Genomic DNA, 57,671 nt, shown 5'->3' with positions numbered 1-57,671 from the left:
CGCGGGTGGGGCGGGTGACGGTGGCGAGGATCCGCATCAGCGAGGACTTGCCGGCGCCGTTCGGGCCGAGCAGGCCGGTCAGTCCGGGGGCCAGGCGCAGCGTGAGGCCGTCGAGGGCCCGCTTGCCGCCCCGGTACTCCTTGGCGATGCCGTCGAGTTCGATGGTCAGGTCGGTCATGGGTGGGTCTCCGGGTGGGCGGGCTCAGCCCTTGAGATCGGTGGGGCGGCCGTCTCGGGTGACGGCGACGTTGCGCGGCACCTCGATGCGGAACCTGGCTTCGCAGTCCGCCAGTCCGGAGCAGCCGGCGTGCAGGTCGAGGGTGCCGTCCTCCAGCGTCCAGCCGAGCTTCTTGGTGCCGACCTGGGCGCCGGTGTCGAACCAGCGGGTGACCTTCACGTCGGTGCGGTCGGCGGGGATCAGGTCGGCGGGGTTGCCGTGCGCCTTGACGTCCAGGGCGGTGCCGGTGAACGCGAAGGTCTTCTCCTCCGGTTTCGCCTCGGAGGCGTCGGCGCAGCCGGTCAGCGGCAGCAGTGCGGCCACCGCGAGGGCGAGGGCGGGCAGGGCGGTCTTCGGGTGCGGGCGTCGGGTCACCGGTTCCTCCGGGCGGCTCGGTCGGTCACGGGTCGAGCCTCCCGGAGCGCGGGGCCGCTGCCATCTCCCGTTCGGCAGATATCCGCGGCGGTGACGCTGCGTCAGCGGATCCGGGCGCCACCGGGTTGACGCGAAGACGAACGGGTGATTCCGGACCGGTCCCGACGGACGGCACCCGGCCGCGGAACCCTTGTCGGGCAAGGGACATGACGGGGAGTGCGCCGCCTCAAACCTCCGGTACGGACGGTGACGCCCGGCCGACCGGGCTGTCCGAAATGTGGTGATGTGGGCCCCGCGTCCGGGCACTCGGCCCGGACCCGAACCGGAGGAATCCATGTCTCGTACCGTCAAGGGTCTCGTCGCACTCGCCGTCGGCGCCGCCGTCGTCGCCGGAGTTCCCGCGCTGGCCGACGCGTCCACCGCCACCGAGACCCACCGGGCCGCCACCCCGCCCACCGTGAACCTCGACTTCAGCGGCACCAACTCCGAGGCCGGCGCCGCCACCGCCGTCGGCGCGGGCTTCGGCGGGACCGCCACCATGACGAACACCTCGGGCACCGGCATCGGCACCGCCTACGACATGTGCGACAAGGACAAGCTCAGCCTCAACGCGATCACCGCCTTCTGCACCGTCGACCTGGCCTTCGTGACCGGCGACCAGATCACCTTCTCCGCGATCGTCCCGATCCAGGACCCGCTGACCGCCACCTACCCGACCAGCTTCGACGGCGTGATCACCGGCGGCACCGGCGCGTACCAGGGTCTGACCGGCGCGGTGCACATCTCCAACACCGACCTCGGCAAGTACAACCTCACCTGGTAGCCCCCGGACCCCACCGGAGGGGAGTCGCCACCGCGGCGGCTCCCCTCCGCCGCGTCCGCGGGACGGCGGCGCCCCCCACGTTTGGCCCGCGCGCGGGACGGCCATGCGCCCTGGTGCCGGACCGTGAAGGAGGCGTGAATTCATGATCACCGAGCAACAGATCCGTTCCATGCTGCACCATCCCGTCCACGATGCCGAGGGCAACAAGATCGGCAAGGCGGACCACCTCTTCCTCGACGACGCCACCGGCAGACCGGAGTGGGTCAGCATCCGGACCGGCTGGTTCGGAACCAGCGAGTCCTTCGTGCCGATCCGTGACGCCCGGGTCGTCGACGACCACCTCGAAGTCCCGTTCGCCAAGTCCAAGGTCAAGGACGCCCCGAACGTGGACGTGGACCGCGGCGGACACCTCTCCGAGGAGGAGGAGCGACGGCTCTACAGCCACTACGGCATCGCCTGGGACGACGCCTGGAAGGCCGCCAACGAGCCCGGCGAGGGCGGCTGGGCCCACCGCGACGGCGGCAGCGCGGGCACGTCCGGCAAGGCCGGAGCCGCCGGAGCCGCCGGAGCCGCGGGCGCGACCGGAGCCGCGGGCGCGGCAGCGGCGAGGACCAAGGCCGGCACCGGCACCGGCCGGACCCCCACCGGCCGCACGGGCGGCACCCGGCCCGCCACCGCCACCGGCACGGGCACGACCGGCCTGGCCGGCACCGGACTCGCCGCGACCGGCGGCGCGGCCGCCGGCCACACGACGACCGGCCGCACGACAGCCGGCAATGCGGCGTCGGGCAGCGCGGCAGCCGGCCGCACGACAGCCGGGAATGCGGCGGCCGGCAGCGCGGCGACCGGCCGCACGGCGGCCGACACCGGCGGCGTCCGGGCGGGCGGCCGGGCGGCGCAGGACGACGCGATGACCCGGTCCGAGGAGCGGATGCACGTCGGCGTCGAGCGGTACGAGACCGGGCACGCCCGGCTGCGCAAGTACGTGGTCACCGAGGAGGAGCGGCAGACCGTGCCGATCCGGCACGAGGAGGTCCACGTCGAGCGCGAGCCGATCACCGAGGCGAACCGCGGTGCGGCGATGTCCGGCGAGGCGATCTCGGAGGCCGAGTACGACGTCGTCCTGCACGGGGAGCGCCCGGTGGTGCGCACCGAGGCCGTGCCGGTCGAGCGGGTGCGGCTGGTGACCGAGGAGCACGTCGAGCAGCGGACCGTCAGCGGTGAGGTCCGCAAGGAGCGCATCGAGGCCGAGCTGCCCGACGCGAAGAAGTCCCGGCCGGGCACCGGCCAGGACCGGGGCGGTTCCGCTCCGGCCGCCGGATGACGGCACGTCAACCACTGTTCCCGGCACGCCGTCCGGGGCCGCGGGTGTTCGCGGTCCCGGACGGCCCGCGCGTCAGGGGGTGAGGCTGTAGGCGTAGGAGTCCACCGCGAAGCTGCCGGACAGGTCGGGCGGCTCGCAGGCGGTGAACAGCCGGCCGCCGTCGGCGGCGGCCTCGCACGAGGAGGCGATGCCGGGGCTGCGGCCGTCCGGGCGGGCGAGCGCGCCGACCGTGGTCCGCTGACCGGACGCCAGGTCGAAGGCGACCAGGTCCTGGTGCGGGGCGACCGCCTTGTCGACGCCGTCGGTCACGAACAGCACCTGGCCGTGGTCCTCGCCGACCAGCCGGAAGTGCGAGCCGTAGGGGGTGCGCCAGAGCAGCTTGCCGGTGGTCAGGTCGAGCGCGCCGAAGCCGTCGGTCTGCTCGTACTCGGCGATCAGGACGTGCTTGCCGACGATCGCCCGGTACCGGCCGCTGAAGTTGAACTTCTCGAGGTCGCCGGTGAGTTCGATGAGCGGCCCCGCGCTGTCGGCGCCGAAGGTCTGGATCGCCGCGGGACCGGAGTCGCCGTCGAACAGCACGGTCAGCGGCTCCTCGCCGAGCACCTCCTGCACCGGGCGGCCGTTGGCGGGGTACGTCTTGTTGCCGCCGCGGTCGTCCAGTTGGGAGAAGACCGTCACGCCCTCGCCCGGGCAGTCGCTGGTCATCACGCCGTGGTAGTCGCCGAGCGCGTACCACTTCCTGCAGTCGCCGCTGTGCGGGGCCGGCCTGGGCAGCGCCTTGGGGGTGCCCAGGCGGGCGTCGAAGCGGGCGACGGTGCCCTGGCCGAGGTCCGCGGTGATCATGTTGTCGTTGACGGTGAGGACCGGGGCGTTGCTCCTGGCACTGCCGGCCAGGTTCTTCGACCAGAGGACGGTGCCGGCGTTGGTGTCCACCGCGGCGATCACCGAGCAGTCGCCGCCGCCCGCGTCGTACGCGACCGCGCCCATGCCGTTCGCGGTCGCCCGCCAGGACATCGCGCAGGGCTGGCCGACGTGCTCCGGCGGCTTCAGCGTCCACTTCTGCATGCCGGTCGCCGGGTCGTAGCCGCGCACCCCGCCGCCGTCGCCGTACACCACGGTCTGGCTCGTCGACCACAGACCCGGCAGCCCGGTGCGCTTGGTGCCGGTCACCAGGGTCCGCTTCTCGGACTGCTCCCACTGCCGGCTCAGCGCGTTGCCGGGCAGCCGTTCACCGCCGCCCGCGGCGGAGGAGCCGTCGCCGCGCCGGAGGAGCCACCAGCCGCCGGCGCCGAGCAGCGCCAGCACCACGACCACGGCGACCACGGCGGCCGCCACGGCGGGGCCCTTCCCCCGCCGCGCGGGCGGCGGGCCGGGCGGCGTCCCCCAGCCGGGCGGGGCGGGCCGGGGCCCGGGCACGCCCCCCGGCGGCCCGGGCGGCATCGGTGCGGCCGGCGGGGCGGCCGGGGGCGGCGGAGCGGGCTGCGCGTAGGGGTTCGGCGGGGGCGGCGGCGGCCACCCCGGCGGCTGCCCGCCCGCCGGTCCGGCCCTGCCGATGTCGTCGCCCGCGCCGCTGCTGTTCGTCATGCCCCCGTTGCCCTCTTCGTCGTTCCGTCCGACGGCACGGTGCGTGTGCAACCGGCCGCCGGACGGGGAGTCTGCCAGGGGCTTCGTGACGGGTCGTCAAACCAGGGGTTGACCTTGCCGGCCCGGCTACGGCGCTGGTTGGAGCTCCCGGCGGCAGCGGCTACCCGGCGCGGTGGCGGCCGCCCGGTGTCACCAGGCCGCTCTCGTAGGCGACCACGACGGCCTGCGCCCGGCTGGCGAGGCCGAGTTTGGACATCACCCGGTTCAGGTGGGTCTTGACGGTGGCGACGGTCACCACCAGGCGACCGGCGACCTCCTCGTTGGAGAGGCCCTGGCCGACCAGGTGCAGCACGTCGGTCTCCCGGTCGGTCAGCGCCTCCAGGCCGGTGGTGCGGCGGCGGTCCGGGTCGGCGCGGGCGGCGAAGGTCTCCACCAGCCGCCGGGTGACGCCGGGCGAGAACAGCATCTCGCCGGCGGCGATCAACTCGACGGCGGCGAGCAGCCGTTCGGGCGGGGTGTCCTTCAGCAGGAAGCCGCTGGCGCCGGCCTTCAGCGCCGCGAAGACGTAGCTGTCCAGGTCGAAGACGGTCAGCATGACGACCTTGGGCCTGGGCTCGGCGGCGCCGGCGAGGATCCGTTCGAGCGCGGCGATGCCGCTGATGCCGGGCAGCCGGATGTCCATCAGCACCACGTCCGGGCGGTGGCGGGCGGCCAGTTCGACGGCCTCCTCGCCGGTGGCGGCCTCGCCCGCCACCTCCAGTCCGGGCGCGGCCCGCACCAGGGCGGCCAGCCCGGCCCGGATCAGCACCTGGTCGTCCACGATCAGAACAGTCGTCACCCGCGCCGTCTCCCCCCGCCGGCGGAGCGGCCCCGCGCCGCCCCCTACGCGTCGCCCGCCGGGAGCGGGAGCGAGAACACCACCGCGAACCCCCCGTGCGGCCGGGGGCCGGCGTCCACCGACCCGCCGTAGAGTTTGACGCGTTCACGCATCCCGATCAAACCCAGTCCCCCGCCCGGCAGTCGGGCAACGGGGCGGCCGCCCGCGCCGTCGTCGCCGACCTCCGCGTCCAGCCGGTCGGCCCGGTAGCGCAGGGCGACGTCGACCCGGGCGGCCGCGCCGGCGTGCTTGAGCACGTTGGTCAGCGCCTCCTGGAGCACCCGGTACGCGCACAGGTCCGCGCCCGGCGCGAGCGGGCGCGGCCGGCCGCTGACGGCGACCCGGACGTCCAGCCCGGCGGCGCGCGAGCGGTCGACCAGTTCGTCCAGGCGGTCCAGGCCGGGGGCGGGCAGGTAGGGCCCGTCCTCGTCCGCGTCGGGCGCGAGCCGCAGCACCCGCAGCAGGCTCCGCATCTCCTCCAGCGCCTCCCGGCTGGTCGCGCCGATCGAGGCCAGGGCGGCCTTCGCGGCCGGCGGGTCGGAGTCGAACACGTACCCGGCCAGGCCGGCCTGCACGGCCAGCGCCGACAGGTGGTGGGCGACCACGTCGTGCAGCTCGCGGGCGATCCGCACCCGCTCCTCCACCACGGCGTGCCGGGCCCGCAGTTCCTGTTCCTGCCTCAGCCGCTCGGTCAGCTCGGCGAGCCGGGCGTTGCGCTCGCGCAGGTTCCGCACCCCGGTGGCGAACACCCACACCCCGCCCGCCCCGAGCGCCGCCTGCGCCAGGGACACCACGGCGGGCAGCTCGGCCTGGACGCCGGCCGCCAGCCACAGCCCGCCCACCACCGGTGCCGCCGCACCGGCCGCCCGCCGGGCCGGGCGGCGCACGATCACGCTGTAGCCGGCCAGCAGCGAGGACCACGGGTTCACCGACGGCTGGTACCCGGCGCCCAGGAACACCAGCAGCCCCGCCGACGACACCAGCAGCGCCGTCCACGGCGCCCGCCGGCGCAGCGCCAGCGGCAGGGTGACCAGCAGGCACAGCGCGACCGCCGCGGCGTCGAACGGCCGCCAGTTCTCGTACCGGTACCGCGCCTGGTAGGCCTGCCACGAGTAGACCACCGTCGCCGTCGCCAGCGCCGCCGCGAGCAGCGCGTCGACCACCGCCGGATCGACGCGCAGCCGTCTTCCGCCCATCTGCACGAGGGCAGCCTAGACACCCGGGCGGGGCGACACGTCAACCCTGGGGTTGACCCCGGTGCCGGTGCGACGGCGCAGGTGGGAGACAGTGGGAACCGACACGAACGAGGTCCGGGGCGCGCGTCCCCGGAGCAGGAATGGAGACCCCTGTGATCTTTATCGCGGTGAAGTTCACCGTCCGCCCGGAGCGCAGCGAGGAGTGGCTGGACCTGGTCGCGGACTTCACGGCCGCCACCCGCGCCGAGCCCGGCAACCTGTTCTTCGAGTGGTCGCGCAGCGTGGAGGTGCCGCACCAGTTCGTCCTGCTGGAGGCGTTCGCCGACGACGAGGCCGGTGCGCAGCACGTCAACTCGGCGCACTTCAAGGACGCCATGGCGAAGATGGCCGGCGCGGTCGCCACCACCCCGGAGATCGTCAACGTGAAGACCGACGGCAGCGGCTGGTCCGAGATGGCCGAGCTGCGCCCCGCCGGCTGACGGTCGCGGTCGGGCCGGGCGCCGTCGGTATGATCCGGACGATGAGGATTCGCACCGGAGGCGCCCGCGACGCCGCGGAGATCGCCCGTCTGCACACGGCGAGTTGGCAGCACGCGTACGCGGGGCTGATGCCCGCCGCGTACCTGGCGGGCGAGGTCGCCGCGGAGCAGCGGGCGCTGTGGGAGCGGCGGTTGGCGGACGGCGGCGACGGCGGGTACCTGGCGCTGGTGGAGGACGGGCCGGCCGTGGCCGGGTTCGCGTACCTGGTGCCGGAGCCGGACGGCCGGGTGCTGCTGGACAACCTGCACGTCCGGGCGGGGCTGATCGGCTCGGGCGTGGGGCACCTGCTGCTGACCCACGCCTTCGAGTGGACGGCGCGTCAGCACCCGGGCCGGGCGCTGTACCTGGAGGTGCTGGCCCGCAACGCCCGGGCGATCGCGTTCTACGAGCGGCACGGCGGCGAGGCCGTCGAGCGGCGCGAGGTGGACTTCCCCGGGTTCCGGCTGCCCGGCCTGGAGTACGCCTGGCCCGCCCCGGTGCTCGCCGCGAAGGCGGCGGCCGGGGCGGGCTGAGGCACCGTCAGGCCCGTTCGGTGCGGATCCGGTAGGCGCGGGTGAGCGCGGCGACGTGCGCGGCGACCTCCGCCTCGGTGGGGGCGTTGAGCAGCACGAAGCCGGTCTGGGTCGCCGAGTGCACGGCCCCGGTCTCGACCTCGCCGACCTTGGCCCGCACCTCGACGTGCGTCACCCCGGGCAGGGCGCGCAGTTCCTCCGCGGTGGAGAGTTCGACGATGGTGCCCTGCGGCCGGGGCAGGAAGTACACCGCGGAGCAGCCGTCCACGGTGCGGACGTCGACGGCCGGGGACTCGCCGAGCGAGGTCTCGATGAGCACGTGCCACGGGTCGACGCCGTGGTGGTGGGCGACCAGGTCGGCGATGCCGCCGCCGCCCGGGCGGCAGGACACCTCGCCGATCAGCAGGCCGCCGGCGGTCTCGAACACCTCCAGGTGGGTGACGCCGCCGGTCAGGCCGAGCGCCGCGACCGCCGCGTCGTGCAGCTCGCGGATCTCCTTGGCGAGCGGGTCGTCCAGCGGCACCGTGTAGGAGCCGACCAGGTCGCCGACGGCCTGCAGCAGCGGCGTGAAGTACTTGGAGACCGACGCGAACCTCACCTCGCCGTCGACGACCGCGCCGTCGCAGTGGTACTCGGTGCCGATGTCGACGAACTCCTCGGCGATCATCGGGTAGGGGGAGTTGCGCAGCGACGCGGTCCGCTCGGAGGAGGCCAGTTCGGCGAGGTGGGCGGCGTCGCGGACGGCGAAGATGTCCTCGCTGCCGCCGCCGAGGGCGGGCTTGACGACCACCGGCCAGCCGAGTTCGCGGGCGGCGTCGGCGGCGTCCTCGAACGAGCCGAGCAGCCGGAACCGGGCGACGGGCAGGCCGGCGGCGGCCAGCTTCTGCTTCATCACGTACTTGTTGGAGAACGCGTTGGCGGCCTCGTAGCCGATGCCGGGGATGCCGAAGTAGGAGCGGACGTACCCGGCGGCCTGGAGGCTGTACTCGGACGGCGAGACGACGTGCTCGAAGGCGTTGCGGCGGCGGATCTCCAGGGCGGCCAGCCGGACCTGGGTGAGGTCCTCGACGTTCTCCACGTAGGTGACGTCGGTCTCCGGCCGGTAGAAGCCTCGGTAGTTGGGGCTGGTGATGACGGACAGCCGCAGGTCGGTGCGGTCCTGGAGGCGGCGCGCCGCGACGTCGCCGCTGGTGTTGACGAGGAGAACCCTCTTCACTGTGCAATCCTCTCTTCGATGACCGGCGGCAGCGGCCGTTCCGCGGGCCCGGGCCGGCGCATCGTCGACCAGAGCAGGAAGGACGCGCCGACGGCGGCGGTGACGGGGGCGAACACCAGGGCGGAGCTGCCGAGCGAGATGGTGAGGCCGAGCAGCAGCGAGGAGACCGGCACGGCCCCGGTGACGAAGGTGCGGATCACCGCGTTGACCCGGCCCGACAGGTGGTCGGGGATGGCCTGCTGCCGGTATCCCATGGTGGCGGCGTTGATGCCGCCCTCGCCGAGGCAGAGCACCGCGAACCCGGCGACCATCACCACCGGCCACGGGGTGAGCAGCCCGAGCGTGCCGATGCCGCACACGCCGAGGCAGATGGTGAGCTGGCGCCTGCGGTCGTCGCCGACCAGGGCCCGCGGGGCGAGCCACGCGCCGATCGCGGCGGCCACCGCGGCGATCGACATGGCGACGCCCAGCGTGCGCGCCGACCACTGCCAGTCGCTGCGGCCGACGGTGATCAGCGTCGACTCGAGCGCGCCGGCGCCGACGTTGTACAGCGCGGTCACCAGGGTGAGGCGGCGCAGGTCGGCGCGGGAGCGGAAGAACGCGACGCCTTCCTTCAGCATGGCGACCAGCGAGGTCTCGGTGGGCTCCTGCCGGGCGTACGGCATCGCCAGGGTGGTCAGCGCGGTCAGCAGGAAGGTGACGGCGTCGAGTTCGAGCGCCCAGGTGGAGCCGAGGCCGGCGATGATCAGGCCGGCCAGGGCGGGCCCGACGAAGCGGGCGGCGAGCAGCAGCGCGGTGAACCGGGCGGAGGCGCGGTCGAGTTTCTCGGCGGGCACCAGCAGCGGGATCAGCCCGTAGTCGCCGGCCACGTCGGAGACCACGTTGGCCAGGCCGATGACGAACAGCGCCAGGAACACCGCCCAGATCTCGTCGTGCCACAGCGCGAACGGGATGGCGGCGACCGCGAGGCCCTGGACGACCTCGCCGAGGGCGAACAGCACCCGCCGGTCGTAGCGGTCGATGAACGGGCCGAGCAGCGGCGCCAGCAGGTAGGGCAGGTTCTGCGCGGCGACGCTCAGCACCGCCAGCAGCGGGGAGTCGGTGGACTGCAGCAGCGCCAGCGGGACGGCGACGTAGAGGAAGGTGTTCCCCATCGTCGACACCGAGGACGCGCCGGTGAGGAGCCAGAACGATTTCACCGGGCGGACCGCCCGGGGCAGGTGACGGAGCGTGCGAAGAGGCCGGCCGAGGGCATCCGCGATTCCCTTCTGGTGCGGTGGCCGGGCGCTGCCGGCCGGGGGGCGAGGTGGTGGGTGCGGACCGGGCGGGTCCGGGCGGTCCCGGTCAGCCGGCCTCCCGGCGGCCGCACTCGCGGGCCGCGGCGCGCAGCAGCGCCGCGACCGTCCGGCGGCCCGTCGCCGCGCCGGGGCGGCGGGCGGGGGCCGGGGCGGCGGCGGCGCGCAGCAGCCGGGCGTCCACGCAGAGGATCTCGGCCAGCAGCCGCAGGCCCGCGTCGGGGGCGTTCAGGCCGGGCGGCACCGGCGGCTCGAACTCCTCGGCGAGTTCCCGCAGTTCGTCGGGCCCGTACTGGTCGGGGTGGCCGAGCAGGGCCAGCCAGCCGAGGTACAGCGCCCGGTGGTCGCCGGCGGCCAGGGCCGCCCGGACGCCGGCCAGCCGCTCCAGCGGGAAGTCCGCCTTGGCGCCGCGGCCGGCGAAGTCGGTGCGGAACGCGACCAGGCTGTGCCCGCCGACCGCCCACGCCTCGGCGCCGTACTGCGCGGCGAGCGGCAGCGGGAAGTCCGTGCCGGGCAGCCGGAAGATCACCTCGCGGGTGCCCCACGGCGAGGCGGCGAGGTGGATGTCGAAGTGCCGTTCCGTCAGCCGCCTGGGGTCGGCGCGGAACACCCCGATCGCGGTGCTGGTCAGCAGCGAGGCCGGACTCCCCTCCCCCGCGTGCTCGTTGACGGTCCGGGAGTCGTCGACGGTGAAGAACCTGTACGTCATGGGCCTCGCCTCGGTGCGGGTGCGGCGGCCCGGGTGCGGGCCCGGGCCGCCGGCGGTTCCTGGTGTCACGGCGTCCCCGGGGTCACAGCTGCGCGACGCCGTCGAGCAGCCGGCCGAGTTCGGCGTCGGTGTTGTAGTAGTGCACGGAGGCCCGCACCACCTCGGCCGGCTTCCCCGGCCGGATGTCGAACCGGGCGCGGGACGGCTGCGAGGCCGCGACCGTCACCCCCGACTCGCGCAGGCCGGCGACCAGTTGCTGCGGCTCGCGGCCCTCCTTGGTGAAGGTGACGATGCCGCTGCGGACCTGCCCGCGGTCGTGGACCCGCACCCCGTCGAGGGCCGACAGCCCGGCGCGCAGCCGTTCGGCGAGGGCGTCGACGCGGGCGCGGATCGGGCCGAGGCCGAGGTCGAGGGCCTCGTCGACGGCGGCGCCGAGGCCGAGCAGGTCGGCGACGCTGCGCTCCCAGGTCTCGAATCGGCGGGCGTCGGGGCGGATCTCGTAGCTGTCGGGGCCGGTCCAGGTGGCGGACCGCAGGTCGAGCGCCGGCGGTTCGAGCTGCGTCACCACCTCCCGGTCGACGTACAGGAAGCCGGTGCCGCGCGGGCCGCGGAGGAACTTGCGGCCGGCGGCGGACAGCAGGTGGCAGCCGAGTTCCGCGACGTCCAGCGGGAGTTGGCCGGCCGTCTGGCAGGCGTCCAGCAGGTAGAGGGCGCCGGCCCGGCGGGCCAGCGCGCCGATCTCGGCGGCGGGCTGGACCAGGCCGTCGTAGGTCGGCACGTGGTTGACGGCGACCAGCCGGACGCCGCCCTGCGCCAGCATCCCGGCGAGCGCGTCGAGGTCGACCTGCCCGTGCGCGTCGTCGGGGATCGGCTCGACGCTGACGCCGTGGCGCCGCTTGGCCTGGAGGAACGCCAGGCCGTTGGACGGGTACTCGCTGCGGGAGGCGAGGATGCGGTCGCCGGGCCGGAACGCGATGGCGTGGAACGCCATGTCCCAGGCCCGGGTGGCGCTGTCGGTCAGGGCGATCTCCTCGGGCCGGGCGTTCAGCAGCCGGGCCACCGAGGCGTACACGGCCTCCACCCGTTCGTGCTCCCGGTCGGCCGCGGCGTAGCCGCCGAGGCGGGACTCCAGCAGCAGGTGGTCGACGACGGTGCGGGTGACGTGCTCGGTGTGCAGGCCGGAGCCCGCGTTGTCGAAGTAGGCGGTCTCGGCGCAGCCCGGTGTCCGGGCCCGCAGGCGCGTGATGTCCATGGTGCCAACTCCCTGTCGGGCCGCGGCGGTCAGGCCCGGTCGTCCTGGAGGTCGGCGACGATGTCGCCGGCCCGGTTCGCCATGGTGCTGAGCAGCGAGTCGGCGATCCCGTGGGTGGCTTCGTTGACACCCTGCAGGTAGAGGCGCGCGCGGTCGCGCTCCCCGGTGCGGACCCGGTAGCGGCGCTGCACCGTCACCTCGGGCAGCCCCAGGGCTTCCTGTACCCCGCGCACCGCGGCGGGCATGCCCGCTTCGTAGCCGGTTCCCAGCAGGACGCGGTCGCAGGCCAGTTCGGAGTGTTCGCCGCTGAGCCGGTCGCGCAGCGTCAGCACCACGCCGTCGGCGTCGGCGGCGGCCGCGACCACCTCGGTGGCGGCCAGGATCCGCAGCGCCTCCTTGCCCTCCAACCGGTCCAGGTACTGCTGGTGGTAGAGGCTGTCGAGCAGTTCGGGGGTGACGCCCGCGTAGTTGCTGCGGCTCATCTCCTCCAGCACCAGTGCGCGGGCCGGCCCGTCCAGGTCGTAGAACTCCCGGGACGCCGCCGGGGAGTAGAACCGGCTGGTGAACTTGGAGGTGACGTACGGGGTGAGCGCGAGGCCGCGCACCACCAGCACCCGCGTGCAGCCCGGCAGGTCGTCGCGGACGGCCTGCACCATCTCGACGGCGCTCTGCGCGCCGCCGATCACCGCGATCCGCTGCGGGACGTCCCGGGGCAGCTCGGCGATCCGCTCGGAGTAGGCGCTGCTGTGCACCACCCGCTCGGCGGGCAGCGCGCGGAACGCCTCGGGGATCCGCGGGTCGCGGCCGCCGGCCAGCACCAGGTGGCGGGCCCGCACGGTGGAGCCGTCGGCGAACGCGACGTCCCAGCGCTGCAGGGCGCCGTCGGCGTCGCGGACGGGTTCGACGCCCACGGCCCGCCGGTTGTGGTGGACGGCGACGTGCTCGAGTCCTTCGGCGACCCAGCGCAGGTAGTCGGAGATCTCGCTGCGGTACGGCGTGAACGAGCCGAGGCTCATGAAGTCGTCCAGCCGGCCGCTCTGGTGCAGGTAGTTGACGAAGGTGTAGCGGGAGCGCGGGTTGCGCAGGGTGGCGAGGTCCTTGAGGAAGGACACCTGGCTCTGGGCCCACGGGATCAGCAGGCCGCTCTGCCACACGGTGCGGCTGCTCTGCTCGACCAGCAGGGTGCGGCGGGCGAGGTCGGGGGCGAGCTCCTCCAGGGCGACGGCCAGTGCGAGGTTGGCCGGCCCGGCCCCGATCCCGAGGATCTCCACGTCAACGTCTGCCACGGTCACGGTCGTTCGGCCTTCCTCGGTGACGGCTCGGTCGGTGGCGGGCCGGTCCCGCGCCGCTGGGGTGGCGCGGAACCGGCCTGCGGTTACTGCGGAGGGGCAACCGGGTCCGGTCGCCGGACCCGGGCCTGCGTCAGGCCTTGCCGATCAGGCGCGCCGCCTCGTCGGCCCGCTCGTTGATGGTCGCCGCGAGGGCGGCCACCTTGTCGGCCATGAAGCCGTCGGCGCCGATCAGCGCGGCCTCGGCGGTGCCCAGGCCGCTGAACAGGCGCGACGCGAACCGGTGGTTGGCGGTGTGCCGGTGGCCGGCCGCGTCGAGGATCTTGTCGATCGAGACCGCGTGGTCCCGCGGGTGCCAGATGTACCGCTTGAGGCGGAAGCGCAGCTCGACCGGGCCCAGCTCCCACCAGGCGGAGCGGATGCCGAGCTCCTTCTCGGTGATCTCCGAGTAGTCCTGCGTGTTGCGCAGGTGCAGGCGCTCGTAGAGCGCGAGCAGCTCGTGCAGGCTCTCGTGGCTGCCGAGCGGCTCGCCGTGCTCGGCGACCGTGTCGGTGGCCGGCACGACCTCCGGCGGCAGGCCGTTGCGGCCGCGGTCCAGCGCGTGCAGGATCTGCGGGCGGTAGGCCCACCACTCGGCCATCACCACGTGCGCGAGGTTCTCGCGGATCGAGCGCTCGGAGCGCAGCGGGGTGGTGTCGAGCAGCGAGTCCGGGACGCCGACGAACAGCGACTGGAACTCGCGGTAGGCGAACCGGTGCTGGCCGAGCAGCCGGTGGGTGTCGGTGAACTCCGGGCCGTTCTTGGCGCGTTCGCGCTCGGCGACGACGCCGAAGTCGCACAGCTCCTGGTAGGCCTGGAGGACGACCTCGCGCAGGCAGTCGGAGTACCACTGCCAGTCGCCGGGGCCGGGCTTGCCGATCCAGTCCTGCATCAGGACGCTGTCGGGCAGCACCGCCACGGTCTGCGCGAAGCGCTCGACGGCGGCCGCCAGCGGCGAGGTGGTGACCTGGCGGTGGCGGTCCCAGGAGGTCTCGATGGTGCCGCCGCTCTGCGCGACCTTGCGCCAGCGGGCGGCTTCCTCGACGGTGACCCTGTCCTGTGGGAAGCGCGCGGTGGCCTCGTCGAACAGCCGGATCGCCTCGCCGTACTTCTGCTTGCGCAGGGCGGCCTTGGCGCGGCCGACCAGCAGCTGGGCCTTGAAGCTCTCGGCGGTCAGGTGGCCCGGGGTGTCGTGGAACACCGTCTGGTAGCCGACCGACAGGCGGGTGCGGCGCGGGGCGCCGTTCCACTCGTGGTAGCGGGTCTGGTCCGGCGCGAGCAGCTGGACGGTCGGCGACCAGATGAAGATGTGGTTGTTGATGATGTCGGTGCTGGCCCGGTCCGGGTCGGTGGTGACCACCCGGACGGGGAGCGTGTACTCCATGATGTCCCGGGCGATCTCCGGGTCGGAGTAAATGCTGCGGTCATGATTTCCGCAACCGGAGCATTCGGGTGAGTGGAGATCCAGGAGGACCGGCTTGTCCTCGATCTCGGAGCGCTTGAGAAGTGCCTGGAAGTCGTGCTGGTCTGCCCACTGAACTGCCAACGTAGGACCCAATCCTTGCGCTTTTGGCGGAAATGGCGGGAGGGCAGCAGATGTGTACGGTGACTCCCCCTGCCACGATCATGAACCTACCCCGCATGACGTGTTCACTGTCAAGAGTTCGAGGACAACTTTGTTGCGGCAGTGTTGCGCCACGTAAAGCGACCTGGGGTTTTGCCGGGAACGATTCGCAGCGAAACGGACAGAAGCCGACCGATCGGTCGGTAGCCTCCCCAGGCAGCCCAACAGTGAAAGCTCCGCCCATACCGGAACAGTGCTGCCCGGGTCCTTGATCGCCGCTCGGGCCATGGGTTAGAACAGTCGGAGGGTGCGTGCCGGGGCGACGGCACCGAGCGGCCGGCCCGATGCCGCGAAACCCTCTGCAAGCGCTTCGACAGTCCTTTCCGCAGTCTTCTCTGTTTTTCTCCTCACTCGACCCGGCGCGGCCGAATCCGCATTTCCATGCGCATTCGCGCCGCCGCAGGACCATGTCCAGGGCCGACTGAACGCGGGGGCGGTATGACCATCCAGTTCAATTCAGGACCATCGACGACCGACTCGGAGAAAACACCCGGGCCGTTGCCCGTCCAGCCCTACTCGTACCGGTTCCGTGCGCCGGTCGAACCCGACTGGAGGAGATTTCCCGGCTGGTCCCGGGTGACCGCCGAGGAATGGGATTCCGCGCAGTGGCAGCGTGCCAACTGCGTCAAGAGCGCACGCCAACTGGGGGCCGTCCTGGGGCCCGGCCTCGACGAGTCCTTCCTCGCCGACCTGGTCCGCGACCAGCAGCAGCGCGCCACCATGTCGATGCTGGTCACGCCGCAGATGCTGAACACGATGGCGCCCGCGCTGGCGCCCGGCGACGACGGCTTCCTGGCGGCGCTGTACGCCGATCCGGTGCGGCGCTACATGATTCCGGTGCTCTCCGACCGCGACCCGCACTGGCCCTCCCACCCGTTCGCCACCCGGGACTCGCTGCACGAGACCGAGATGTGGGCGGTCGAGGGCCTGACGCACCGTTACCCGACCAAGGTGCTGGCCGAGTTGGTGCCCACCTGCCCCCAGTACTGCGGCCACTGCACCCGGATGGACCTGGTCGGAAATCCGACCCCGCAGTTCACCAAGCACCGCTTCGACCTGCGGCCGGCCGACCGGCTCGGCCGGATGCTGGAGTTCCTGCGCAGCCACCCGAGCATCCGCGACGTGGTGGTCTCCGGCGGCGACCTGGCCAACCTCCCGTGGCCGCGCCTGGAGTCCTTCCTCACCGCGCTGCTGGAGATCCCCAACATCCGCGACGTCCGGCTCGCCACCAAGGGCCTGGTCGGCCTGCCGCAGCACTGGCTGCAGAAGGACGTCCTGGACGGGCTGGCCGCGGTCTGCGCCCGGGCCCGCCGGCAGGGCGTGCAGATCGCCGTGCACACCCACGCCAACGCCGCCCAGTCGGTGACGCCGGCGGTGGCCCGCGCCACCGCCGCGCTGTTCGAGGCCGGGGTGCGCGACGTCCGCAACCAGGGCGTCCTGATGCGGGGGGTGAACGACTCCGTCGAGGCGCTGCTCGACCTCGGCTTCGGCCTGCTCGACGGCGCCGGCATCATGCCGTACTACTTCTACCTCTGCGACATGATCCCGAACAGCGAGCACTGGCGGGTGGCCCTGTGGGAGGCCCAGGCGCTGCAGCGCGGCATCATGGGCTACCTCCCCGGCTTCGCCACCCCGCGGATCGTCTGCGACGTGCCGTTCGTCGGCAAGCGCTGGGTCGACCAGGTCGACTCCTACGACCGCGAACGCGGCATCTCCTACTGGACGAAGAACTACCTCACCCCGCTGGAGTCCGCCGACCCGGCGGCCGGCGGCCGCGCCCACCCCTACTACGACCCGATCCAGACCCTCCCGCCGGAGGGCCAGGAGTGGTGGAAGAAGACGCCGCATGAAGCTCATTGACGAGCACGGCCTGTCCGTCGCGCTGATCGACCCCGAGGAACTCGCCGCCCGCCCCTGGCTCTCCACGGACCGCCACGTCGACGTGGTCCGGATGCTCCGCCCGCCCGCCGACCGGGTCGGGGAGCTGCGCGCCGCCGGCTTCGTGGTCAAGCCCGAGATGCTCACCTGGCTGGCCGAACTCGGCCCCGACGAGGACGACTTCCTGGCCCGGCTCAAGCCCGACCCGCGCCGCGACATCCAGCGCGCCCAGCGCCGCTCCGCCGTGCTCCGCGAGGAGGTCCAGGACCGGGTCGACGCCGACACCCTGGACCGCTTCCTCGCCCTCTACGAGGAGCGGGTCTCCCTCATGCAGTACGGCGTGCCCTACGCCAAGCGCCACCGGGAGGCCGTGCTGCACGGCCCGCAGAAGTACTTCGGGGTGTTCGCCTTCGAGGACGAGGAACTGGTCGGCGGCTGCCTGGTCGCCGAGTGCCCGGACGTCTCGGCGATCCGGGTCCGGTTCTCCGCCGTCACCGAGCACTGGCGCCGGTACGCGAGCCTGTCCCGCACCCTCTACTTCACCGCGATGCGCACCGCCCGCCTCAAGGGCCTCCGGTACGCCACCCTCGGCGACGAGCCCAACCTGTACGGGCACCTCACCTCGATCGGCCTGTTCGAGTTCAAGACCGCGATGGGCTTCCGGGCGGTGCCCTCGCAGGACTTCGGCGACCCGACCGGCTGCGACGAGGCCGATCTGGTGCTGAATTTCACCGCGCTGAACGACCCCGGACTCATTCTCGGATATCCGCCCGACGCGCCCGTCGGCGACCGCCGGCTGCGCGGGTATTTCCTCACCGAGGATTTCTCCCGTGCGGAGAAATTCCGGCCCGATTTCCTGGAAGGCGTGGAGCCCCGCTCACCTTCCCGGTGAACGGGGCTCCGGCCGTTCCGCGCTGATTCGGAATCAGCCCTCCGACGGGTTCCCGGTCTCCACCGGGAACCCGTCGCGCTTCCAGTACTCGAAGCCGCCGATCATCTCCTTGACCTTGAACCCGAGCACCGCGAGCTTCGCCGCGCCCTTCGTCCCGGCGTTGCAGTCCGGCCCGAACCCGTAGGTCACGTACGTCGCTTCGCGGTCCAGGCCGGCCACGTGCTCGGGCCCCAGGTCGCGGTGCGGCAGGTTCAGCGCGCCCGGGATGTGCGCCTCCCGGTAGGAGTCCGCGGAGCGGGTGTCCACCACCACCACGCCGTCCACCTTGTGCGCGAGGTCGTGCTCGACGTCCGACGGGTCGCACTCGGAGGCGAGCTTCGCCAGGAAATACGTGGTCGAGAGGTAGTTCGTCGCCGGAACCCCGTTCACCTTGCTGTCGGCGGTGAGGAACTGGAAGAGCTCGTGTCGGTCGGACACCGGAATACCTCTTTTCAGCTGAAATGGCGTCGGCTGCCGACAGCCTATGATCCCCGCGCCGAATACCGCAACCATGCGGGAAAACCCGGCCCCGAAATTCGGGACCGGGTTTGCGCGCGGCGCCGACGGGCCGTCAGGCGCCGTCCGGGAAGTGGCAGGCCGCGGTGTGGTCGGCGCCGGCCGCGGCGGGCGCCGCGGGCGGCAGCTCGGTGGCGCAGCGGGTGCGCTGTTCCGGGGCGAGCGCGGCGTGCACGGGGCAGCGGCTGCGGAACGGGCAGCCGAGGTGGCGCTCGGCGGGCGACGGCGGGTCGCCGGCCAGCAGCATCCGGGGGCGGGCCCGTTCGGCGGCCGGGTCGGGCAGCGGGACGGCGGCGAGCAGCGCCCGGGTGTAGGGGTGGCGGGGCGCGGCGAACACCCGCTCCACGGTGCCGGTCTCCACGGTGCGGCCGAGGTACATGACGCTGACCCGGTCGGCGAGGTGCCGCACGACGGACAGGTCGTGGGAGACGAACAGGTAGGCGAGGCCGAGTTCGGCCTTCAACTGCTGGAGCAGGTTGAGCACTCCGGCCTGCACGGAGACGTCGAGCGCGGAGACCGGCTCGTCGAGGACCAGCAGGTCGGGGCGGACGGCGAGGGCCCGGGCGATGGAGATCCGCTGGCGCTGGCCGCCGGAGAACTCGTGCGGGTAGCGGTCGGCGTGCGCCGGGTCCAGGCCGACCTGGCGCAGCAGTTCGGGGATCCGGCGGCGGGCGTCGGCGGCGGGCACCCGCTGGGCGAGCAGCGGTTCGGCGATGACGTCGCCGACCGGCATCCGCGGGTCGAGGGAGGCCGCCGGGTCCTGGAAGACGATCTGGACGCGGGAGCGCAGCCGGTGCGCGGCGGCCCGGTCGAGGGCGGCGGTGTCCTGCCCGAGCAGTTCGATCCGGCCGCCCTGCGGGGCGGCCAGCCTGAGGATCTCGTACAGGGTGGTGGACTTGCCGGAGCCGGACTCGCCGACCAGGCCGAGGGTCTCGCCGCGCCGGATCTCCAGGTCGACGCCGTCGACGGCCCAGGTCTCGCCGACCCGGCGGCGCAGCAGGCTGCCGCGGTGGCGCGGGAAGCTGCGGGTGAGGCCGGTGACGGTGAGGACGGCCTCGCGGTCCTCGCGCGGCCCGGCCCCGGCGGCGGGCACGGCCGGGACGGGGTAGACCTCGGCGGGCGCGGGCCGGGTGGCGGCCAGGTGGTCGGCGCGCACGCACGCCGCCAGGTGGCCGCCGTCGCCGGCGAGTTCGGGCTCGGCGGTGCGGCAGCGGTCCTCGACCAGCGGGCAGCGGTCGGCGAACGGGCAGCCGGCGCCGCGCAGTTCGCCCGCGGCGGGCGGGCGGCCGGGGATCGGGACGAGCGGCCCGCCGCGTCCGTCGAGGCGGGGGACGGCGCCGATCAGGCCGAGCGTGTAGGGGTGCCGGGGCGCGGTGAACAGCTCGTCCACGGGCGCGGTCTCGACGATCCGCCCGGCGTACATGACGGCGACCCGGTCGGCGCTGCCGGCGATCACCCCGAGGTCGTGGCTGACCAGCACGAGCGCGGCGCCGGTCTCCCGCTGGGCGGTGCGCAGCACGTCCAGCACCTGGGCCTGGATGGTGACGTCCAGGGCGGTGGTGGGTTCGTCGGCCAGCAGGATGTCGGGGTCGTTGGCGACGGCCATGGCGATCATCGCGCGCTGGCGCATGCCGCCGGAGAACTCGTGCGGGAAGGCGTCCAGGGCGCGGGCCGGGTCGGGGATGCCGACCAGGTCGAGCAGGTCGGCGGCGCGCTTGCGGGCGGCGGCCCGGCCGACCGCCTGGTGGACCGTCACGGCCTCGGCGATCTGGTCGCCGATCCGGTAGACGGGGGTGAACGCGGACAGCGGGTCCTGGAAGACCATGGCGATCCGCCGGCCGCGGATGTCCGCCAACTGCTTGGCGGGCAGCCCGACCAGCTCCCGGCCGTCCAGGCGGACCGATCCGCCGATCCGGGCGGTGCCGGGCGGCAGGCCGAGGACGGCGAGCGCGGTCACGGACTTTCCGGAGCCGGACTCGCCGACCAGGCCGAGGGTCTCGCCGCGACGCAGGTCGAGGTCGACGCCGCGGACCGCCGGGTGGTCCCCGAAGTCGACGGTGAGGTTGCGGACGGCGAGCAGGTCGGTGGTCAAGGGGTGCTCCGGCGCGTGGTGGTGAGGGTCTGTCGGCTCTCCGCGAGGGCCCGGGCCCGGGCCCGGCGGGAGGGCCGGCGGCCGGCCGCGGAGGTGGGGTCGAGGGCGTCGCGCAGGCCGTCGCCGACCAGGTTGACGGCCAGCACGAACAGCACCAGCAGCGCGGCGGCGAAGTAGAACAGCCAGGGGAAGACGGGGGCGTCGCCCGCGCCGGCCGCCAGCAGGGTGCCGAGCGAGACGTCCGGCGGGCGCACGCCGAACCCGAAGTAGGAGAGCGCGGCCTCGCTCATCACGGCCCCGCCGACGGTGATCGTGGCGTCGATGATCAGGAACGAGGAGACGTTCGGCAGGATGTGCCGCCAGATGATCCGGAACGGGCCGACGCCCATGAAGCGGGCGGCCGCGACGAATTCGCGCTCGCGCAGCGACCGCGTCATCGAGCGGATCACCCGGGCGGTGATCATCCAGTTGAACACGGCGAGCAGCACCACGAAGGCGATCCAGCCGCTGCCGCGCAGCCGCGGCGAGATCACGGCGATCACCAGGAACGCCGGGAAGATCAGCATCAGGTCGACCAGGAAGGTCAGCACCCGGTCGGTCCAGCCGCCGAAGTACCCCGCGCACGCCCCGACCAGCGAGGCCAGCCCGGTCGACAGCACCGCCACCAGCAAGCCGATCACCAGCGACTTCTGCAGGCCCCTGACGGTCTGCGCGAACACGTCCTGTCCGAGCCCGTTCGTCCCGAACCAGTGCTGCCCGGACGGCGGTTGGCGCAGCGCCGAGTAGTCCGGCGTCGCGTAGTCCCAGGGCGTCAGGTAGGGGCCCAGGAACGCCAGCAGGAACAGCAGCGCCAGCACCACCAGCCCGACCACCGCCCCGCGCGAGGCGGCGACGCGGCCGGCCGCCAACCGCAACCGGCCTGCGGGCGCCCGCTCCGCCGGCGCTGCCGCGACCGGCTCCACGACCTCGGCACTCATGCGGCCCTCCCTCGGCTGCGGGCCTGCCGCGCGACGCCCGCACGGGCGACTCGCCGTCCGGCGGCGCGATCTTCCCGGCGGGCGCCTTCCGCCTCGCGCAGTTCCCCGCGCCCCGGGTGGTGCTCTCCCCGGTTGTGCACCGCCCGGTTTCCGGCCGTCCGGGCTCGGGCCCTCTTGCTCATGCTGTTCTCACTCGGGGGTCGAGGGCGGCGTGGAGGGCGTCGGCGAGGAAGCCGGCGGCGAGGACGACGACGGCGGCGAAGAGGTTGACGGCGACCACGGAGTTGACGTCCTGTTCGTTGACGGCCTGGATGAACCACTCGCCCATGCCGTGCCAGCCGAAGATGGTCTCGGTGAAAGCCGCGCCGGTGAACAGGCCGAGGAAGGCGTAGGCGAACATCGTGGTCATCGGGATGATCGCGGTGCGCAGGCCGTGCTTGATCAGGGCGCGGCTCCGGGTGAGGCCCTTGGCCTCGGCGGTGCGGAGGTAGTCCGCGCCGAGGACGTCGAGCATCGTGGAGCGCTGGTAGCGGCTGTAGGTGGCGAGGCCGCCGAGGGCGAGCGAGAGGGTGGGGAGCAGCAGGTGCAGCCCCCAGTCGGCGAGGTGGGCGCCGAGGCCGCCGGTGAGGTTGGGGGTCTCGTAGCCGGTGAAGGGGATGACGTCGTGCCCGGCGGCGTTCTTCGCGGCGATCGCGCCGTTCTTCAGGAGCAGCGCGAGCAGGAAGACGGGGGTGGAGAGCAGCACGAACGAGAGCACGGTGAGCGCCCGGTCGGAGAGCCGGTACTGCCGCACCGCGCTCCACGCGCCGGCGGCGACGCCGAGCAGCATGCCGAGCACGCTGCCGACCAGCAGCAGCCGCAGCGAGACCCAGATGCGGCGTCCGAACTCGTCGTTGACGTCGGTGCCGTGGATGGTGCGGCCGAGGTCGGCGTGGAGCAGGACGCCGTTGGCCCAGGTGCCGAAGCGTTCGACGACCGGGGTGCGGTCGTTGAGGTTGAGGGCGGTCAGCTGCCGGTCGACGGCGGCCGCGGCGGGCCGCGGCTGCTTGGCCTCGAAGTAGGCGCGCGGGCCGAGCGCGGTGCTGGTCAGCGCGTAGGCCAGGAACACGGCGGCGGTGAGCAGCACGACGTAGTAGCCGAGCCGTCTGGCCAGGTACCCCGTCACGATGCACCCCCGGTGTGGTTCGCACACCTGCGGAACATGGTCATTTGCCTTCGTTAGTACGGACTTTGACGCACTTTCGCGCAGCAGTTGTACGCCACGCCCGGCCCGGCCGTCCAGGGGCGTTCGCGTCGTCGGGCCGACGGGTTCGGTGAACCCGCTGGTCACAGCTGATCAGACGGGCACGAACGGGGGATTGCGGCGGTGTTTCACTCCGTTTCGTTTCGATCAGTTCTGCGCACAACTCTGGTGGGGGTGACTGACGGGCTGTTACGTTCGGCCCGCCGGCACCGACTTGGCTGCCCACGATCAAGCGTCGTCACACCTGGCGACCGTCGACTCTTCGAAACCCGAGGACTCCGATGCACACATCGCCCGCCACCCGCCGACTCGGCCGCGCCGCCGCCGCGGCCCTCGCCGCGCTCCTGGCCGCGACCGCCTGCAGCAGCCAGGGCGGCTCGGCGGACGCGGCCAAGACCGTGGTGCCGACCGTGGACGCCGAGGACAACAACCCCCAGCCGCTGGAGAACATCAAGGACGGCGGCGAGCTGCGCGAGCCGCTCCAGCAGTGGATCACCCAGTGGAACCCGTACCAGGTCGACGGCACCTACGGCGACGCCGTCGAGATCATGGGCTACCTGGAGGCCAAGCTCTTCCGCTCCGACGCGCACGGCGTCTACCAGCCCGTCCCCGAGTACCTGGTGTCCGCGCAGGTCACCTCCTCCTCGCCGCAGGTGGTGACGTACAAGCTCAACCCGAAGGCGGTCTGGTCGGACGGCACGCCGATCGGCTACCGGGACTTCGAAGCGGTCTGGAAGGCGTCCAACGGCAAGGACCAGGCCTACAACCTGGCCGACTCCTCCGGCTACGAGCAGATCTCGGGCGTCGCGCAGGGCGCCGACCCGAGCGAGGTGAAGGTGACCTTCTCCGAGCCGTACGCGGACTGGCAGAGCCTGTTCAACCCGCTGCTGCCGGCCGCCGGCATCTCCACCCCGCAGGCGTTCAACGAGGGCTGGGTGGAGAAGGTCCCGATCTACGGCGGGCCGTTCGTGCTGCAGAACGCCGACAAGACCGCGCAGACCATCACCCTCGCGCCCAACCCGCGCTGGTGGGGGCCGAAGCCGAAGCTGGACCGGATCACCTACCGGGTGCTGGACTCGGCCGCGATCACCCAGTCCTTCCTCAACAACGAGATCGACTTCGCCTCGGCGGGCACCGCGACCTCGTACGGCCAGCTCAAGGACGCCAAGGACGCGGTGATCCGCACCGGCACCCCCTGGGACGAGGTGCACATCTCCTTCGGCGGCAACGGCCCGCTCGCCGACCAGAAGGTCCGTCAGGCGCTCGGCAAGGCGCTGGACCGCGGCTCGCTGATCAAGATCGCCAACAAGGGCGTCCCGGTGGAGTTCAAGCCGCTGGACAACCACCTGTTCATGACCAACCAGAACGGCTACCGGGCGAACGCCGGCGACTGGGTGACCTACGACCCGGCCACCGCCAAGAAGTGGCTGGACGAGGCGGGTTGGAAGGACGCCGGCGGCACCCGCAGCAAGGACGGGCAGCCGCTGGAGCTGCACTACGTGATGAGCGACGGCTCCACCCAGGCGCAGTCCGACCTGGCCACCGCCGTGCAGAACATGCTCCAGCAGGTCGGCGTCAAGCTCACCGTCGACAAGGTGCCCAGCAAGGAGTACTTCTCCAAGTACATCGACCAGGGCAAGTTCGACCTGGCCAGCTGGCGCAACACCGGCTCCTTCCCGCTCTCCAAGACGGTGCCGATCTTCCGCGCCCCGCAGGGCGACAACGTGTTCGGCAACTACTCGAAGCTGAGCACCCCCGAGATCGACACCCTGCTGCGCAAGGCCGCCGCCACCCTCGACCCGGCGAAGGCCAACGAGCTCTACAACCAGGCCGACGTGAAGATCTGGGAGCTCGGCCACACCGTCGAGCTGTACCAGCGCCCGAGCATCGTCGCGGTCCGCAAGGGCCTGGCCAACTTCGGCGCCGGCAGCCTGGCCGACACCGTGATCACCTCGGTCGGCTGGCAGAAGTGACCGCCGGCCGGCGCCCCGCCGCGGAAGCCGTGGCGGGGCGCCGGCCGTCCGGCTACCGCCGGTGCTTGAAGTCCTCCAGCGCCTGCCGGACGGTCCCCGCCATCTCCTGGCTCCCCACGTGGCCGGAGTCGTCGAAGATGTGCAGCTTCGCGTCCGGCCAGGCCTTGGCCAGCTCCCACGCGGTCTGCACCGGGCAGCCCATGTCGTAGCGGCCGTGCACCAGCACGCCCGGGATGCCGGCCAACCGGTGGGCGTTCCGGAGCAGTTGGTCCTCCTCCAGCCAGGCGCCGTTGCTGAAGAAGTGCGAGCAGATCCGCACGAAGGCGATCCGCTCGTCCATGTCGCGGGCGCTGTACATGCCGGGGATGCCGTTCGGCTCGCCCTCGATGACGGCGTCCTCCCAGGCCAGCCACTCGTTCGCGGCCCGCTCCCGCACCGCCCGGTCCGGGTGCTCCATCAACCGGGCGTACGCCGCCAGCAGCCGGTACACGTCCCCGTCCCGCTCGCCCTCCGGCACGCCGTCCCGGAACCGGTCCCACGCCTCCGGCCGGAACCCGCCGACGCCCCGGTACAGCCAGTCCGTCTCCGCCCGCCGCGTGGTGGTGACCGCCTGGATGACGATCTCGGTCACCCGCTCCGGATGCTGCTGCGCGTACGCCAGGATCAGCGTCGACCCCCACGAGGCGCCGTCCAGCAGCCAGCGCTCGATCCCCAGGTGCTCCCGCAGCCGCTCCATGTCGTCGATCAGGTGCTGCGTCGTGTTCAGCGCCATGTCGGCCGCCGGATCGCTCGCGTGCGGCGTGCTCCGCCCGCAGTTGCGCTGGTCGTACCGGATCACCCGGTAGCAGTCCGGGTCCCAGGCCCGGGTGGGCCGCTGCGGCGCTCCCGCCCCCGGCCCGCCGTGCACGTACAGCGCGGGCTTGCCCTCCGGGTTGCCGAGCTGCTCGTAGTAGATGCGATTGCCGTCCCCGGTGTCCAGGAAGCCGGTGTCGTACGGATGCGTGAGCGGATAGAGATCGACCATGACCGACGATCCTAGGCCCGGACGTCCCGGTCTGATCCGCCGTCAGCGGAGCCCGGGAACCCGGCACTTCACCGACAGCAGAACGCCGCGGTGTTCCCTCCGCGCGGCGGATGCCTACGCTGGGACGGTGAGCACTCAAGGCGAGAACGAAGCCCGCGTCATCCCGCTGCGCCCGCCGGCCCGGCAGCAGCCCCCCGCGCCCCGCGAACCCCTCTGGCGCGACCTGGTCGGCGGCGTGCTGCGCCGCGAACGGCTGGCCCAGAACCGGACGTTGAAGGACGTGTCGGAGGCGGCGCGGATCTCGATGCCGTACCTGTCGGAGCTGGAGCGGGGCCGCAAGGAGGCCTCGTCGGAGGTGCTCGCGGCGGCGGCCCGGGCGCTCGGGCTCGGCCTCGGCGACCTGCTGTCGCTCGCCCAGCAGGACCTGGTGAGCCACACCTCCCGCCGCACCCACGGCCGTGCGGCCGGGCCCGCCAACGGTCTCTGCCTGGCGGCCTGAGCGGTCCCCCGGCCGGTACCGCCGTACCGGCCGGGGGAGGTCTCAGGCGTGGACCAGGCGGCGGCTCAGCACCTCGTCGGCGAGGCCGTAGGCGACGGCCTCCTCGGCGGTGAACACCTTGTCGCGGTCCATGTCCCGGCGGAGCGTCGCCACGTCGTGGTGGGTGTGCCGGGACAGCACCTCCTCGACCTGGGAGCGGATCCGCACCATCTCCTTGGCGGCCAGGCTCAGGTCGGAGACCGTCCCCTGCCGGCCGCCGCTGGCGGGCTGGCCGAGCAGCACCCGGGCGTGCTGGAGCACGAACCGCCGGCCGGGGTCGCCGCCGGCCAGCAGCACGGCCGCCGTGGACGCCGCCTGGCCGACGCAGAACGTCGAGATCGGCGACTGCACGAAGGTCATGGTGTCGTAGATGGCCATCAGCGAAGTGAACGAGCCGCCGGGCGAGTTGAGGTAGATCGCGATCTCCTCCCCGGGGCTGGACGACTCCAGGTGCAGCAGCTGCGCGATCACCACGTTGGCGACGCCGTCGTCGATGTCGGTGCCGAGGAAGATGATCCGCTCGTTCAGCAGCCGGCTGAACACGTCGTACGAGCGCTCGCCCTGCGCGGTCCGCTCGATGACGTAGGGAACGGTGTACGAGCCCATGTCACAACCCCATCCGTCGGCGGTTGGCGGCCGGGCGGATGTCGGCGAGCGACTCCACGACCCGGTCGACCATCCCGTACTCCCTGGCCTGTTCGGCCGTGAACCAGCGGTCCCGGTCGCCGTCGCGGGCGATGGTCTCCTCGCTCTGGCCGGTGTGCGCGGCGGTGATCCGCTCGATCGCCTTCTTGGTGTACTCGAGGTTCTCCGCCTGGATCTCGACGTCGGAGGCGGTGCCGCCGATGCCCGCCGACGGCTGGTGCATCATGATCCGCGCGTTCGGCAGCGCGAACCGCTTGCCCTCGGCGCCGACCGTGAGCAGGAACTGACCCATGCTGGCGGCGAATCCCATGGCGAGCGTCGAGACGTCGTTCGGGATCAGCCGCATCGTGTCGTAGATCGCCAGGCCGGCCGTCACCGACCCGCCGGGGCTGTTGATGTACAGGCTGATGTCGGTGCGCGGGTCCTCCGCGGAGAGCAGCAGCAGCTGCGCGCAGACGCGGTTCGCCGACACCTCGTCCACCTGGGTGCCGAGCAGGACGATCCGCTGCGCGAGCAGCTGCGCCGCGAGGTGGTCGTCGAAGCGGCTGGGCGGCGTGTCGCCGTCCTCCGCGCGGGGCCGGAGCGGGCTGGGCAGGGTCATCGGAGGTCTCCTCCTCGGGGCCGGAGCGTGCCGTCCCCTCCACTGTTCCCCCCGCTCGGGCCCCGGACGGGAGTTCTCTGCCCGCGGCAGATTCGCCGCCGGCAGAACGGCAGTTCAGACCCCCGGCGCGGGCCGGACGGCGATCCCGTTCCGCTCCAGCAGCGCCGCCGTCACTCCGTCGCCCGGCACCAGCTCCCCGGCGAAACTGCCGTCGTACACGGCGCCCCGGCCGCACGAGGGGCTGCGGGGCATCAGCACCGCCTCGGTGCAGCCCGCCCGCCGGGCCGCCGCCAGGGCCAGCTCGGCGCCGGCCACGAACTCCGCGGTCACGTCGCGCCCGTGGTCGTCGACCACCCGCGCGGCGCCGTCCAGCACGTCGTGGCCGTCGCCGCCGACCAGTTCGGCCGGGCGGCGCGGCGTCGCCAGCCCGCCCGCCGTCTCGGGGCAGAACGGCACGGGCCGCCGGCCGTCGAGCAGCTCGGCGAGCGCCGGGGACGCCTTGTCCCGCCCGTCGAACCGGCACGGCACTCCGCGCAGACACGCACTGACCAGAATCGCTTCCACCCTCCCAGGCTAACCGGGCCCGCCATTCCGCCCCGCCGCCCCTGACCTGCGGCGACCCGTACCCGGAAACCGGGGCCGACGGGCCGTCGGAACAGAATTCCGACGGATCGTCATTCACCGGACAGTTGTCAGTTATTCGTACATTCGACGGGTGGGGGCATTGCCAGCGGACGCCCCGCGCATTCAGGATGACTGCCGTCCCGGCCCGTCGACACGGCGCACCCCCGGCGCCGACGGCCCTCCCCACGGCCGGACGGCACCGGCCCGCGCCTCCCCCGTTCCCCGCGCAGCCCGTCGACCGGCCCCGTCCTCCCGAACGGAGCCACATGCCCGCCCCTGCCACCGCGGCCCCCGCCGCCCCGCCGCAGGCCGCCGTGCTCGCCCGCCCGCGCCTGACCGCCGTCCTGCTGATGGCCGGCAGCTGCCTGCCGATCCTCGGCGCGGTGCTGATCGCCCCCGTGCTGCCCAAGCTCCAGGACCACTTCGCCGCCACCCCGGGCGCGGACGTCCTCGCCCCGATGGCGCTCACCGTCCCCGCGCTGGCCCTCGGCGTGATGGCCCCGTTCGCCGGCGTCCTGGTCGACCGGCTCGGCCGCCACCGCCTGCTGGTCGTCGCCACGGTGCTCTACGCGATCGTCGGCACCGCCCCGCTCTACCTGGACTCGCTGGGCGCGATCGTCGCCAGCCGGGTCCTGGTCGGCGTCGCCGAGTCCGCGATCATGACCTCCTGCACCACCCTGATCGGCGACTACTGGACCGGCCGGCAGCGCGAGCGCTACCTCGCCCTGCAGGCCATGTGCGCCGCCGTCTCCGCGACCGCGTTCTTCGCCCTCGGCGGCGCCGCCGGCTCGGCCGGCTGGCGCGTCCCGTTCTGGGCCTACGGCATCGGCCTGCTGCTCGCCCCGCTGATGGCGGCCTTCCTGCGCCCGACGAACCGTCAGCAGCCGGCCGCCGACACGTCCACCGCGCCCGCCGCGCCGCTGCTGCGCCGGCTGCTCGCCCCGTGCGCGCTCACCTTCTTCGGCGCGATGGTCTTCTACACCATGCCCGTCGAGACCTCCTACCTGCTCGACGACCTCGGCGTCACGGCCTCCGCCGCCATCGGCCTGTCCACCGCCCTCGCCAGCGCCGCCACCGTGGCCGGCGCCGTCGCCTTCACCCGCGTCACCGGGCACGCCGAACGCCTGCTGCCGGCCGTCCTCGTCACCTGCGCGGTCGGCTTCGGCATCGTCGCCTTCGCGGGCAACGCCCCGCTGCTGGTGGCCGGCGCCGTGGTCAACTGCTTCGCCGGCGGCATGCTGCTGCCCACCCTGATCACCCGCACGCTGGCCCTGCTGGGCGCCGCGGACCGCGGCCGCGGCACCGGCCTGTGGAACGCCGCGTTCTTCCTCGGCGAATTCGTCTGCCCCGTCGCCCTGATCGGCGTCTCCAAGGCCGTCGGCGGCCTCGCCGCCGCGGTCGGCGTCCTCGGCGCGGTCACCCTCCTGGTGGCCGGCGGCCTCGCCCTGCTCAGGGCCCGCGACGGCGCCCGGCTCCGGGTCGACAACGCCACCGCCTGAACCCCGCCGCCGGCGACGCCCGCCGCCCGAGCCCTCCCCCGGCCCGGTCGGCGGGCACACCCGCTCAACGGCCGGGCGCCGCCCGGCGGTCGAGGGTGCGCCGATCCGCCGCTGCGAAGCTGCGGACACCGCCGGCGCCCCGGCGGACCGCCCGGCAGCGAGGTGCAGGAGGCGCACGGGCGTCCCGCAGCAGCGCGGTCGGGCAGCGCCGTCGGCGGACGGGGGCGCTGCCCGACCGCCGACCCGCCCGGTCGGGTCAGCGGTCCCTGCCGGGCGGCGGGCGGGCGGGCACAGCGGCCTTCACGCACCGCGGCGCGGCGACCGCTCAGCCGCCGCGGCCCGGTCGGGTCACCGGACCGGCGAACCCGGTCACCTGCGGGAGACCCAGGCGCTCGAAGATGCGGTGGGTCTCGTGCAGGCGGTCGCGGAACCCTGCCGGGCGGCGCAGGTCGGCGAGGACGCGGCCGAGGGCCTGGAGCGCGTAGCCCCGGTCGCGCCGGGCGCCCGTGCGGATGGTGAGCGCGAGCGCGAACTCGGCTTCGACCAGTGCCTGTTCGGGTCGCCCCAGGGCGCACAGGGTGTCCGCGAGGCGGAACCCGGCCAGCGCCTGCCGCTCCCGGCGGCCCGCCGCCGCGGCCAGGGCGCGGCACTCGCGGAGGCGTTCGGCGGCCTGCGGGTAGCAGCCGAGCCCGTGCAGGGCCAGCCCGAGCACGTACAGCGTGTACGCCGTTCCGGCGGTGTCGCCGAGCGACCGCACCTCCGGCAGCAGCTGTTCGCACACGGTGGCCGCCTCGGCGGCCTGCCCGCGCCGGACCCTGGAGAGTGCGGCACTGACGGTGGCCGCCGCCGCGCCCGACCGGTGGCCCGACTCCCGGGCCAGGGCGACCGACTCCTCGAACCGGCCGATCGCCTCGGCGTTCCGGTGCAGGATCTGCGCGATCAGTCCGAGCTCGTCGAGCACCTGACGGAGCCTCACGGTGTCCCCGGCGGCGCGGCTGGCGGCCTCGGCCGCGAGCGCCTCGGCGCGGGCGTCGTCCAGCCGGGCCGCCGCGAGGCGGCTTCCGCGCTGCAGGAACCGGGCCCCGCCCTCGGCGCGCCGGTCGCCGCTCACCGCCGCCGCGACCAGGGCCCGTTCCGCCGGCCCCGGCCGTCCGGCCCGCTCGCCCGGGCCGAACGGGCTCAGCGCGATCAGCAGATCGGCGGCCGCGCGCAGGCCGCGCCGCGCGGCGGACAGCCCGGCGTCACCCTCGGCCCGGCCCGACCGGCCGACCTCGGCCGCCGGAATCCGCCGGGTGCCGAACAGCCCGGTGTCGGCGGCGCCCAACTCCTCCAAGCCGTCGAGCAGCTCGAAGACCTCGGCGACCGCCACGACCCGCTCGGCGGACAGCCTCCGCTCCCCTCCGCTCTGCGCCGGCCCGCCCGCCTCCTCCGGCAGCGGGTCTCCCGGAACGGCTCCGGCAGCGCCGAGCCCACCGCCGACCGCACCCGGCCCCTGCCATCCGTCCCGTCGTTCGAGGGTCTCGGCAGCCGTGGGGCCCTGCCCGGCGGACGGCCCCCGACCACCCCCGCCCTTCGCCGCCCCGGCCGAGCCCCGCCGTCCGAACGTCCCGGCAGCGGAAGCGGTCCGCCCCGGGCCGCCGCCGTGCCGCGCCGACCCGCCCGGAGGAGCGGAACGCCGGGCCCACGGAACGCCTCCCGTGACGTCCAGCGCGCCATCGGCCGCGCCCGACCCCTGGTAGCCGTCGTTCGGTGCGGCGTTCTCAGCGGCCGGGACGCTCCGCTCGGCGGCCCGCTCCGCCGACCCGCCCGGAAGCGCCGAGCGCCCGGCCCGCGAACGGCCCGCCACGGCACCCGACCCGTCGAACCCGTCCAGTGGCTCGAAGGCCACGGCGGCCGGGACGCTTCGCCCGGTGGACGGACGGCGGTCGCGCTCGGCCGTGACGGTCCAGTCCACCAGCTCGAAGGACCCCGCCGCCGGGACGCGTCGACCGGCGAACGGTCCGGCAGCGCCGGCCGCACGTTCGTCCGCCCCCGGTTCCCGGAATCCGGCGGCCGGTTCGAAAGCCTCGGCGAACAGCCGGTCGGACCCGCCACCCGCGGCGGGCCCGACCCGTGCCGCGAACAGGTCGGCGGCGGCGGCCGCCAGGCGGCCGGCCTGGGCGATCGCCTCCGGAGCCTCGGCCCGTACCCAGGCGCGGGCGGCGGCCAGGTCGGGCAGTGCGGGGCCGCCGGGGTGCGGCGGCCGGTCGGCGCCCAGCGCGTGGGCCACCGGGTCGCCGGGGACGGCGAGCTGGAAGGCGGCGCGGGCCCGGTCGAGGAGCAGGCCGAGCAGGCGGGACCGGGCGGCGGCGCCCTCCTCCGGGTCGTGCGCGCCGGAGGTGCGGCGGGCGAAGCCGCGCAGCAGGTCGTGGTAGCGGTACCGGCCGGCGCCGACGGAGTCGAGCATCGCTGCGTCCACCAGCGCCTCCAGCAGGTCCTCGGCGCCGTCGGGGCCGAGGTCGAGGAGCGCGGTGGCGGTGTCGAGTCCGAAGTGCGGGGCCTCCGCCCAGGCTGCCAGCCGGAACGCCCGGGCCTGATCGGGCGTCAACTGCCGGTAGCCGAGCTCGAAGGCCGCACCGACGGCGAGGTCGCCCATCCGCAGTTCGTCGATCCGGCGCTGCTCGTCGGCCAGCCGTCCGCCGAGACCGGCGATCGTCCAACGGGGCCGGGAGGCCAGCCGGGCGGCCACGATCCGTACCGCGAGCGGGAGGTGGCCGCAGGCCGCGACCAGGTCGAGGGCCGGGCCGGGCTCGGCGGCCAGCCGGGGCGGGCCGATCACCCGGCCGAGCAGGTCGAGCGCCTCGGCGGGCGTGAAGACGTCCAGGTCGAGTCGGACGTCGGCCTGCAGGCCGGTGGGCCGGGTGCGGCTGGTCACCAGGACCGCGCAGGTGGCGGAGCCGGGCAGCAGCGGGCGGATCTGCGAGGAGTCGCGGGCGTTGTCGAGGACCACCAGCAGGTGCCGGGCGTCGGTGAGCGAGCGGAACAGCGCCGACCGGGCCGCGGTGGACTCCGGTACCGCCTCGGGGCGGACGCCGAGCGCGGACAGGAATCCCGCCAGCACGTCGTCGGCGGTGGCGGGCAGCCGGTCCGCGCCGCGCAGGTCGGCGTAGAGCTCCCCGTCGGGGAAGGCGTCCCGGCAGCGCCGGGCGGCGTGCAGGGCGAGCGCGGTCTTGCCGACGCCGCCCATGCCGACCACCGCCACCACCGGCAGCGACCCCCTGGACGGCGCGGTCAGCGCGCGCCGGATCTCCTCCGCCTGCGCCTCCCGTCCGACGAAGTCGCCGATCAGGGGAGGCAGTTGGGCCGGCCGCAGCGGTGCCTCGACGGCCGGCCCCGGAGCAGCGGCGGGTGCGGACACAACGGCGGGCACGGCGGCGGGCTCGGGCGCAGCGGCGGATCCAGTGACGCGTGCAGGCACGCCGGCGGACGCGACCACGGCCGGCCCGGCCTTCGTGGGCGGCTCCGCCGCGCTCTCCTCGCCGTTGAGGATCCGGCGGTGCAGTGCGGCGAGTTCGGGTCCGGGTTCCACGCCGAGTTCGTCGACCAGGGCGTCCCGTACCCGGCGGAACGCGGCCAGTGCCTCGGCCTGCCGGCCGCTGCGGCACAGGGCGCGCATCAGCAGGCCGTACGGGCGTTCGCGCAGCGGGTGTTCGTCCGTCAGGTCGGTCAGCTCGGGGATGCTGCGGGCAGCCCGGCCGAGTGCCACGTCCAGGGCGAGCCGTTCCTCCAGCAGGGTCAGGCGCAGCTCGCCGAGCCGGTTGCGCTGGCGTTCCGCGTACGGGCCGGGGACGCCGGCCAGGGGTTCGCCCTGCCACAACCGGAGTGCTTCGTCGAGCAGTTCGCGGGCGTCCTCGGGGTGTCCGGCGGCGGCCCGGTCCTCGGCGCGGGCGGCGAGCTGCTCGGCGCGGCGGGCGTCGACCGCGTCGGGCGGCAGGACCAGCCGGTAGCCGTCGCCGAGCGAGAGCAGGACGGCGGGGCCGGCGCCGTCCTGCTCCAGCTGTTTGCGCAGCCGCCACGCGTAGGTGCGCATGGTGGTCATCGCGGAGTTGGGGGGCTGCTCGCCCCACAGGGCGTCGATCAGGTCGGCTGCGGTGGCCGTCCCGCCGGGGCGCAGCAGCAGGACCGCCAGCACGGCCTGCTGCTGCGGGCCGCCGAGCCGCAGCTGCGCGTCGCCGCGCCGGGCGCGGACCGGGCCGAGCACCGCGAAGTCCAGCTCCGCCGGTTGGCTGTTCACCGTCTGCACCCCCAGTGGCCGGCCCCGTTGCCGAGCCGTCGGTCGTCCGTCGTCCGTGCTTCGCTGTTCGTGACTCCTCGGACGTGGTCCGTGGTTCTCCGTGCGTGCCCTGCGTGTCGCACAGGGTATGCAGAGCGGCGCGCCGGGCGGCAGTACCCATCCGGTCGGCGAGGTGCTGACGGTGCGTCGATCGGCCGCCGATCGGGGGCGGATCGGCTGTCGACGGCGAGTCCCTAGTGTGCGCGGTGTCGGAGCGGAACGGGTCCGGGGAACGGCCCGGACCGTCCGGTTTCCGACGCCTCGGCGGCCGGCGCGCGGATCCACCACCCGGCGCCGCCGCGCCGCTGCCGGTGGATCGAGCCACGAAAGGCGGTTCCCGTGAACGACATCCCGGAGCTCGACGTCCTTGAGCCCGACGTTCTGGAGCTCGACGTCCCGGAGATCGGCGCCCCGTCCCAGGACGAGGCCGAGGAGCCGGACGCGGGGAGCGCGTCCCGGCCCCGCTCCTGCCCCTCGGCCCGCAACCCCCGCTGCTACTGAGACCGGCCCGTTCGCGGTGCGCAGCGTCAGCGACGACCGACAGCTCGCCCTCGACCCGACGGACCCTCACCACCGCGCCCGACCGCACCACGTACGCCCGCGCGACGGCGAGCCGTTCGGGCCGGAGGCGCCCGGGCAGGACGCCGGCCGAGTCGGCGGGCAGGCCGGCGGACTCGGCTTCCCGCTGCCGCGCCGTGCCCCCGGCGGCGCGCCGGCCGCGTACGCCACCCCGTCCCGCGACCGCACCGTCCGGGAGAGCTGCGGACCGGGCTCGGAGTGGCTGTCACCCGGCTGCCCCGCACGCCGCGACGAGCCGGCGGTTCATCACCTTCCCTCCCCGCGCGCCGAGTTGGCCCGGGCCGTCGACCGCTGGTTCTGGCTGCGCCACCCGCGCCGTGAGCCGCACCCGCAGGTGCGCCTCCCCGGCGGCCCGGCCGTGCTCGCGGCCCGCCTGCTGCCCGTCCTCGCCGACTGGGCGGACAGGCCGGCCGCCGCAGCGCTGCCCGGGCCGCTCACCCCGGACAGCTACCGGCCGGCCCTCGAACGCCACGGCGGGGCCGCCGCGATCGAGACCGTGGAGCAGGTGCTCGCCGCCGACAGCCGCTGCCGCCTGCCGCGCGAGCGCCGCCCCGGCGGACCCCCGCTCTCCTCGCCGCCGCCGACCATGTCGACCCGGCGCCCCACCTCGGCGAACCGCCACCCCTGGAGTCGCCACCGCATCACGGAACGGCACACCTGCTTGCCGCACCGTCCGCGCGTACCGGCCCCGCGCGGCCGGTACGCGGAGCGCCTCACCGTCCGGCAGGCCCGCCCCACCGCGCCCACCCGCCACCGCATCCCGCCCAACCGCAGTGCAGCGGCCCCGGACACCGCGCGGCCCGCGCACCGCACCTGCACCACAACCGCCCACCCGCCACCCACCACCCGCCACCCGGTCCGTGCGAACTGGCCTCACGCGTCCGCCCGCCGCGCCGCTGGAGCGCCCCGTGATCCCTGACGTTCCGTCAACCGCCGCCCGCCCGACGATCCTCCCCGGAGCCGCCCTGTGAACCTGTCCGACCACGCACGAGCTGCGGTCGCCGCCACCGCCGGACTCCTCGCCGACCCGGACCGGGTGGCGGGCGCGCTCGCCGACGCCGACCGCCCGTGGTGCCCCGCCGGGCTCGCCGACGGCGCCCCTGGCATCGCGCTGCTGTTCGCGGAACTGGCCCGGCAGGACCCGGCCCACCGGGCGACCGCGCACGCCTGGCTGGGCGTCGCGGCCCGCACCGCCGCCGGCGCGGCCCCCGGCACCGGCCTGTACGACGCCGTCCCCGCCCTCGCGTTCGCCCTCCCCCGGGCCGCCGCCACGCCGGCCGACCACCGCACCGCCCGCGCGCACCTGCTCCACCGGACCGCGGTCCTCGCCGAACGCCTGGCCCGGCGCGAGCAGCAGCGCGCCGCCGCGGGCGTCGAGCACACCGCGCTGGAACGCTACGACCTGGTCTCCGGGCTCGCCGGCCTCGGTGCCGTCCTGCTCGACCACCACCCGCGGTCCGGCACCGCCGACTCCCCGCTGCACCTGGTGCTGCGCGCCTTGGTCCGGCTCTCCGAGCCGATCGCCGAACTGCCGGGCTGGTGGGTCGCGCAGAGCGTCGACGGCCACGGCGCGACCACCCCCGAACGGGGCCACGCCGATCTCGGCCTCGCGCACGGCCTGCCGGGCCCGCTCGCCCTGCTCTCGCTGTGCTGGCTGCACGGCCTGCGCGTCCCCGGCCAGCGCACCGCGCTCAGCCTGTGGGCGGACTGGCTGCTCGGCCAGGCCCGCCAGGACCGGTACGGCCCGTGGTGGCCGCAGTCCGTCGACCTCACCACCATCGACCAGCTCCCGGACCACCCGCAGCCGCCCGCCGACCACGGGAGCCCGGGGCGGCCGTCCTGGTGCTACGGCTCCCCCGGGATCGCCCGCGCCCTGCAGCTCGCCGGCCTGGCCCTCGACCAGCCCGACTGGCGCGAGTACGCCGAACAGGCCGCCGCCGCGGCCGTCGCCCGCGCCCTGGAGACCGGCGGCGGCCCCGCCGCCCTCACCGACGCCGGCCTCTGCCACGGCTGGGCCGGTCTGCTCCAGTGCACCTGGCGGACCGCCCGGGACGGCGAGTCCGCCGAGAACGAACTCACCGCCCTGCTGCCCCGGTTGACGGAGCGGCTGCTCGACCTCGCCACCCCGGGGCCGTTCGGCTTCCGCCCGCCGCTCCCCCGCAACGGCCGGACCGACGACCCGGCCGGCTTCCTCACCGGCGCGGCGGGCGCCGCCCTCGCCCTGCACACCGTCGCCACTGACCGGGTGCCGTTCACCGTCTGGGACCGCGCCCTGCTGCTGGCCTGACCGCCCGCCGGCCACCCTCCGGCCAGAAGTGCCGTCCCGCAGTCGGCTACGCCTTGCCGGTGGCCGCGACCGCCGTCAGGCCCTGTTCGGTCGGGCCGTAGACCCGGCCGCCGCCCGCCCAGAGGGGGACGGTGAGGGTGGTGGCGGACGGCTGGAAGTCGAAGGTCCAGCGTCCGGCGCCGGTGGCCGGGTCGAGGGCCCAGACCTTGCCGTGGAGCCAGACGTAGAGGGTGTCGTCGGCGAACTGCGCGCCCAGGTTGGTGGTCAGGGGGCCGGCGGGGAGGGAGCCGGCCCAGCGGACGGCACCGCTGCCCGCGTCCAGGGCCTGCACCTTGACGCCGAGGGTCTTGTAGTCGACGGCCACCGCGAAGAGCGTCGAGCCGTCGGGGTTCGCCACCGCCGCCTGGTAGGTCATCGTGGCGTCGGACCGCCACGCGACCGACCCGTCCGCCGGGTCGAGGGCGTAGACCCGGTCGGCGAGGTAGATCAGGCGTCCGCCCGCGGAGTTGTGCGAGCCGTCGCCGAACGGCTGGACCAGGGCCGCCGCGCCGAGGCTGGTGCCGGGCGGGTTCTGCTGCCAGGAGGCGGTGCCGAGGTGCTCGGTGTCGAGGCCCTGCAGGGTGGACTTCCCGGTGCTCATGTCGGTCATCTGCCACAGCACCCGGCTGCCGGAGCTGGCCAGGGTGAGCCGCCCGCTGCCCAGGCCGGAGAACGGGAAGCGCTGCTCCCAGCGCAGTTGGCGGGTGGCCGCGTCGACCGCCCACAGGAACAGCGACAGGCCGACGGGCGAGGTCGACGAGCCGCTGCCGTGGACGTACACCGCGCCGTCCAGCACCCCGCTGACCGCGGCGGACGTGGCGCTCAGCCCGGTCCGGGTGTACGTCCAGGCGATGTCGCCGGAGGCCAGGTCGACCGCCCTGAGCGAGGTGCGGAGCGCGTAGTCCGGTGCGGTGAACGGCTCCGCGGCGACGTAGTAGCCCTTGCCGCCGTCCGCGACGACCTGCCCGAGCACCGGGATCGGCATCGGGCCCTGCGGGCCCTTCGACGCCCAGCGGGGCTTGCCGTCCCGGTCGTAGCCGCGGACGGTCTTGGCGTCCACGGTCAGGATGCTGTCGCCGTCCGCGACGACCTGGGTGACCGGGTCGGGGACGGGCACCGTCCACAGCGCGGTGGCGAGGGCGGTGGTGTCCAGTGAGCGGCCGAGGTCGGTGAGGTCGGGCGGCGGGGCCGCCTTCGAACCGGTCTGCGCCCCGGCCGACTTGTCGTCCTTGCGGCCCGCCGTCAGGTACAGCGCCGTCCCGCCGCCCGCCAGCGCGACCGCGCCGCCGGCCAGCCCGTACAGCAGGGTGCGCCGGGACGGGCGCGGCGGGACGGCGTCGAACGGGCCCGCCGGAGGCGGAAGTTCGGCGGTCGGGGCCGGGGGCGGCGGAGGCAGCGCGGGGGCGAGGACGGCCGCGGAGCGTTCGATCGCGGCGACCAGCGCCGGGTGCAGCCAGGTGCCGGGCGCGGGCGGCTCCAGGCGCTGGGAGTCGACGAGTTGACGGGGCGTCGGCCGGTCCGCCGGGTCCTTGGCGAGGCAGGCGGCGACCAGCAGGCGCAGCCCGGCGGGCACCCCGGACAGGTCGGGTTCCTCCGCGGCGACCCGGCGGACCACCTCGATCGGGTGGCCGCCGCCGAACGGGCCGGCGCCGGTCGCGGCGTGCACGAGCGTCGAGCCGAGCGAGAACACGTCCGAGGCGGGGACGGCCGGCCGGGCGAGGGCCTGCTCGGGCGACAGGTAGGAGGGGGTGCCGAGAACGGCGCCGTCGGCGGTGAGGACGCTGTCGTCGGCGGCCCGGGCGATGCCGAAGTCGATGACGTGCGGGCCGTCCAGCGCCAGCAGCACGTTGCTCGGCTTCAGGTCGCGGTGCACCAGGCCGGCGGCGTGGACGGCGGCGAGCTCCTCGGCGATCCCGGCGGCGAGGATGCGCAACGCCGGCTCGGGGAACGGCCCGACCAGGCGGACGGCCTCGTCCAGTGGGATCCCGGGGATGTACGCGGTGGCGAGCCAGGGCAGCGGCGCCTCCGGATCGGCGTCCACGACGGGCGCGGTGAACGCGGAGGACGCCGTGCGGGCCGCCGAGACCTCGTGCCGGAACCGCGCCCGGAACCGCTGGTCGTCCGCCAGCTCCGGCCGGATCAGCTTGACCGCGACCGTCCGGCCGCCCGCCGAGCGCCCCAGGTACACGGCCCCCATGCCACCCGCGCCGAGCCGGCCGAGCAGGGTGTACGGACCGACCTGAACAGGATCGGTCGGATCGAGCGGGCGCATCGGGACTCCCTCGGGACGGGGCACGGTGGGAACGGCGAACGGGCGAGCGACGAACGGACGGACCGTCAGTCCTGTCTCGTGGTCGGGGCGTTGGCGGCGCGCGGGCGGGCCGTTCGGCGCGGCAGCCCACGCATCGTCAGGCCCCCTTCGCGGACAGGACGGTGAGGACGCCCGGGTTGGGAACGGCCACGCAGAGGCGGCCGGCGCCGGCCGTCCAGGTCAGGGCGGAGGGGTCGGAGCCCCGGTGGCCGGAGTACTTCCAGCGGGGTCGGCCGGTGCCGGGGTCGAGTGCCCAGACGACGGCGTCGCGGCCGATCCGGTAGAGGGTGTCGTCGGCGTGGAGGAGGTCCGCGCCGTACGCGCCGGCCCCGGTGCCGGGGCCGTCGGCCGGGAGGGGGGTTCTGCCCAGCGGGGTGCCGCTCCGCAGGTCGAGGGCGCCGACGGAGTATCCGCCGTCGGCGTCGGTCCACAGGCAGTGCAGCAGGCTGTCGTCGGGGCCGTGGGCGAAGGCGCTGCCGTGCAGGCGGGGGCCGGCGATGCCGGGCGCGGACCAGGCAGGCCGGCCGTCGGCGGGGTCGAGGGCGGTGAGGTTGCCGTCCTTGTCGGGGGTGAGGAACCGGCCGCCTCCGGCGGTGATGCCGAAGGACTGGAGGCCCGCCTGCCAGGCGACGCCGCCGGCGCCGTCCAGGGCCTTGAGGCGGTCGGCGGTGGAGACCAGGACGCGGTCCCCGCCGGGCAGCAGCGCGGCTTCCAGCAGCAGCGCGTCCTCGCCGTGGAACCAGGCGGTGCGCCGCGCGGCGAGGTCGACCGCCCACAGGTGGGTGCCGGTCTGCCGCTGGCCCTGGCCCATGCCGAGGACGTACGCGGTGCCGCCGCGGATCCCGGCGAACCGGCTCACCCCGAACGCCTTCGGCCGGTCCGGCGTCACCTTGCCGTCGGGCCTGCCGCCGGCCGGGTCGACGGCGAGCAGCGCGGTGGTCGGGCCGCCGCCCGTCCCGGCGAGGTGGATCCGGTGGCCGTCGAAGCCGGCCACCGGTCGCGGCTGCGAGGAGTCGATGGCGAAGTTCATCCCGGCGGTGGTGTCGTCCAGCGTCCAGGCGGGTTTGCCGTCGCCGCCGAGGGCCCACACCTGCCGGGCGGTGATGCCGACCACCACGCCGTCCAGGGAGAGGAGTTGGACGCACGGCAGGGTGACCTGCCGGTTCTGCCAGAGCGGGGTGGCCTCCGGCACGTCGGCGGCGTTCGGCCGCTCCGGCGGGGCGGCGCCGTGTCTGCCGGTCGGAGTGCCGCGGTCGATCAGGGCGAACGCGGTGCCGGCGGCGCCCGCGGCGAGGACGGCCCCGCCGAGGCCGAGCAGCGCCCGCCGGGAGGGCCGTCGCGACGGGACCGGGGCGACCGGCGGCTGCCGGTCGACGGGGGCGGGCGGCGGCACCGGCGGCGGGGCGGGCAGCTCGGTGAGCACGGACCGGACGCCGCGCACCTCGGTGGCGACGGCGGGCGGCAGCCAGCCTTCGGGATCGGCGGGATGGCCGGCCTGGGCGACGTGGGCGACCAGCTGACGGGGCGTCGGCCGGTGCGCCGGGTTCTTGGCGAGGCAGGCGGCGACCAGGGTCCGCAGGTCGGCGGGGAGTTCGCCGAGGTCGGGCTCCGTGTTGACGATCCGGAACAGCACGGCCGCGCCGGCGCCCTCGCCGAACAGGTTCCGGCCGAGCGCCGCGAAGGCCACGGTCGAGCCGAGCGAGAACACGTCGGAGGCGGGCGTGAGGTGCTGGTCGAGGGCCTGCTCGGGCGACATGTACGGCGCGGAGCCGATCACCGAGCCGGTGGTGGTCAGTCCGCCCGCGTCGGCGGCGCGGGAGATGCCGAAGTCGATGACGTGCGGGCCGTCCAGGGCGAGCAGCACGTTGCCCGGCTTGAGGTCGCGGTGGATCAGCCCGGCACGGTGCACCTCGCCGAGCGCCTCGGCGAGCCCGGCCGCCAGCGTGCGGACCGTCCCGGCGGGCAGCGGTCCGTGCCGCTCGACGGCCTGACGGAGCGGCAGGCCCGGCACGAACGCGGTGGCCATCCACGGCACGGCCGCCTCCGGGTCGGCGTCGACCACCGGTGCGGTGAACGCGCCCGAGACCCGCCGGGCGGCGTCGACCTCCAACCGGAACCGCTGCCGGAACCCGGCGTCCTCCGCGACCTCGGGCCGGATCACCTTGACCGCGACGGTCCGCCCGGCGGCCGACCGCCCCAGGTACACGGCGCCCATGCCGCCGGCCCCGAGCCGTCCCACCAGCGTGTAGGGCCCCACCTGCCGCGGGTCGGCCCCGTCGAGTGGCTGCACCTGCCCGTCTCCTTCTCCCCGTGGCACGCCCCCGCCCGCGGGACCGGCCTCCCCCTCGGCAGGGGCCGACCGGGACGCGCGGAGAGTGCGCGGACCGAACCCTACGGTCTGCGAGGGAACCTGACAGCCGATCACACCGAATCCACACCAACGACAGCTCCCCCGCCGCCCGCACCCCTCCGGGTCCCGGCGGGAACGCTGCGCCGCCCGGCGCCCGGTCGGCCCCGCCGGTGGCGGGGTGCGGAACCGTGCCGTCCCGGGCCACCGTTCGGGCGCGCAGCGCACATTCGGGCCCTGCGGTCCGCACTAGCCTCGGCGGCTCGACCGGCCGGCGGCGCGGAGAGGCGGAGAGAACGATGGGACGCAGCACGACGGGGTCCGCCTGGGCGCCGCTCGGGGAGAAGGTGTTCCGGGCACTGTGGGTGGCGCAGTTCGTGTCGAACGTGGGCGGCTGGATGCAGACCGTCGGCGCGCAGTGGGTGCTGGTCGGGCACGGCGCGGGGCTGGTCTCGCTGGTGCAGGTCGCGGCGGGGCTGCCGGTGCTGCTGCTGGCGCTGCCGGCGGGCGCGCTCGCGGACCTGGTGGACCGTCGGCGGCTGCTGCTGGTGATGCAGGCGGCGATGGCGGCGGTCGCCACCGCGCTCGCCGTGCTGGCGCTGCTCGGGGTGCTCGGGCCGTGGCTGTTGCTGCTGCTCACCTTCCTGCTGGGCTGTCTGACGGCGCTGAACGGACCGGCCTGGCAGGCCGTGCAGCCGAGCCTGGTGCCGCGCGAGCAGTTGCGGCAGGCGTCGGCGCTGGGCGCGGTGAACATGAACGTGGCCCGCGCGGTCGGCCCCGCGCTGGGCGGACTGCTGGTCGCCGCCGCCGGGGTGGGCTGGACGTTCGCCCTCAACGCGCTGTCCTTCGTGGGCATTCTGCTGGTCCTGCTGCGCCGCTTCCCCCAGGAGCCGCAGCGGCCGGCGCGGGAGCGCGAGCACGCGCTGGCGGCGCTGCGGGCCGGCGGCCGGTACGTCCGCCGCGCGCCGGAGGTGCGGCGGATCCTGCTGCGCTGCGCGCTGTTCGTGCCCGGTGCGGCGGCGCTGTGGGCGCTGCTGCCGGTGGTGGCGGTGCAGCGGCTGGGCCTGGGCTCCTCCGGGTACGGCCTGCTGCTGGCCGCCGTGGGGGCGGGTGCGGTGGCGGGCGCGGGGACGCTGCCGCGGCTGAGCGCCCGGCTGCGCGGCGACGGCGTGCTGGCGCTGGCGGGCCTGCTGACGGCGGGTGCGCTGCTGGTGACGGCGCTGGCCGGGAGTGCCTGGGTGGCGGGCGCGGGCCTGGCGTTCGCGGGCGCGGCCTGGATCTGGGGCCTGTCCACGCTGAACGCCGCGCTGCAACTGGGGCTGCCGAACTGGGTGCGGGCCCGTGCGGTCGCCTTCTACCTGCTGGTGTTCCAGGGCGGCAATGCGCTGGGGGCCCTGGCGTGGGGTCAACTGGCGCAGCACGCGGGCCTGTTCGCGGCACTGGCGGTGCCGGCGGCGCTGCTGGTGGTGCCGGGCGTGCTGTCGTTGCGCCGGTTCCCGCTGCCGGACGGCCGGGTCGACCCGTCGCTGTCGGACAGCTGGCCGGAGCCGCGGCTGACGGTCGAGCCCGCCGCGGGCGAGGGCCCGGTGCTGGTCACCGTCGAGTACCGGGTGGCGGACGGCGACGCGAGCGCGTTCGCGGCGGCGATGGGCGAGGTCGAGGCGTCGCGGCGGCGCACCGGCGCGGTCGGCTGGGGCCTGTACCGGGACGCGGCCCGGCCCGACCGGTTCGTCGAGGTGTTCACGGTGGCGTCCTGGGCGGAGCACCGGGCGCAGCACCACGAGCGCTGGACGGGCGTCGACCACGCCTTCGAGCGGGCGGCCCGTGCGCTGGTGTCGGGCGAGCCGGTGGTGACGCACGCGGTGGCCGCCCGGACCACGGGGTGACGGTCCCCTCGGCCCGGGCGACGGTGATCGCCGCGCCGCCGCTGCGGTCGGGCCGGCCGCGCGAGGACGCGCGGGCCGTCGGCGAGCAGTCCGGGGATCAGGCGGGCGAAGCCGGAGGCGTCCGCGGGGGCGCCGCGCACCGGCACCGCGGTGGGCCTGTCGGTCATGGTCGACTCCTCCGTCCCGTCCGGTCGTTCGGGGCCGGTGCCGGGCGTGGCGGGGAGTCCGGACGGTGTGCGCGTCGGACCCGGCGGGGGCGCCTCCCGGACGGTCGGCCGGCCGTGCCGCCTTTCCCCGCAGCGCACTGCGCCCGGCCGCACCGCGCATGTCCGGCCCGCGGGCGGGCCCGGTCGCCGTCCGGCCCCCGGAACCGTTTTCCCGTTCGAAGCCCGCACCCAGTAGGAAGGGGGTGACGAACCCTGCCGGGGGCGAACGGACGGAGCGGAATGGACGACAGCAGCGGGACCGGTTTCGGGCGGACCCTCCGGGAACTGCGCCGGGCGCGCGGCCTGACCATCGAGGAGCTGGCGGAGGCCTCCGGGGTCTCCGACCGGGCCATCGGCGACCTGGAGCGCGGGCGCAGCCGCCGCCCGCAGCGCGGCACCCTCAGCGCGATCGCTCAGGGCCTCGGCCTCGACGAGACGGCCCGCGCCTCGCTGCTCGCGCAGGCCCGGGCGGGCCGGGAGGGCTCCCGGCCCGCCGCGGCCGGCCCGGCGGTGGGCCCCGTCCTGCCCAGGGGCGTGCGGGACTTCGTCGGCCGGCAGGCCGAACTGGCGCTGCTGCGCTCGCTCGCCCATCCGCCCGCCGATCCGGTCGCGGCCCCGCCGGTGGCGGTGGTGTTCGGCACCCCCGGCAGCGGAAAGACCACCCTGGCGGTGCGGCTGGCCGAGCAGCTGGCCCCGGAGCTGACGGACCCTCCGTTCCTGCTCGACCTGCAGGGCCTGGACGCGCGGCCGCTCCCGACGCAGGAGGCGATCACCCAGCTGCTGGCCGCCTGGGGCACCGACGAACTCGACCTGATCCGGCTGAACCCGCAGGAGCGGCTGGCCCGTTACCGCGAGACGGCGGCCGGCCGGCACGGCGTCCTGGTGCTGGACAACGCCGCCGACGAGGCGCAGGTCCGGCCGCTGCTCCCGGCGGCGGGCCGGCTGCTGGTGGTGGTGACCAGCCGGCACACCCTGGCCGGCCTGGAGGGCGTGCACCGGGTGGAGCTGACCGCGCTCTCCCCGGACGAGTCGGCCGAGCTGCTGCGCGCGGTGGTCGGCGCGGGCCGGGTGGACGCCGAGCCGGCGGCCGTCGGGCAGATCACCGAGCTCTGCGGCCACCTCCCGCTCGCCCTCCGGGTCGCCGCCAACTGGGCTGCCACCCGGACCAGTTGGAGCCTCGGGCGGCTGGCTTCCCGGCTCGCCGACGAGGACCGCCGGCTGGACTCGCTGAGCGCCGGCGACCTGCGCGTCAACTCGGCGTTCTCGCTGTCCTATTCGCGGCTCGCCCCGGAGACCGCCCGGATGTTCCGCCTGCTGGCGCTGGTCCCCGGGCCCGACTTCAGCGCCCCGCTGGCCGCCGTGCTGGCCCGGCTCCCGCTGCTCGACGCCGAGGACCTGCTGGAGGAGCTGCTGGAGGCGGGCCTGCTGACCACCCGCCGCGAGGACCGCTACCGCCTGCACGACCTGCTGCGCCTGTACGCCCGTTCGCGGTACCGCGAGGAGGACGGCGAGCCCTCCGAGTCGGCCGACCGGGCCCGGCTGCGCGGCCGGCTGCTGGCCGCCGCCGTGCTGGTGGGCCGCCGCCACGCACCCGACCACGAGGCGCCGCCGCCCGCCGACGACCCGCTGATCGGGCCGGGCGGCCGGGAGTCGGCGATCCCCTGGCTGAAGGCCGAACACGCCAACTGGCTGGCCGCGTTCCGGGAGGCCGCCGCGGCCGGCGAGCACGCCGAGGTGAGCGCGGTGGGCTCGGCGATGAGCCTGGTGTCCGACCTGTGGGTGACCGCCGGCCACTGGGTGGAGCTGTTCGGCACCGCTGCCCGCGCCGCGGCCGCCCTCGGCGACACCACCGCGCAGGCCGGGCACCTGAACGACCTGGCCTGGGCGCACTGGGTCTGCGAGGCGGACCACCGGGCGGCCGTGGACGCCGCCGGCGCCGCCCTCGAACTCGCCCGCGCCACCGGGGCGGAGGTCCAGCAGGCCCGCGCCCACCTGCGGTTCAGCGTGCTGCGGGACGCGGCCGGTGACGCCGCGTCGGCCGCCGACCACTGCCGGAAGGCGCTGGACCTGTTCATCGCGGCGGACGAGATCAACGGCTACCTGCCCGCCTGCAACGTGAGCATCCACCTGCTGCGCAGCGCGGGCCGGCCCGAGGACGCGATCGCCACCCACCGGGAGGTGATGGCCGTCCTCGGCGACCCGCGCAACGCCGACCGGATCCCGGAGACCACCCGCGCCCTGACGGCGCTGATCGCCGACTACCACGTGTCCCTGGTCCACCTGAACCTGGGCCGGTGGGCGGAGGCCATCGAGGTCCTGCGCCCGATCCGCGGCCTGCTGGAGGGCCACGGCCACCACCGTCCCGCGGCCAAGGTCCACCTGCACCTCGGCCACGCGCTCACCCACCTCGGCCACCGCCTGGAGGCCGCCGCCGAGTACCGCGCCGTCCTCGCCTTCGAGGGCCGGGTCCGCGAGGAGCTGACGGCCGCGGCGCGGGCCGCGCTGTCCGACGACCCGCCGGCCCCGGCGACCGTCTTCGAGTAGCGGCCGACGGCCCGTCAGCCCGGCAGCGCCGTGCGGACGGGCGCGGCCTGCCACTCGCGCGGCGAGACGCCGTAGGCGGCCCGGAAGGAGCGGCTGAAGTGGCTGGCGCTGACGAACCCCCACCGGTTCGCCACCGCCGCCACGGTGGTCCGGGCGCCGCCCGGGCGGGCCAGGGCCCGGCGGCAGCCCTCCAGCCGCCGGTGCTGGATCCAGCGCATCACCGTGACGCCCTCGTACTGGAACAGCTTGTGCAGGTGACGCACCGACATGTGGTGGGCGGCGGCGATCCGTTCGGGGGTGAGCTCGGGGTCGCCCAGGTGGTTCAGGATGTGGTCCTTCACCCGGGCCAGCGTGGCCAGGGCCGGCCCGGGCCCGTCCGGGCCGGTGCGGCCGCGCCGCTCGTGGGCGAGGGTGACCAGCAGGTCCAGCGCGGTGGCGGCCAGCCGGGCCTCGGCGGCCGGATCCAGCAGCCCGGCGGTGCGGCCCAGGTGCTCCAGGTAGCAGGCCACCAGCCGGGCGGTGCCGGCCCCGGGGTCGAAGGCCGTCGCGGTGAGCACCCGCAGGTCGTCCTCGGTGAGCTCGCCGGCCGCCCGCGGCCAGTGGAAGGCGGTGAACGCGAACGGCTCGTCCAGGTCCTTGGTGAACGGCCGTCCGGCGTCGGAGACGGCGAAGCCGCCGGGCCGCAGCAGGACGCGGTGGCCGTCCTGGGCGAGCCGGGCGGTGCCCCGGTGCTGGAGCGCCAGTGTGAGGTGGTCCTCGCCGCCGCGGGCGATCAGCGCCGCGCTGCGGACCGCCCGCTGCGGGCCGGCCTGCACCAGCGAGACCTGCAGCTCGCCCATCCGGTGGGTGGTGATGGCCGCCGGCCCGGGCAGCGCCTCCCGGAGGCGCACGTCCAGCGGCATGAAGGTGCGGGAGACCGCCTCGTGCCACAGCTCGGCGCGGTCGGCCGGCGGTACGGCGGCGGTGTCGAGGACGACGGACAACTGTGCTCCTCCGGGGGGCGGTCGGTCACCGCCGCGGGGCGGAGTCCCCGCGGCCGTCACCCATCCCACCGCCCCGCGCCCGCCCCGGCCAGGAAGAACCGCAGGAGGAAATCCCTCCGCCGGAAGGTCAGCCCGCGGCCCGCCGGGCCCGCCACTCCCTGGGCGGGACGCCGTAGGCGGTGCGGAAGGCCCGGCTGAAGTGCGCCGGGCTGCCGAACCCCCAGCGGTGCGCGATCTCGGCCACCGACAGGCCGGGCCGGGCGAGTTCCCGGGCGCAGGCCTCCAGCCGGGAGCGCAGCACCAGCCGACCCACCGTCACCCCCTCGCCCTCGAACAGGCGGTGCAGGTAGCGCACCGAGATGTGGTGGGCCCGGGCGATCGTCTCCGGCGACAGCTCCGGGTCGCCCAGCCGGCGTTCGATGTACTCCCGGACCTGTCGCAGCAGCCGTCCGTTGGGGGTGTCGGCGTCCTGGGCCGTCCGGGCCGAACCCAGCTGGGTGATCATCGTGCCGACCAGGTCGGCGACGCTGCCGGCCAGCCGGTCGGCGACCGGCGTCCGGTACGAGGACGCGGAGTCGGCGAGGGTCCGCAGGAACGGCAGCAGCACCGAGCCGAACCCGTCGGCCGCGGTCACCGGCGTGCCCGTCACCCGCTCCAGGTCGCCGTCCGGCACGGCGAGCAGGCGGCGCGGCAGGTGGAACAGGTGCGCGCGGGACGGCTTCGGGTACTCGATGACGTACGCCCGCGCGGTGTCGTACAGCACGAACTCGCCCTCGCCCAGCACCGTCTGCTGCCCGTCCTGGGTGATCATGCACTCGCCGGTCAACTGCAGGCCGATGCCGACCATCGGCTCCTGCCGGGCCCAGGCGAACCGGCCGGCCAGGCGGGGCGGCAGCGGCACGGCCGTCTCCAGGGTGGCGACCCGCAGGTGCCCGAGACGGGACAGCACGGCGCGTTCGCCGGGCGACGCCCCGGCGTTCGCGGGGTCCGTCGCGGCCGGCGGCCACGGCCACGCCGCGCCGGGCACGCACCCGTTCGCCATCCACGCACTCATCCGACCGCCCTTTCCACGAGATCCTGCTGCGAGCCTGCGCCGCGGACCCGGCGGCGGCTTAAGTCATTTGACTGCCCGACCGCGCCCCGTGCGCTGTGGGTCGGCAGCGGTGCACGGACAGCACACTCCGACCGGTCCGGTGCGCCGCTCAGAGCCGGTCGAGCGCGTGCGCCAGCGCCGCGCGGGAGGTGATGCCGAGCTTCGGGAAGATCTTGTACAGGTGCGCGCCGACGGTGCGCGGCGACAGTTGGAGCCGCCGCCCGATCTCCTTGTTGGTGAGGCCGGTGGCGGCCAGCCGGGCGATCCGCAGCTCCTGCCCGGTCAGTTCGGTCGGGTCGGCGGCCGGCCGGGCCGCGGACGCGCCCACCGGGTCGCCCGCGGCCCGGAGTTCCTCCTCGCACCAGCGGGCCCAGGGCAGCGCCTGCAGCCGGACGAACAGGTGGTGCGCGGCGCGCAGCGCCGTCCGGGCGCCGGGCCGGTGGCGGCGGCGCAGCCGGGCGCCGTGGGCGAGTTGCAGCCGGGCCAGGTCGAACGCCCACTGCTCGGCGCCTGGGACGGCGAGCGCCGCCCGGTAGGCGTCCTCGGCATGGTCGTCGTCGGCGGCCAGCGCGGTCGCGGCGGCGAACAGGAAGGCGTGCCGGTCGGAGATCCCGGCGGAGTCCGCGGCCCGGCCCGCTTCGAGGTGGGCCAGGGCCTCGTCCCGGCGGTTGGTGAGCAGGGCGGCGGCGACCAGGTCGAGGACCAGCGCGTGCCGCCAGGGCGGCCCGGTGGGCGGCTGCCCGGGCGGGGCGAGTTCGCGCAGGTGCGCGTACGCCTCGTCGGGGCGGCGGTGGGCGAACGCGGCCAGGGCGCGCAGGTGGGTGAGCCGGTCGAGGACGTACCGCATCCGGGCCCGGGCGGCGATCGGCCGGATCGCCTCGTCGACCGCCCGCAGCCCGGCCTCGTCGCCGCGTCCGGCGAGGAAGTGGGCGTAGGCCTGGCGGAACATCAGGGCGTTGGTGCGGTAGCCGAGTTCGTCGGCGATCTCGGCCTCGCGGACGCAGACCTGCGCCTGGTCCCAGCGGCCGAGCAGGAAGTCCTGGTGGGCCTTGGCCTTGGCGACCGAGCCCTGGGTGGCGTAGCCGTGCTGCCCGGCGAAGCGCTGCCAGACCTCGCCCTCGGCGGAGTCGAGCGCGGAGGCCGTCCACAGCAGCAGCCAGGCCACGCCCGCCTCCTGCTCGGCCGGCAGGTCCCGGGCCAGGGCGAGCAGCGCGTCGGCGGTGCCGGGGCGGGGGTCGGTCCAGGCCTGCAGGCAGAGCCGGCCTGCCTCCGAGACCTGGTCGCGGTGCTCGCGCAGGGCCCGCCAGGCCCACGGGTCGTCGGTGTGGGCGGCGGCCAGCAGCAGCTTGAAGTAGACCTGTTCGACCAGGCCACCGAAGGTGTCCGCGCCGGGCGCGGCGAGCGCGTCGAGGGCACCGGGCAGCAGCGCGGCGGAGGACTCGAAGTCGACGTGGTGGCTCTGGTCGGCGTACACCACCGCGTAGGCGAGCAGCGGGGCGACGTCCTCCGGTACCCGGCAGGCCGTCAGTTCGTCGACGAGCGCGGCGGCGTGCCGCAGCTGCCCGCCGCGGGCGGCCATCACGGCGGCCCAGGTGAGCCGGCGGGCGCGGTCGCAGGAGTCGGTGCTGAGCACGGCGGCGCGTTCCAGCAGCAGCGCGCCCTCGGCGTCGCCGCCGCGGGCGGCGAGGTCCCGGCCGGCCTCCTGGAGGCGGCGGGCGAGGCCGTCGTCGGGCAGCAGGGCGGCGGCGGCCTCGTGGGCGAGCCGGCGCGGGTCGTCCGGGGCGAGGGCCTCGGCGAGGTCGCGGTGGGCGCGCCGGCGGTCGGCGTCGGAGGCGGCGGACACCACGGCGGTGCGGGCCAGCGGGTGACGGAACACCAGCTGCCCGGACTCGTCGAGTCGGGCGACGCCGTCCCCGTCGAGCCGGCCCAGGGCCTCGCCGAGGGCCTCGCCGCCGACCCGCAGCCAGCCGCCGCGGCTGAACTCGGGGCCGGTGGCGAGCGCCGCCAGCAGCAGCAGGCGGCCGACGTCGGGCGGCAGTTCGTCGAGCCGCGCGGCGAAGACCTGTTCCAGGGTGCGGCCGAGCGGCAGCCGTTCGGGCAGCGGGGCGAGGCCGCGCTGCTGGGCGGCGGCGAGCTGCCCGGGCAGTTCGACCAGGGCGAGCGGGTTGCCGGCCGCCTCGGCGAGCACCCGGTCCCGGGTGGTGGCGGCGAGTTCGGGCCGGCAGCTGTCGAGCAGCGCGGCGGCGTCGGCCTCGGGCAGCGCGCCGACGTCGACGGCCTCGGCGGACCGGATCTGCGCGGCCCGGCCGCCGGGGCGGCTGGCGACGACCATCACGACCGGCAGCCGGGTGGAGCGGCGGTGCAGGAACGCGAACACCGTCGCGCTGGACGAGTCGAGCCAGTGCAGGTCGTCGAGGAGCAGCAGGACGGGGGCGGCGGCGGCCGCCTCGGCGAGCAGGGCCAGTGCGGCGGTGCCGACGGCGAACCCGCTCGGGGTGCCGGAGCGGACGCCGAAGGCGCTCTCCAGGGCTTCGCGCTGGTGCGCCGTCAACGCCCGGGAGCCCTCCAGCAGCGACCAGAACACCTGGTGCAGGGCGCCGAACGCGAAGTCGGTCTCGGCCTCGGCGCCGACGGCGCGCAGCACGGTGAAGCCGCGTTCGCGGGCCTTGTGCTCGACCCAGTCCAGCAGGGTGCTCTTGCCGACGCCGGGGTCGCCGCGCAGCAGCACGGTGCAGCCGCTGCCGCCGTCCTCGGCCTGGACCAGCGCCGCGGTCAGCAGTTCGGTCTCGCGCTGCCGTCCGATCAGGCCGGGTGCCCGCCCGCCGTCCACCGTTCCTCGTTCTCCGGGAAGCATCCCTCGGGCACCGGCCCGCCCGGGTCCCGGCCGCCCAGGTTATCCCCCGGCGCGGCGGACCGGGATCGCGGCCCTGACCTGCGGCTCATTCCCGGTGGAGCAGGGCGGTGGCGGCGGCCAGGGCGGCGCCGGCGAGCAGGGCCCAGGCGAGCTGTCCGTGCAGCACCAGGACGGCGCCCGGCAGGGCGCCGGCCAGCATGGTGGCGACGGCCAGGATCCGCCGCCGCTGGCGGGGCGCGGCGCCGCCGGCCAGCCGGGAGTCGGCGGCCAGGCCGGTGAGGGTGAGGGTGAGCACGGTGGTGGTGAGGTCGGGGACGCCGAGTCCGCGCACGGTGGCGTTGCGGATGCCCATGGCCAGCGCGCCGAGCGTGATCACCGCGTAGCGGGCGGGGCCGTCGGCGGTCCGGGCGAACACGACGGCGGCGGCCGCGGTGTGCAGGACGGCCTCCAGGGCGAGCGCGGTGCGCAGCCGGCCGTGCCGTCCGGTGGTGAACCGCCCGGCCACCGCCGCGCCGATCAGGAACGCGCCGAGCGAGGTCACCGAGCCGGCGACGGAGAAGCCGGGCGCGCCGGCCAGCGCGAACGCGATGACGACCACGTTGCCGGTCATGTTCGCGGTGAAGACGTGGCCGAGGCCGAGGTAGCTGACGGCGTCGATCAGTCCGCTGGCCAGGGTGAGCCCGAACAGGGCCAGGGCCAGCGGGTGGCGGTCGGTGATCTGCGGCCCGGGCGGGGCCGGGGTGCCGGGGGCGGGCACGGTGCCTCCTGGGGTGCGGGGGCGCCGCCGCGGCGCGGGCGGCGGCGCCCCGGTGGTGACGTGGCGTCAGAAGAAGCAGGGGTCCTGCGGTGCGGCGTTCTGCCCGGGGACGGCGCGGCCGCGGGCGAGGCGCCAGGCGTGCTGCTCGTCGGAGGCGGCGGCGGCCTCCCGCACCAGGTCGGCCTGCTGTGCGCCGGCCAGGCCGGGCGCGGGGGTGGCCTGGTAGCCGCCGAAGCGGGCGACGGGGCTCCAGTCCGGGCTGACGGCGGGCAGGTCGGCGGCCAGGCCCTGGTGTTCGGCGGCGGCGTGCACGATCCGGCCGCCGACCACGGTGAGCACCGACTCGATGTGCGCGATGTCGGCTTCCTCGACGGTGAAGTAGTCGGCGTCGAGCACCGCCAGGTCGGCGTAGCTGCCGACGGTGAGGCGGCCCTTGACGTCCTGTTCGCCGGTCAGCCGGGCGCCGCCGAGGGTGAACAGCTCCAGGGCCCGGGCGCGGTCGAGCCGGTTGTGCTCGGCGGCGAGCCGGCGTCCGCTGATGGCACGGCCGGAGACCAGCCAGTGCAGGGCGACCCACGGGTTGTAGGAGGAGACCCGGGTGGCGTCGGTGCCGCCGGCCACGGTCAGGCCGCGATCCAGCATGGCGCGCAGCGGCGGGGCCTCGGCGGCGGCGGGCGCGCCGTAGCGGTTGACGAACGCCTCGCCCTGGAAGGAGAGGCGGTTCTGCACGGAGACGGCGCCGCCGAGTGCGGCGATCCGGTCCAGGCTGTCGGCGCTGACGGTCTCGGCGTGGTCGAACAGCCAGCGGTTGCCCTGCGGGAACAGGCCCTCGGCGGCGAGCTTCTCGAACACGGCGAGGTCGCGCCGAATCGTCCCGTCGTAGGTGGCGTGCAGCCGGAAGCCCCAGCCGTGCTCCATCAGCATCCGCACGGCCTTCTCGAACTCGCCCTCGTACGCGCCGAGTTGCGGGCGCGGTTCGGTGAAGTTCTCGAAGTCGGCGGCGGCCCAGGTGAGGTTCTCGCCGGCGCCGTTGAGGCGCAGCCACTCGTCGCCCTCGCCGGGGCGGACGGTGTCGATCCACCGCTTGAGGTCGTCGAGTTCCTGTCCGGCGGTCTGCGGGAACAGGTGGTAGGCGATGCGGAGCGTCAGCTCGCCGCGGCGGGCGAGTTCCATGACGGTGCCGTAGTTCTCCGGGAAGCTCTGGAAGCCGCCGGCGGCGTCGATCGCGGAGGTCAGGCCGAAGCGGTTGAGCTCGCGCAGGAAGTGCCGGGTGGAGTCGACCTTGTCGGCCTCGTCGAGCGTCGGCGCCTTGGCGAGGGTGGAGTAGAGCAGCAGGGCGCCGGGGGCGGCGATCAGCAGGCCGGTGGGCTCGCCGTCGTGGCCGCGGACGATCTGGCCGCCGGCCGGGTCGGGGGTGTCCCGGGTGAAGCCGGCGGCCCGCAGCGCGGCCTTGTTGAGCAGCGCCGACTGGTAGAGGTGCAGCACGAAGACCGGGGTGTCGGGCGCGGCGGCGTTCAGTTCGGCCAGGGTGGGCAGGCGGCGCTCGGCGAACTGGTCGGCTGACCAGCCGCCGACCACCCGCACCCACTGGCCTGCCGGGGTGCGCTCGGCCTGCTCGCGCAGCATGGCGAGGGCCCGGCGGAGCGAGCGGACGCCGTCCCAGCGCAGTTCCATCACGTAGTTGAGGCCGCCGCGGATCACGTGCAGGTGGGCGTCGTTGAGGCCGGGGACGACCCGGCGGCCGAGCGCGTCGACCACCCGGGTGCCGGGTCCGACCAGCGGCACGATGTCGGCGTCCTCGCCGACGGCCCGGATCACGCCGTCGCGGATCGCGAGGGCGGTGGCCTGCGGGCGGCGCGGGTCGTTGGTGAACACCTTGGCGTTGCGGACGACCAGGTCGGCGGGCTGTTCGGGGGTGCCGGGGCGGATTCCGGCAACGGGCATGGTGGACAAGGCGGTTCCTCTTCGGGCGGGGTCGGGGCGGGGTCAGTGGAAGCCGAGGACGGGCGCGGTCGGCTGCCGGTGGTCGTCGGCCGGGCGGACCCCGCCGGCGGTCAGCAGTGCGGCGAGCTCCCGGCCGGCCCGTTCGATCCGGGTGGGCAGGGTGTCGGTGTGCGGGTCGCCGGTGCCGCCCCAGTCCTCGGAGGCCGCGAACACGGCGGTGGGGGCGACCAGGGCGCGCTGGTAGGCGAACAGCGGGCGCAGCGCGTGGTCGAGGGCGAGCGAGTGCCGGGCGGTGCCGCCGGTCGCACCGATCAGCACCGGCTTCCCGGCCAGCGCGCCGGGGTCGAGCAGGTCGAAGAAGGACTTGAACAGGCCGCTGAACGAGGCGGAGAAGACCGGCGAGACGGCGATCAGCGCGTCCGCCCCGCTCACCTGCTCCAGTGCGGCGCCGAGTGCGGGCGACGGCCAGCCGGTCACCAGGTGGTTGGCGATCGGTCCGGCCAGCGGGCGCAACTCGTGCAGCTGGACGGTGACTTCGCGTCCGGCGTCGGCGAGCGCGGCGGTGGCGGCCCCGGTCAGGCGGTCGGCGAGCAGCCGGGTGGAGGACGGCACGGAGAGTCCGCCGGAGACCACGGCGAGGGTGAGCGCGCTCACTGGGCGGCCTCCTGTCCGGCCGCCTTCAGCGAGGCGTGGGTGGGCGCGTCCGGCACCCCGGCGGGGCGCAGCTTGGCGAACTCCGCGCGCAGCACGGGGACGACCTCCTCGCCGAGGATGTCGAGCTGCTCCAGGACGGTCTTCAGCGGCAGGCCGGCGTGGTCCATCAGGAACAGCTGGCGCTGGTAGTCGCCGACCACGTCGCGGAAGCCGAGGGTGCGTTCGACGACTTCCTGCGGGCTGCCGACGGTCAGCGGGGTGGCTTCGGTGAACTCCTCCAGCGACGGGCCGTGGCCGTAGACCGGGGCGTTGTCGAAGTACGGGCGGAACTCGCGCACCGCGTCCTGCGAGTTCTTGCGCATGAACACCTGCCCGCCGAGGCCGACGATCGCCTGCTCGGGGCTGCCGTGGCCGTGGTGGGCGAACCGGGTGCGGTACAGCTCGACCATCCGGCGGGTGTGTTCCTGCGGCCAGAAGATGTTGTTGTGGAAGAAGCCGTCGCCCCAGTAGGCGGCCTGCTCGGCGATCTCGGGGCTGCGGATCGAGCCGTGCCAGACGAACGGCGGGGTGTCGTCCAGCGGGCGCGGGGTGGCGGTGAAGCCCTGCAGCGGGGTGCGGAAGCGGCCCTGCCAGTCGACCACGTCCTCGCGCCAGAGCCGGCGCAGCAGTGCGTAGTTCTCGGTGGCGAGCGCGATGCCCTGGCGGATGTCCTGGCCGAACCAGGGGTACACGGGGCCGGTGTTGCCGCGGCCCATCATCAGGTCGACCCGGCCGTCCGCGACGTGCTGGAGCATCGCGTAGTCCTCGGCGATCTTCACCGGGTCGTTGGTGGTGATCAGCGTGGTGGCGGTGGAGAGCACGATCCGCTCGGTCCTCGCCGCGATCCAGCCGAGCATGGTGGTCGGCGAGGACGGCACGAACGGCGGGTTGTGGTGCTCGCCGGTGGCGAACACGTCGAGGCCGACCTCCTCGGCCTTGAGCGCGATCGCCAGGATCGCCTTGATCCGCTCCCCCTCGGTGGGCGCCCGCCCGGTGGTCGGGTCGACCGTCACGTCGCCGACGCTGAATATCCCGAACTGCACGGGGTGCCGCCTTTCCGCTGACTGTGCACGGCCCGACCGGGCCGCCCTGCGACGGTAGGCGGCGTGGGGCCGGTCGAACGCCCCGCCAGCGCATGGCCAATTGCCCTGGAGCGCACAGCAGTTGCCGCCCGCCGCGGTGTGCGTTGTGGGAACAGCGCCGGGCGCGCAGCGGGCAGGAACGGCCTCGGACCGGGGCCTAGCTTGGTGGTCGTCGGTGCCCCGGAGCCAACCGGTCGAGTGCCTGACTCCCCCTCCATCACCCGCATTCCCACGACAGAAGGGACCGTCATGGTCGACTTCGCCAACGTCAAGGCCGCTCCGAGCCCGGATCTGCTGACCCCCGAGAACTCGATGATGCTGTTCGTCGACCACCAGCCGCAGATGTTCTTCGGCACCGGCTCCGGAGACCGCACCTCGATCATCAACTCCACGGTGGGCCTGGCCAAGGCCGCGAAGATCTTCGACGTGCCGGTGGTCCTGTCGACCGTCGCCGCCGAGTCCTTCTCCGGCCCGATCCTGCCGCAGCTGAAGGCGGTCTTCCCCGGCCACGAGGTCATCGACCGCACCAGCATGAACGCCTGGGAGGACGCGGCGCTGGTCGAGGCCGTCAAGGCCACCGGCCGCAAGAAGATCATCCTGTCGGGCCTGTGGACCGAGGTCTGCCTCGTCCTGCCGGCGCTCTCCGCGCTGGACCAGGGCTACGAGGTGTACGTCGTCGCGGACGCCTCCGGCGGCGTCAGCCCGCTGGCCCACGAGCACGCCCTGCAGCGGATGACCGCCGCCGGCGCCGTGCCGGTCACCTGGGTGCAGGTCCTGCTGGAGCTCCAGCGCGACTGGGCCCGCTCGGAGACCTACGTCGCCGTCACCGACCTGGTCAAGGAGCACGGCGGCGCCTACGGCCTGGGCGTGTTCTACGCCCAGTCGATGATCGACCCGCACGCCGCGGGCTGACCGCGGTGAACACCGGTCTCCTCCTGCTCCGCCTGGTCACCGGCCTGCTGATCGCCGGGCACGGCGTCCAGAAGGTCAGCCACCACCTGGGCGGCGGCGGACTGGCAGGCGGCACCGCCGAGTTCCGGGGTGACGGCTTCCGGGGCGGGAAGCTCACCGCCCTGGCCGCCGGCGGCACCCAGATCGGCGCCGGGCTGATGCTCGCCGCCGGCCTGCTCACCCCGCTGGCGGGCGCGGGCGTCATGGGCGTCATGACCGTCGCCCTGACGGTCAAGTGGCCGCACGGCCTGTGGGTCCAGCACGACGGGTACGAGTTCCCGTTCGTGCTGATCACCATCGCCGCCGCACTCACCGCCACCGGTCCGGGCCGGTGGTCGGTGGACGGCGCGCTCGGCCTGGCCGACTGGCCCCTGTGGTGCCTCGCGCCGGCGCTGGTCGCCGGTGTCGGTGGCGGTCTGGCCACCCGGTTCGCCCTCCACCGCAGGTGAGGGCAGCAGTACCGCAGTGCGGGCTCGGGCCCCTGAGCGAGCGATCGCCCAGGGGCCCGAGCCCGTTTCCCCACTCCCCCTCCTCCGAAGGAACACGCGCATGACGGCAGCGACCACCCTCGAAGACCCCCGGGCGCAGGACGTCCCGACCGCCCCCGGGCTGCACACCATGACCCGGATCAGCCTGCGGCCGATCGCCTCCCCGATGCCGCTCGGCTTCTTCGCCGTGGCGATCTCCTCCGCGGTGACCGGCAGCCTCCAGCTCGGCCTGGTCGACGGCGCGTTCCGGCAGGCCGTCGCGCTCACCGTGTTCTCCGCCTTCGCCCTCCAACTGCTGGTCGGCATCCTGGCGTTCGGCGCCCGCGACGTGGTCGCGGCGACCCTGATGGCGGGCTTCGCCGGGGCCTGGCTGTCCTTCGGCCTGGTCACCGCGACGGACGCGCCCGGCGGCGCGAAGGTGCTGGGCGTGCTGAACCTGACCTTCACCGTGTTCGCCGCCCTGATGGCCTCGGTGGCCCGGCCGAAGAAGGCCCTCTGGCTGGTCCTGCTGGTCGCCACGCCGCGCTACCTGGTGGCGGGCCTGGCCGGCGTCACCGGCGCCGAGTGGCTGGGCCGCACCGCCGGCGCGCTCGGCATGCTCCTCGCCCTGGTGGCGGCGTACGCGGCGTACGCGCTGATGGTCGAGGAGCTGCGCGGCCGCGACGTGCTGCCGATCGGCCGCAGCGGCCCCGCCGAGCACGCCATGCACGCCCGACTCACCGAGCAGTTCGGCGCGTTGGAGCACCAGGCGGGCGTCCGCCGCACGCTCTGAACCGGCACAACGCGGAAGAGGGGGGGGGGCCCCCCGCCCGCAGGCCCGGGGCGCCCCCGGCCCCGCCCGGGGGGGGCCCCCGGGGGGGGCGGGGGTCCACCCCCCGGTCGGTTTGAAAAAAAAAAGACCCC

Annotated in this window: 46 protein-coding genes (1 of these 46 cut by a window edge); 17 read left to right on the top strand and 29 right to left on the bottom strand. The window is 75.0% G+C overall.

What is annotated here, in order from left to right; translation table 11 throughout:
- On the bottom strand, nt 1-178 hold the start of the coding sequence (locus ACFV1L_RS09245) for an ATP-binding cassette domain-containing protein (protein ID WP_380364383.1). It extends 722 nt beyond the left edge of the window; 178 of the gene's 900 nt are visible here — the first part of the coding sequence; it begins with the start codon at nt 176-178; its stop codon lies off the left edge, out of view.
- 24 nt (nt 179-202) lie between these two features.
- Nucleotides 203-592 (bottom strand): hypothetical protein, encoded by a 390-nt coding sequence (locus tag ACFV1L_RS09240; protein ID WP_380364381.1) that lies wholly within the window; start codon nt 590-592, stop codon nt 203-205.
- A gap of 334 nt (nt 593-926) precedes the next feature.
- Between ACFV1L_RS09240 and ACFV1L_RS09235 the strand changes: the two genes are divergently transcribed.
- Nucleotides 927-1,415, top strand: a complete 489-nt coding sequence (locus ACFV1L_RS09235; protein ID WP_380364379.1) for a hypothetical protein — start codon at nt 927-929, stop codon at nt 1,413-1,415.
- Nucleotides 1,416-1,557: 142 nt separating this feature from the next.
- Nucleotides 1,558-2,739 (top strand): PRC and DUF2382 domain-containing protein, encoded by a 1,182-nt coding sequence (locus ACFV1L_RS09230; RefSeq protein WP_380364377.1) that lies wholly within the window; start codon nt 1,558-1,560, stop codon nt 2,737-2,739.
- Between the two features lie 72 nt (nt 2,740-2,811).
- Here ACFV1L_RS09230 and ACFV1L_RS09225 read toward each other — a convergent pair whose 3' ends face one another.
- From ACFV1L_RS09225 to ACFV1L_RS09215, 3 genes are all read right to left on the bottom strand, one after another.
- The gene (locus ACFV1L_RS09225) at nt 2,812-4,323 is read right to left on the bottom strand and encodes a PQQ-binding-like beta-propeller repeat protein (protein ID WP_380364375.1); all 1,512 of its coding nucleotides are present in this window, start codon (nt 4,321-4,323) and stop codon (nt 2,812-2,814) included.
- Between the two features lie 160 nt (nt 4,324-4,483).
- Entirely contained in the window at nt 4,484-5,161 is a 678-nt protein-coding gene (locus ACFV1L_RS09220; protein WP_380364373.1) for a response regulator, read from the bottom strand.
- Between the two features lie 44 nt (nt 5,162-5,205).
- The gene (locus ACFV1L_RS09215; RefSeq protein ID WP_380364371.1) at nt 5,206-6,396 is read right to left on the bottom strand and encodes a sensor histidine kinase; all 1,191 of its coding nucleotides are present in this window, start codon (nt 6,394-6,396) and stop codon (nt 5,206-5,208) included.
- 152 nt (nt 6,397-6,548) lie between these two features.
- Between ACFV1L_RS09215 and ACFV1L_RS09210 the strand changes: the two genes are divergently transcribed.
- Both ACFV1L_RS09210 and ACFV1L_RS09205 read left to right on the top strand, forming a co-directional pair.
- Nucleotides 6,549-6,875: a putative quinol monooxygenase gene (locus ACFV1L_RS09210; protein WP_380364519.1), complete on the top strand. Its 327-nt coding sequence runs from the start codon at nt 6,549-6,551 to the stop codon at nt 6,873-6,875.
- A gap of 41 nt (nt 6,876-6,916) precedes the next feature.
- A complete protein-coding gene (locus ACFV1L_RS09205) occupies nt 6,917-7,447 on the top strand; it encodes a GNAT family N-acetyltransferase (protein ID WP_380364370.1) in 531 nt (176 codons plus the stop codon).
- Between the two features lie 7 nt (nt 7,448-7,454).
- Here the strand turns inward: ACFV1L_RS09205 and ACFV1L_RS09200 are convergent, their stop codons facing one another.
- The 6 genes from ACFV1L_RS09200 to ACFV1L_RS09175 all read right to left on the bottom strand — a co-directional run bounded on the left by ACFV1L_RS09200 (nt 7,455) and on the right by ACFV1L_RS09175 (nt 14,793).
- A complete protein-coding gene (locus tag ACFV1L_RS09200) occupies nt 7,455-8,663 on the bottom strand; it encodes an ATP-grasp domain-containing protein (RefSeq protein WP_380364368.1) in 1,209 nt (402 codons plus the stop codon).
- Complete coding sequence (locus ACFV1L_RS09195) at nt 8,660-9,862, bottom strand: MFS transporter (protein ID WP_380364366.1); 1,203 nt, start codon at nt 9,860-9,862, stop codon at nt 8,660-8,662. Before ACFV1L_RS09195 ends, ACFV1L_RS09200 begins: the two co-directional genes overlap by 4 nt.
- A 145-nt stretch (nt 9,863-10,007) precedes the next feature.
- Nucleotides 10,008-10,667 carry a hypothetical protein gene (locus ACFV1L_RS09190; protein ID WP_380364364.1) on the bottom strand — a complete coding sequence of 220 codons (660 nt, stop codon included), beginning with the start codon at nt 10,665-10,667 and terminating at the stop codon, nt 10,008-10,010.
- Between the two features lie 82 nt (nt 10,668-10,749).
- Nucleotides 10,750-11,919 carry an aminotransferase class V-fold PLP-dependent enzyme gene (locus ACFV1L_RS09185; RefSeq protein WP_380364362.1) on the bottom strand — a complete coding sequence of 390 codons (1,170 nt, stop codon included), beginning with the start codon at nt 11,917-11,919 and terminating at the stop codon, nt 10,750-10,752.
- A 29-nt stretch (nt 11,920-11,948) separates the two neighbouring features.
- The gene (locus tag ACFV1L_RS09180) at nt 11,949-13,205 is read right to left on the bottom strand and encodes a SidA/IucD/PvdA family monooxygenase (RefSeq protein WP_380364361.1); all 1,257 of its coding nucleotides are present in this window, start codon (nt 13,203-13,205) and stop codon (nt 11,949-11,951) included.
- 136 nt (nt 13,206-13,341) lie between these two features.
- Nucleotides 13,342-14,793: a DinB family protein gene (locus tag ACFV1L_RS09175; protein WP_380364360.1), complete on the bottom strand. Its 1,452-nt coding sequence runs from the start codon at nt 14,791-14,793 to the stop codon at nt 13,342-13,344.
- A 576-nt stretch (nt 14,794-15,369) separates the two neighbouring features.
- Between ACFV1L_RS09175 and ACFV1L_RS09170 the strand changes: the two genes are divergently transcribed.
- Together ACFV1L_RS09170 and ACFV1L_RS09165 are read left to right on the top strand one after the other, a co-directional pair.
- Nucleotides 15,370-16,731 carry a KamA family radical SAM protein gene (locus tag ACFV1L_RS09170; RefSeq protein ID WP_380364359.1) on the top strand — a complete coding sequence of 454 codons (1,362 nt, stop codon included), beginning with the start codon at nt 15,370-15,372 and terminating at the stop codon, nt 16,729-16,731.
- Nucleotides 16,718-17,641, top strand: a complete 924-nt coding sequence (locus ACFV1L_RS09165; protein WP_380364357.1) for a GNAT family N-acetyltransferase — start codon at nt 16,718-16,720, stop codon at nt 17,639-17,641. Before ACFV1L_RS09170 ends, ACFV1L_RS09165 begins: the two co-directional genes overlap by 14 nt.
- Nucleotides 17,642-17,674: 33 nt before the next feature.
- On the opposite strand, the gene ACFV1L_RS09160 is transcribed toward ACFV1L_RS09165, so the two are convergent.
- The 4 genes from ACFV1L_RS09160 to ACFV1L_RS09145 all read right to left on the bottom strand — a co-directional run bounded on the left by ACFV1L_RS09160 (nt 17,675) and on the right by ACFV1L_RS09145 (nt 22,430).
- A complete protein-coding gene (locus ACFV1L_RS09160; RefSeq protein ID WP_380364356.1) occupies nt 17,675-18,118 on the bottom strand; it encodes a rhodanese-like domain-containing protein in 444 nt (147 codons plus the stop codon).
- A gap of 133 nt (nt 18,119-18,251) precedes the next feature.
- Nucleotides 18,252-20,288 (bottom strand): dipeptide ABC transporter ATP-binding protein, encoded by a 2,037-nt coding sequence (locus ACFV1L_RS09155; protein ID WP_380364354.1) that lies wholly within the window; start codon nt 20,286-20,288, stop codon nt 18,252-18,254.
- The gene (locus ACFV1L_RS09150) at nt 20,285-21,265 is read right to left on the bottom strand and encodes an ABC transporter permease (RefSeq protein ID WP_380364352.1); all 981 of its coding nucleotides are present in this window, start codon (nt 21,263-21,265) and stop codon (nt 20,285-20,287) included. The genes ACFV1L_RS09155 and ACFV1L_RS09150 overlap by 4 nt, the downstream gene beginning before the upstream one ends.
- A 178-nt stretch (nt 21,266-21,443) precedes the next feature.
- A complete protein-coding gene (locus ACFV1L_RS09145) occupies nt 21,444-22,430 on the bottom strand; it encodes an ABC transporter permease (RefSeq protein WP_380364351.1) in 987 nt (328 codons plus the stop codon).
- Nucleotides 22,431-22,789: 359 nt separating this feature from the next.
- Here ACFV1L_RS09145 and ACFV1L_RS09140 point away from each other — a divergent pair, with 359 nt between their 5' ends.
- Nucleotides 22,790-24,481, top strand: coding sequence for an ABC transporter family substrate-binding protein (locus ACFV1L_RS09140; RefSeq protein WP_380364349.1), 1,692 nt, complete (start codon nt 22,790-22,792; stop codon nt 24,479-24,481).
- 52 nt (nt 24,482-24,533) lie between these two features.
- Here the strand turns inward: ACFV1L_RS09140 and pip are convergent, their stop codons facing one another.
- On the bottom strand, nt 24,534-25,505 hold the full coding sequence (gene pip / locus ACFV1L_RS09135; protein WP_380364347.1) for a prolyl aminopeptidase: 972 nt from the start codon (nt 25,503-25,505) through the stop codon (nt 24,534-24,536).
- 127 nt (nt 25,506-25,632) lie between these two features.
- On the opposite strand from pip, the gene ACFV1L_RS09130 reads away from it, so the two are divergent.
- Complete coding sequence (locus ACFV1L_RS09130; RefSeq protein WP_380364345.1) at nt 25,633-26,004, top strand: helix-turn-helix domain-containing protein; 372 nt, start codon at nt 25,633-25,635, stop codon at nt 26,002-26,004.
- 42 nt (nt 26,005-26,046) lie between these two features.
- On the opposite strand, the gene ACFV1L_RS09125 is transcribed toward ACFV1L_RS09130, so the two are convergent.
- The 3 genes from ACFV1L_RS09125 to ACFV1L_RS09115 all read right to left on the bottom strand — a co-directional run bounded on the left by ACFV1L_RS09125 (nt 26,047) and on the right by ACFV1L_RS09115 (nt 27,853).
- The gene (locus ACFV1L_RS09125; protein WP_380364343.1) at nt 26,047-26,649 is read right to left on the bottom strand and encodes a ClpP family protease; all 603 of its coding nucleotides are present in this window, start codon (nt 26,647-26,649) and stop codon (nt 26,047-26,049) included.
- Between the two features lies 1 nt (nt 26,650).
- A complete protein-coding gene (locus ACFV1L_RS09120) occupies nt 26,651-27,289 on the bottom strand; it encodes a ClpP family protease (RefSeq protein ID WP_380364341.1) in 639 nt (212 codons plus the stop codon).
- Between the two features lie 114 nt (nt 27,290-27,403).
- On the bottom strand, nt 27,404-27,853 hold the full coding sequence (locus ACFV1L_RS09115) for a DUF523 domain-containing protein (protein WP_380364339.1): 450 nt from the start codon (nt 27,851-27,853) through the stop codon (nt 27,404-27,406).
- A 326-nt stretch (nt 27,854-28,179) separates the two neighbouring features.
- Between ACFV1L_RS09115 and ACFV1L_RS09110 the strand changes: the two genes are divergently transcribed.
- On the top strand, nt 28,180-29,412 hold the full coding sequence (locus tag ACFV1L_RS09110) for an MFS transporter (protein ID WP_380364337.1): 1,233 nt from the start codon (nt 28,180-28,182) through the stop codon (nt 29,410-29,412).
- A 325-nt stretch (nt 29,413-29,737) separates the two neighbouring features.
- Here ACFV1L_RS09110 and ACFV1L_RS09105 read toward each other — a convergent pair whose 3' ends face one another.
- Nucleotides 29,738-33,685, bottom strand: coding sequence for a BTAD domain-containing putative transcriptional regulator (locus tag ACFV1L_RS09105; protein WP_380364335.1), 3,948 nt, complete (start codon nt 33,683-33,685; stop codon nt 29,738-29,740).
- Between the two features lie 378 nt (nt 33,686-34,063).
- Here ACFV1L_RS09105 and ACFV1L_RS09100 point away from each other — a divergent pair, with 378 nt between their 5' ends.
- The 3 genes from ACFV1L_RS09100 to ACFV1L_RS09090 are packed head-to-tail and all read left to right on the top strand — an operon-like array spanning nt 34,064 to nt 36,590.
- On the top strand, nt 34,064-34,225 hold the full coding sequence (locus ACFV1L_RS09100; protein WP_380364333.1) for a hypothetical protein: 162 nt from the start codon (nt 34,064-34,066) through the stop codon (nt 34,223-34,225).
- Between the two features lie 16 nt (nt 34,226-34,241).
- The gene (locus tag ACFV1L_RS09095; RefSeq protein WP_380364331.1) at nt 34,242-35,222 is read left to right on the top strand and encodes a lantibiotic dehydratase C-terminal domain-containing protein; all 981 of its coding nucleotides are present in this window, start codon (nt 34,242-34,244) and stop codon (nt 35,220-35,222) included.
- Nucleotides 35,223-35,270: 48 nt separating this feature from the next.
- The gene (locus ACFV1L_RS09090; protein WP_380364329.1) at nt 35,271-36,590 is read left to right on the top strand and encodes a lanthionine synthetase C family protein; all 1,320 of its coding nucleotides are present in this window, start codon (nt 35,271-35,273) and stop codon (nt 36,588-36,590) included.
- Nucleotides 36,591-36,636: 46 nt separating this feature from the next.
- Here the strand turns inward: ACFV1L_RS09090 and ACFV1L_RS09085 are convergent, their stop codons facing one another.
- Nucleotides 36,637-38,901: a protein kinase gene (locus tag ACFV1L_RS09085; RefSeq protein ID WP_380364327.1), complete on the bottom strand. Its 2,265-nt coding sequence runs from the start codon at nt 38,899-38,901 to the stop codon at nt 36,637-36,639.
- Between the two features lie 136 nt (nt 38,902-39,037).
- Nucleotides 39,038-41,230 (bottom strand): protein kinase, encoded by a 2,193-nt coding sequence (locus ACFV1L_RS09080; protein WP_380364325.1) that lies wholly within the window; start codon nt 41,228-41,230, stop codon nt 39,038-39,040.
- A 356-nt stretch (nt 41,231-41,586) separates the two neighbouring features.
- Here ACFV1L_RS09080 and ACFV1L_RS09075 point away from each other — a divergent pair, with 356 nt between their 5' ends.
- Both ACFV1L_RS09075 and ACFV1L_RS09070 read left to right on the top strand, forming a co-directional pair.
- The gene (locus ACFV1L_RS09075; RefSeq protein ID WP_380364323.1) at nt 41,587-43,173 is read left to right on the top strand and encodes an MFS transporter; all 1,587 of its coding nucleotides are present in this window, start codon (nt 41,587-41,589) and stop codon (nt 43,171-43,173) included.
- Between the two features lie 446 nt (nt 43,174-43,619).
- Complete coding sequence (locus ACFV1L_RS09070) at nt 43,620-45,923, top strand: helix-turn-helix domain-containing protein (protein WP_380364321.1); 2,304 nt, start codon at nt 43,620-43,622, stop codon at nt 45,921-45,923.
- A 14-nt stretch (nt 45,924-45,937) separates the two neighbouring features.
- Here ACFV1L_RS09070 and ACFV1L_RS09065 read toward each other — a convergent pair whose 3' ends face one another.
- The 7 genes from ACFV1L_RS09065 to ACFV1L_RS09035 all read right to left on the bottom strand — a co-directional run bounded on the left by ACFV1L_RS09065 (nt 45,938) and on the right by ACFV1L_RS09035 (nt 55,290).
- Nucleotides 45,938-46,906, bottom strand: a complete 969-nt coding sequence (locus ACFV1L_RS09065; protein ID WP_380364319.1) for a helix-turn-helix domain-containing protein — start codon at nt 46,904-46,906, stop codon at nt 45,938-45,940.
- A gap of 127 nt (nt 46,907-47,033) precedes the next feature.
- A complete protein-coding gene (locus ACFV1L_RS09060; protein ID WP_380364317.1) occupies nt 47,034-47,948 on the bottom strand; it encodes a helix-turn-helix domain-containing protein in 915 nt (304 codons plus the stop codon).
- A 160-nt stretch (nt 47,949-48,108) separates the two neighbouring features.
- Complete coding sequence (locus ACFV1L_RS09055; protein ID WP_380364315.1) at nt 48,109-50,829, bottom strand: BREX system ATP-binding domain-containing protein; 2,721 nt, start codon at nt 50,827-50,829, stop codon at nt 48,109-48,111.
- A gap of 109 nt (nt 50,830-50,938) precedes the next feature.
- Nucleotides 50,939-51,610, bottom strand: a complete 672-nt coding sequence (locus tag ACFV1L_RS09050) for a YoaK family protein (RefSeq protein ID WP_380364313.1) — start codon at nt 51,608-51,610, stop codon at nt 50,939-50,941.
- Between the two features lie 66 nt (nt 51,611-51,676).
- The gene (locus tag ACFV1L_RS09045) at nt 51,677-53,554 is read right to left on the bottom strand and encodes an amidohydrolase (protein WP_380364311.1); all 1,878 of its coding nucleotides are present in this window, start codon (nt 53,552-53,554) and stop codon (nt 51,677-51,679) included.
- A 42-nt stretch (nt 53,555-53,596) separates the two neighbouring features.
- On the bottom strand, nt 53,597-54,208 hold the full coding sequence (locus ACFV1L_RS09040; protein ID WP_380364309.1) for a CE1759 family FMN reductase: 612 nt from the start codon (nt 54,206-54,208) through the stop codon (nt 53,597-53,599).
- Complete coding sequence (locus ACFV1L_RS09035; protein ID WP_380364307.1) at nt 54,205-55,290, bottom strand: LLM class flavin-dependent oxidoreductase; 1,086 nt, start codon at nt 55,288-55,290, stop codon at nt 54,205-54,207. The genes ACFV1L_RS09040 and ACFV1L_RS09035 overlap by 4 nt, the downstream gene beginning before the upstream one ends.
- Before the next feature lie 288 nt (nt 55,291-55,578).
- On the opposite strand from ACFV1L_RS09035, the gene ACFV1L_RS09030 reads away from it, so the two are divergent.
- The 3 genes from ACFV1L_RS09030 (at nt 55,579) to ACFV1L_RS09020 (ending at nt 57,540) form a co-directional block, all read left to right on the top strand.
- Entirely contained in the window at nt 55,579-56,241 is a 663-nt protein-coding gene (locus ACFV1L_RS09030) for a hydrolase (RefSeq protein ID WP_380364305.1), read from the top strand.
- 5 nt (nt 56,242-56,246) lie between these two features.
- The gene (locus ACFV1L_RS09025) at nt 56,247-56,729 is read left to right on the top strand and encodes a DoxX family protein (protein ID WP_380364304.1); all 483 of its coding nucleotides are present in this window, start codon (nt 56,247-56,249) and stop codon (nt 56,727-56,729) included.
- Between the two features lie 100 nt (nt 56,730-56,829).
- Nucleotides 56,830-57,540 (top strand): GPR1/FUN34/YaaH family transporter, encoded by a 711-nt coding sequence (locus tag ACFV1L_RS09020; RefSeq protein ID WP_380364302.1) that lies wholly within the window; start codon nt 56,830-56,832, stop codon nt 57,538-57,540.
- The last annotated feature ends 131 nt before the right edge of the window (nt 57,541-57,671 follow it).

It is taken from the genome of Kitasatospora sp. NPDC059646 (assembly GCF_042734615.1).
Classification (GTDB): Bacteria; Actinomycetota; Actinomycetes; order Streptomycetales; family Streptomycetaceae; genus Kitasatospora.
The sequence above is the reverse complement of the archived record's forward strand: the minus strand, read 5'-3'. Positions and strand labels throughout refer to the sequence as shown.

Coding starts and splice junctions, on each gene's coding strand:
- ACFV1L_RS09030 (WP_380364305.1), top strand. CDS start 55,579: ATGGTCGACTTCGCCAACGTCAAGGCCGCTCCGAGCCCGGATCTGCTG.
- ACFV1L_RS09230 (WP_380364377.1), top strand. CDS start 1,558: ATGATCACCGAGCAACAGATCCGTTCCATGCTGCACCATCCCGTCCAC.
- ACFV1L_RS09085 (WP_380364327.1), bottom strand. CDS start 38,901: ATGCGCCCGCTCGATCCGACCGATCCTGTTCAGGTCGGTCCGTACACC.
- ACFV1L_RS09045 (WP_380364311.1), bottom strand. CDS start 53,554: ATGCCCGTTGCCGGAATCCGCCCCGGCACCCCCGAACAGCCCGCCGAC.
- ACFV1L_RS09075 (WP_380364323.1), top strand. CDS start 41,587: ATGGGACGCAGCACGACGGGGTCCGCCTGGGCGCCGCTCGGGGAGAAG.
- pip (WP_380364347.1), bottom strand. CDS start 25,505: ATGGTCGATCTCTATCCGCTCACGCATCCGTACGACACCGGCTTCCTG.
- ACFV1L_RS09235 (WP_380364379.1), top strand. CDS start 927: ATGTCTCGTACCGTCAAGGGTCTCGTCGCACTCGCCGTCGGCGCCGCC.
- ACFV1L_RS09110 (WP_380364337.1), top strand. CDS start 28,180: ATGCCCGCCCCTGCCACCGCGGCCCCCGCCGCCCCGCCGCAGGCCGCC.
- ACFV1L_RS09125 (WP_380364343.1), bottom strand. CDS start 26,649: ATGGGCTCGTACACCGTTCCCTACGTCATCGAGCGGACCGCGCAGGGC.
- ACFV1L_RS09205 (WP_380364370.1), top strand. CDS start 6,917: ATGAGGATTCGCACCGGAGGCGCCCGCGACGCCGCGGAGATCGCCCGT.
- ACFV1L_RS09070 (WP_380364321.1), top strand. CDS start 43,620: ATGGACGACAGCAGCGGGACCGGTTTCGGGCGGACCCTCCGGGAACTG.
- ACFV1L_RS09165 (WP_380364357.1), top strand. CDS start 16,718: ATGAAGCTCATTGACGAGCACGGCCTGTCCGTCGCGCTGATCGACCCC.
- ACFV1L_RS09185 (WP_380364362.1), bottom strand. CDS start 11,919: ATGGACATCACGCGCCTGCGGGCCCGGACACCGGGCTGCGCCGAGACC.
- ACFV1L_RS09190 (WP_380364364.1), bottom strand. CDS start 10,667: ATGACGTACAGGTTCTTCACCGTCGACGACTCCCGGACCGTCAACGAG.
- ACFV1L_RS09060 (WP_380364317.1), bottom strand. CDS start 47,948: ATGGCGAACGGGTGCGTGCCCGGCGCGGCGTGGCCGTGGCCGCCGGCC.
- ACFV1L_RS09140 (WP_380364349.1), top strand. CDS start 22,790: ATGCACACATCGCCCGCCACCCGCCGACTCGGCCGCGCCGCCGCCGCG.
- ACFV1L_RS09120 (WP_380364341.1), bottom strand. CDS start 27,289: ATGACCCTGCCCAGCCCGCTCCGGCCCCGCGCGGAGGACGGCGACACG.
- ACFV1L_RS09020 (WP_380364302.1), top strand. CDS start 56,830: ATGACGGCAGCGACCACCCTCGAAGACCCCCGGGCGCAGGACGTCCCG.
- ACFV1L_RS09150 (WP_380364352.1), bottom strand. CDS start 21,265: ATGAGTGCCGAGGTCGTGGAGCCGGTCGCGGCAGCGCCGGCGGAGCGG.
- ACFV1L_RS09225 (WP_380364375.1), bottom strand. CDS start 4,323: ATGACGAACAGCAGCGGCGCGGGCGACGACATCGGCAGGGCCGGACCG.
- ACFV1L_RS09215 (WP_380364371.1), bottom strand. CDS start 6,396: ATGGGCGGAAGACGGCTGCGCGTCGATCCGGCGGTGGTCGACGCGCTG.